Annotated in this window: 53 protein-coding genes (2 of these 53 only partly in view); 32 read left to right on the plus strand and 21 right to left on the minus strand. The window is 65.2% G+C overall.

The features are described 5' to 3' along the window. Positions 1-12, plus strand: partial view of an intradiol ring-cleavage dioxygenase gene (locus A3CW_RS0103570; protein WP_028202338.1) — the 3' portion only. Its footprint begins 840 nt before the window's first position; the window shows 12 of its 852 coding nt (coding positions 841-852); its start codon lies off the left edge, out of view; its stop codon occupies positions 10-12. A 333-nt stretch (positions 13-345) separates the two neighbouring features. Continuing rightward, positions 346-615, plus strand: a complete 270-nt coding sequence (locus A3CW_RS0103580; protein ID WP_028202339.1) for a hypothetical protein — start codon at positions 346-348, stop codon at positions 613-615. A gap of 30 nt (positions 616-645) precedes the next feature. Here the strand turns inward: A3CW_RS0103580 and A3CW_RS0103585 are convergent, their stop codons facing one another. Further along, complete coding sequence (locus A3CW_RS0103585) at positions 646-1,608, minus strand: 2-hydroxyacid dehydrogenase (protein WP_028202340.1); 963 nt, start codon at positions 1,606-1,608, stop codon at positions 646-648. 285 nt (positions 1,609-1,893) lie between these two features. On the opposite strand from A3CW_RS0103585, the gene A3CW_RS0103590 reads away from it, so the two are divergent. From A3CW_RS0103590 to A3CW_RS0103605, 4 genes are all read left to right on the plus strand, one after another. Then, a complete protein-coding gene (locus A3CW_RS0103590; protein ID WP_028202341.1) occupies positions 1,894-2,652 on the plus strand; it encodes an SDR family oxidoreductase in 759 nt (252 codons plus the stop codon). 71 nt (positions 2,653-2,723) lie between these two features. After that, the gene (locus A3CW_RS0103595) at positions 2,724-4,052 is read left to right on the plus strand and encodes an MFS transporter (RefSeq protein WP_035512252.1); all 1,329 of its coding nucleotides are present in this window, start codon (positions 2,724-2,726) and stop codon (positions 4,050-4,052) included. Positions 4,053-4,161: 109 nt separating this feature from the next. Further along, positions 4,162-5,418 carry a citrate synthase gene (locus tag A3CW_RS0103600; protein WP_028202343.1) on the plus strand — a complete coding sequence of 419 codons (1,257 nt, stop codon included), beginning with the start codon at positions 4,162-4,164 and terminating at the stop codon, positions 5,416-5,418. A gap of 185 nt (positions 5,419-5,603) precedes the next feature. Beyond that, positions 5,604-7,151, plus strand: coding sequence for a methyl-accepting chemotaxis protein (locus tag A3CW_RS0103605; protein ID WP_028202344.1), 1,548 nt, complete (start codon positions 5,604-5,606; stop codon positions 7,149-7,151). Positions 7,152-7,209: 58 nt separating this feature from the next. Here A3CW_RS0103605 and A3CW_RS0103610 read toward each other — a convergent pair whose 3' ends face one another. The 3 genes from A3CW_RS0103610 to A3CW_RS0103620 all read right to left on the minus strand — a co-directional run bounded on the left by A3CW_RS0103610 (position 7,210) and on the right by A3CW_RS0103620 (position 10,382). Then, positions 7,210-8,763 (minus strand): hypothetical protein, encoded by a 1,554-nt coding sequence (locus A3CW_RS0103610; protein WP_028202345.1) that lies wholly within the window; start codon positions 8,761-8,763, stop codon positions 7,210-7,212. 181 nt (positions 8,764-8,944) lie between these two features. Continuing rightward, complete coding sequence (locus A3CW_RS45120; RefSeq protein ID WP_028202346.1) at positions 8,945-9,244, minus strand: hypothetical protein; 300 nt, start codon at positions 9,242-9,244, stop codon at positions 8,945-8,947. Between the two features lie 160 nt (positions 9,245-9,404). Continuing rightward, positions 9,405-10,382 (minus strand): helix-turn-helix domain-containing protein, encoded by a 978-nt coding sequence (locus A3CW_RS0103620; protein WP_245623528.1) that lies wholly within the window; start codon positions 10,380-10,382, stop codon positions 9,405-9,407. Positions 10,383-10,648: 266 nt separating this feature from the next. Here A3CW_RS0103620 and A3CW_RS0103625 point away from each other — a divergent pair, with 266 nt between their 5' ends. Beyond that, positions 10,649-11,785 carry a peptidyl-alpha-hydroxyglycine alpha-amidating lyase family protein gene (locus A3CW_RS0103625; protein ID WP_028202348.1) on the plus strand — a complete coding sequence of 379 codons (1,137 nt, stop codon included), beginning with the start codon at positions 10,649-10,651 and terminating at the stop codon, positions 11,783-11,785. Positions 11,786-11,806: 21 nt separating this feature from the next. On the opposite strand, the gene A3CW_RS0103630 is transcribed toward A3CW_RS0103625, so the two are convergent. Then, on the minus strand, positions 11,807-12,625 hold the full coding sequence (locus A3CW_RS0103630; protein ID WP_081771509.1) for a DeoR/GlpR family DNA-binding transcription regulator: 819 nt from the start codon (positions 12,623-12,625) through the stop codon (positions 11,807-11,809). A gap of 30 nt (positions 12,626-12,655) precedes the next feature. Here A3CW_RS0103630 and A3CW_RS0103635 point away from each other — a divergent pair, with 30 nt between their 5' ends. Together A3CW_RS0103635 and A3CW_RS0103640 are read left to right on the plus strand one after the other, a co-directional pair. Further along, on the plus strand, positions 12,656-13,243 hold the full coding sequence (locus tag A3CW_RS0103635) for an NUDIX domain-containing protein (protein WP_028202350.1): 588 nt from the start codon (positions 12,656-12,658) through the stop codon (positions 13,241-13,243). 34 nt (positions 13,244-13,277) lie between these two features. Next, the gene (locus tag A3CW_RS0103640; protein WP_028202351.1) at positions 13,278-13,574 is read left to right on the plus strand and encodes a YciI family protein; all 297 of its coding nucleotides are present in this window, start codon (positions 13,278-13,280) and stop codon (positions 13,572-13,574) included. A gap of 27 nt (positions 13,575-13,601) precedes the next feature. Here A3CW_RS0103640 and A3CW_RS0103645 read toward each other — a convergent pair whose 3' ends face one another. From A3CW_RS0103645 to A3CW_RS0103675, 7 genes are all read right to left on the minus strand, one after another. Further along, a complete protein-coding gene (locus tag A3CW_RS0103645) occupies positions 13,602-14,405 on the minus strand; it encodes an FRG domain-containing protein (protein WP_028202352.1) in 804 nt (267 codons plus the stop codon). Between the two features lie 122 nt (positions 14,406-14,527). Next, on the minus strand, positions 14,528-15,031 hold the full coding sequence (locus tag A3CW_RS0103650; protein ID WP_211254035.1) for a pyridoxamine 5'-phosphate oxidase family protein: 504 nt from the start codon (positions 15,029-15,031) through the stop codon (positions 14,528-14,530). 95 nt (positions 15,032-15,126) lie between these two features. After that, positions 15,127-15,978, minus strand: a complete 852-nt coding sequence (locus tag A3CW_RS0103655) for a carbohydrate ABC transporter permease (RefSeq protein ID WP_028202354.1) — start codon at positions 15,976-15,978, stop codon at positions 15,127-15,129. Between the two features lie 20 nt (positions 15,979-15,998). Continuing rightward, on the minus strand, positions 15,999-16,961 hold the full coding sequence (locus A3CW_RS0103660; RefSeq protein WP_028202355.1) for a carbohydrate ABC transporter permease: 963 nt from the start codon (positions 16,959-16,961) through the stop codon (positions 15,999-16,001). 93 nt (positions 16,962-17,054) lie between these two features. Further along, complete coding sequence (locus tag A3CW_RS0103665) at positions 17,055-18,317, minus strand: ABC transporter substrate-binding protein (RefSeq protein ID WP_028202356.1); 1,263 nt, start codon at positions 18,315-18,317, stop codon at positions 17,055-17,057. 61 nt (positions 18,318-18,378) lie between these two features. Next, positions 18,379-20,379 (minus strand): beta-galactosidase, encoded by a 2,001-nt coding sequence (locus A3CW_RS0103670; RefSeq protein WP_028202357.1) that lies wholly within the window; start codon positions 20,377-20,379, stop codon positions 18,379-18,381. A gap of 23 nt (positions 20,380-20,402) precedes the next feature. Beyond that, positions 20,403-21,575, minus strand: a complete 1,173-nt coding sequence (locus tag A3CW_RS0103675; RefSeq protein WP_028202358.1) for an ABC transporter ATP-binding protein — start codon at positions 21,573-21,575, stop codon at positions 20,403-20,405. 189 nt (positions 21,576-21,764) lie between these two features. Between A3CW_RS0103675 and A3CW_RS0103680 the strand changes: the two genes are divergently transcribed. After that, positions 21,765-22,796: a LacI family DNA-binding transcriptional regulator gene (locus tag A3CW_RS0103680; protein ID WP_028202359.1), complete on the plus strand. Its 1,032-nt coding sequence runs from the start codon at positions 21,765-21,767 to the stop codon at positions 22,794-22,796. A gap of 149 nt (positions 22,797-22,945) precedes the next feature. Then, a complete protein-coding gene (locus A3CW_RS0103685) occupies positions 22,946-24,727 on the plus strand; it encodes a methyl-accepting chemotaxis protein (RefSeq protein WP_028202360.1) in 1,782 nt (593 codons plus the stop codon). An 18-nt stretch (positions 24,728-24,745) separates the two neighbouring features. Here A3CW_RS0103685 and A3CW_RS0103690 read toward each other — a convergent pair whose 3' ends face one another. After that, positions 24,746-25,729 (minus strand): response regulator, encoded by a 984-nt coding sequence (locus tag A3CW_RS0103690; RefSeq protein ID WP_028202361.1) that lies wholly within the window; start codon positions 25,727-25,729, stop codon positions 24,746-24,748. Between the two features lie 296 nt (positions 25,730-26,025). Here A3CW_RS0103690 and A3CW_RS0103695 point away from each other — a divergent pair, with 296 nt between their 5' ends. Next, positions 26,026-26,523 (plus strand): acyl-CoA thioesterase, encoded by a 498-nt coding sequence (locus A3CW_RS0103695; protein WP_028202362.1) that lies wholly within the window; start codon positions 26,026-26,028, stop codon positions 26,521-26,523. A 24-nt stretch (positions 26,524-26,547) separates the two neighbouring features. Here the strand turns inward: A3CW_RS0103695 and A3CW_RS0103700 are convergent, their stop codons facing one another. Continuing rightward, positions 26,548-28,035 carry a sensor histidine kinase gene (locus A3CW_RS0103700; protein WP_028202363.1) on the minus strand — a complete coding sequence of 496 codons (1,488 nt, stop codon included), beginning with the start codon at positions 28,033-28,035 and terminating at the stop codon, positions 26,548-26,550. Positions 28,036-28,153: 118 nt separating this feature from the next. Between A3CW_RS0103700 and A3CW_RS52205 the strand changes: the two genes are divergently transcribed. From A3CW_RS52205 to A3CW_RS0103725, 4 genes are all read left to right on the plus strand, one after another. Beyond that, positions 28,154-28,312 (plus strand): hypothetical protein, encoded by a 159-nt coding sequence (locus tag A3CW_RS52205; protein WP_154677847.1) that lies wholly within the window; start codon positions 28,154-28,156, stop codon positions 28,310-28,312. Positions 28,313-28,370: 58 nt separating this feature from the next. Continuing rightward, entirely contained in the window at positions 28,371-29,012 is a 642-nt protein-coding gene (locus A3CW_RS0103710) for an HD domain-containing protein (RefSeq protein WP_028202364.1), read from the plus strand. A gap of 197 nt (positions 29,013-29,209) precedes the next feature. Next, positions 29,210-30,949 (plus strand): diguanylate cyclase, encoded by a 1,740-nt coding sequence (locus A3CW_RS45125; protein WP_161782930.1) that lies wholly within the window; start codon positions 29,210-29,212, stop codon positions 30,947-30,949. Positions 30,950-31,153: 204 nt separating this feature from the next. Beyond that, a complete protein-coding gene (locus A3CW_RS0103725; protein WP_028202365.1) occupies positions 31,154-32,728 on the plus strand; it encodes an EAL domain-containing protein in 1,575 nt (524 codons plus the stop codon). Between the two features lie 13 nt (positions 32,729-32,741). On the opposite strand, the gene A3CW_RS45130 is transcribed toward A3CW_RS0103725, so the two are convergent. Both A3CW_RS45130 and A3CW_RS0103735 read right to left on the minus strand, forming a co-directional pair. Further along, a complete protein-coding gene (locus A3CW_RS45130) occupies positions 32,742-33,380 on the minus strand; it encodes a GNAT family N-acetyltransferase (RefSeq protein ID WP_051481206.1) in 639 nt (212 codons plus the stop codon). A gap of 111 nt (positions 33,381-33,491) precedes the next feature. Then, the gene (locus tag A3CW_RS0103735; RefSeq protein ID WP_028202366.1) at positions 33,492-34,145 is read right to left on the minus strand and encodes a GntR family transcriptional regulator; all 654 of its coding nucleotides are present in this window, start codon (positions 34,143-34,145) and stop codon (positions 33,492-33,494) included. 118 nt (positions 34,146-34,263) lie between these two features. On the opposite strand from A3CW_RS0103735, the gene A3CW_RS0103740 reads away from it, so the two are divergent. The 6 genes from A3CW_RS0103740 to A3CW_RS0103765 all read left to right on the plus strand — a co-directional run bounded on the left by A3CW_RS0103740 (position 34,264) and on the right by A3CW_RS0103765 (position 39,435). After that, the gene (locus A3CW_RS0103740) at positions 34,264-34,737 is read left to right on the plus strand and encodes an OsmC family protein (protein ID WP_028202367.1); all 474 of its coding nucleotides are present in this window, start codon (positions 34,264-34,266) and stop codon (positions 34,735-34,737) included. Between the two features lie 266 nt (positions 34,738-35,003). Next, entirely contained in the window at positions 35,004-35,450 is a 447-nt protein-coding gene (locus A3CW_RS0103745; RefSeq protein ID WP_028202368.1) for an Ohr family peroxiredoxin, read from the plus strand. A gap of 62 nt (positions 35,451-35,512) precedes the next feature. Further along, the gene (locus A3CW_RS0103750) at positions 35,513-35,782 is read left to right on the plus strand and encodes a hypothetical protein (RefSeq protein WP_028202369.1); all 270 of its coding nucleotides are present in this window, start codon (positions 35,513-35,515) and stop codon (positions 35,780-35,782) included. A 139-nt stretch (positions 35,783-35,921) separates the two neighbouring features. Beyond that, positions 35,922-36,389 carry a MarR family winged helix-turn-helix transcriptional regulator gene (locus A3CW_RS0103755; RefSeq protein WP_028202370.1) on the plus strand — a complete coding sequence of 156 codons (468 nt, stop codon included), beginning with the start codon at positions 35,922-35,924 and terminating at the stop codon, positions 36,387-36,389. Between the two features lie 145 nt (positions 36,390-36,534). Further along, a complete protein-coding gene (locus A3CW_RS0103760) occupies positions 36,535-37,869 on the plus strand; it encodes an epoxide hydrolase family protein (protein WP_028202371.1) in 1,335 nt (444 codons plus the stop codon). Between the two features lie 324 nt (positions 37,870-38,193). Next, complete coding sequence (locus A3CW_RS0103765) at positions 38,194-39,435, plus strand: sensor histidine kinase (RefSeq protein WP_154677848.1); 1,242 nt, start codon at positions 38,194-38,196, stop codon at positions 39,433-39,435. A gap of 15 nt (positions 39,436-39,450) precedes the next feature. On the opposite strand, the gene A3CW_RS0103770 is transcribed toward A3CW_RS0103765, so the two are convergent. Continuing rightward, on the minus strand, positions 39,451-40,569 hold the full coding sequence (locus A3CW_RS0103770) for a succinylglutamate desuccinylase/aspartoacylase family protein (protein ID WP_028202373.1): 1,119 nt from the start codon (positions 40,567-40,569) through the stop codon (positions 39,451-39,453). 35 nt (positions 40,570-40,604) lie between these two features. Next, entirely contained in the window at positions 40,605-41,375 is a 771-nt protein-coding gene (locus A3CW_RS0103775; RefSeq protein WP_028202374.1) for a transporter substrate-binding domain-containing protein, read from the minus strand. Between the two features lie 122 nt (positions 41,376-41,497). Between A3CW_RS0103775 and A3CW_RS0103780 the strand changes: the two genes are divergently transcribed. Then, entirely contained in the window at positions 41,498-42,421 is a 924-nt protein-coding gene (locus A3CW_RS0103780; protein WP_028202375.1) for a LysR family transcriptional regulator, read from the plus strand. Between the two features lie 8 nt (positions 42,422-42,429). On the opposite strand, the gene A3CW_RS0103785 is transcribed toward A3CW_RS0103780, so the two are convergent. Continuing rightward, positions 42,430-43,332 (minus strand): LysR family transcriptional regulator, encoded by a 903-nt coding sequence (locus A3CW_RS0103785; RefSeq protein WP_028202376.1) that lies wholly within the window; start codon positions 43,330-43,332, stop codon positions 42,430-42,432. 129 nt (positions 43,333-43,461) lie between these two features. Here A3CW_RS0103785 and A3CW_RS0103790 point away from each other — a divergent pair, with 129 nt between their 5' ends. Then, positions 43,462-44,469: an NAD-dependent epimerase/dehydratase family protein gene (locus A3CW_RS0103790; protein ID WP_028202377.1), complete on the plus strand. Its 1,008-nt coding sequence runs from the start codon at positions 43,462-43,464 to the stop codon at positions 44,467-44,469. 46 nt (positions 44,470-44,515) lie between these two features. Here the strand turns inward: A3CW_RS0103790 and A3CW_RS0103795 are convergent, their stop codons facing one another. Further along, positions 44,516-46,258, minus strand: a complete 1,743-nt coding sequence (locus A3CW_RS0103795) for an IlvD/Edd family dehydratase (protein ID WP_028202378.1) — start codon at positions 46,256-46,258, stop codon at positions 44,516-44,518. A 286-nt stretch (positions 46,259-46,544) separates the two neighbouring features. Here A3CW_RS0103795 and A3CW_RS0103800 point away from each other — a divergent pair, with 286 nt between their 5' ends. The 8 genes from A3CW_RS0103800 to A3CW_RS0103840 all read left to right on the plus strand — a co-directional run bounded on the left by A3CW_RS0103800 (position 46,545) and on the right by A3CW_RS0103840 (position 55,275). Further along, a complete protein-coding gene (locus tag A3CW_RS0103800) occupies positions 46,545-47,495 on the plus strand; it encodes an ABC transporter substrate-binding protein (protein WP_245623537.1) in 951 nt (316 codons plus the stop codon). Between the two features lie 97 nt (positions 47,496-47,592). Then, a complete protein-coding gene (locus A3CW_RS0103805; protein ID WP_028202380.1) occupies positions 47,593-49,116 on the plus strand; it encodes a sugar ABC transporter ATP-binding protein in 1,524 nt (507 codons plus the stop codon). Beyond that, positions 49,113-50,150: an ABC transporter permease gene (locus A3CW_RS0103810; RefSeq protein ID WP_028202381.1), complete on the plus strand. Its 1,038-nt coding sequence runs from the start codon at positions 49,113-49,115 to the stop codon at positions 50,148-50,150. The genes A3CW_RS0103805 and A3CW_RS0103810 overlap by 4 nt, the downstream gene beginning before the upstream one ends. 32 nt (positions 50,151-50,182) lie before the next feature. After that, the gene (gene yjfF / locus A3CW_RS45135) at positions 50,183-51,322 is read left to right on the plus strand and encodes a galactofuranose ABC transporter, permease protein YjfF (RefSeq protein ID WP_081771511.1); all 1,140 of its coding nucleotides are present in this window, start codon (positions 50,183-50,185) and stop codon (positions 51,320-51,322) included. Positions 51,323-51,555: 233 nt separating this feature from the next. Continuing rightward, positions 51,556-52,659, plus strand: coding sequence for a sugar ABC transporter substrate-binding protein (locus tag A3CW_RS0103825; protein WP_028202382.1), 1,104 nt, complete (start codon positions 51,556-51,558; stop codon positions 52,657-52,659). 13 nt (positions 52,660-52,672) lie between these two features. Beyond that, complete coding sequence (locus A3CW_RS0103830; RefSeq protein WP_028202383.1) at positions 52,673-53,686, plus strand: ABC transporter permease; 1,014 nt, start codon at positions 52,673-52,675, stop codon at positions 53,684-53,686. Next, on the plus strand, positions 53,686-54,495 hold the full coding sequence (locus A3CW_RS0103835; protein ID WP_028202384.1) for an ATP-binding cassette domain-containing protein: 810 nt from the start codon (positions 53,686-53,688) through the stop codon (positions 54,493-54,495). Before A3CW_RS0103830 ends, A3CW_RS0103835 begins: the two co-directional genes overlap by 1 nt. Positions 54,496-54,549: 54 nt before the next feature. Then, positions 54,550-55,275, plus strand: coding sequence for a FadR/GntR family transcriptional regulator (locus A3CW_RS0103840; RefSeq protein WP_028202385.1), 726 nt, complete (start codon positions 54,550-54,552; stop codon positions 55,273-55,275). A gap of 66 nt (positions 55,276-55,341) precedes the next feature. On the opposite strand, the gene araH is transcribed toward A3CW_RS0103840, so the two are convergent. Beyond that, on the minus strand, positions 55,342-56,099 hold the 3' portion of the coding sequence (gene araH, locus A3CW_RS0103845) for an L-arabinose ABC transporter permease AraH (protein WP_028202386.1). Its footprint extends 253 nt past the window's final position; only the last 758 of its 1,011 coding nucleotides appear in the window; its start codon lies off the right edge, out of view; it ends in the stop codon at positions 55,342-55,344.

The raw sequence follows: 56,099 nt of genomic DNA on the forward strand, positions 1-56,099 counted from the left end.
CCGCCCGCCTGATCCGGCAATGCGGCGAACTGGACGCGATATCGCGCCTTGCTCGCCGCATTGTCCGCCGCTCCCGGGTCATAGACTGGTCTCGCAGTCGAACGAACAACCGGGAACACCTTTGGGGGCGGCGATGCGGGTCACGAACTGGATTCTGGTGCTGGAATGCGCGTATATGGAGTTTTCCAGCTGGCGCGGCAAGAACGTGTATCGCCGTACGGTGGCATACGACAGCGTGGTGTGGTGCTGACCCCTCCCGCAACCCTCTAGCCATCGACGCAACGGCAATCCTCCCTTAAAGTCGAAGACTCTACCGTCATCGCTGCTGGACTCGAGGATTCGAACATGCTGTTCCCCGCCGTTGCCACCGTCGCCTTGCTGATCGTGGTGTATGTCCACGTGAATATTCCGCGCTTCACCGAGCGAGGCCCGAAGCGCATCCTCGCCCACGCCACGCTGTTGCTGGCCGGCCTGTGCTTCGGCGTGGTCGGCGCGATGATGTCCGGCACGATCGCGCCGCCGTGGGCGGTGATCGCGTGCGGCATGGGCGTCGTGCATTTGCCGGCGCTCTGCGTGCTCGTGCTCAAGAGATTCGGGCATTCCGGGCGCAGCTAATGCGAACGGCGCCAGCCGCGCCCACCTGCATCAAGCCCGATTCAACGCGGGCCGGCCGTCCAGCACGGCGGCCACGTTATCCAGCGCGGTAAAGCCCATCTGGTCGCGCGTTTCCACTGTGGCGCTCGCCATGTGCGGCGAGAGGAAGACGTTGTCGAGGCGGGCGAAGCGCTGGTCGACATTGGGTTCGTTGCGGTACACGTCGAGGCCCGCGCCGAACAGATGCCCCGAGGTCAAGGCGTCGTAAAGGGCGTCTTCATCCACGAGGCCGCCGCGCGCCGCGTTGATGAACACCGCGCCCTTCGGCAACAGTCCGAATTCCTTTTTCGTCATCAGGGGCGCGCCGCCGCCCGGCACATGCAGCGTGAGCACTTCGCAGTGCGGCAGCATGTCCTCAAAGCTCGCGTAATACGTCGCGCCGTTCTCCGCGGCAGGCGCAGCGCGGTCGATGTCGGTGTAGATCACGCGCATGCCGAAGCCGAGCGCCCGCCTCGCCACCGCCCGGCCGATGCGGCCGAACCCCACGATACCCAGCGTCTTGCCATGCACGCGCGTGCCGAGCATGTCGGTCATGCCGAACGACTTGCCCCAGCCGTTGCGCATGATCCGTTCGTACTCCGATGCACGCCGGCAGGCCGCCAGCACGAGCAGCATGGAGAAGTCGGCGGTGCATTCGGTCAACGCATCGGGCGCGTTCGTGACGACGATGCCGCGTTCGCGCGCAGCGGCCACGTCCAGGTGATCGACGCCCGCGCTCGCATTGGCGATGATCTTCACCGACTCAGGCAGCGCAGCGATGTGCTCCGCCTGCAAGCCCGACTTCTTGCCGATGAGCACCGCCGGCACCTCGTGCCGCTTGCAGAAGTCGACCACGGACCACGCGTCCATATCGGCGTCGGTCACGAAGGCATGGAATTCGGCCACCGCGCGTTTCGCGACTGCGGAGGGCACTTTTCGCGCGATCAGGAGCCTCACACGTTGATTTTCCGGCATGGTGTTTTCCTTTGGGTATGGACAGACGTCGAGAGACTACGGAAGCGTCTGCCAGCCGGTCAATGTTGATTCGGCGAATCAAGTTCTGGTGAACGCTGTGGCCCTGTATTCGTTCCAACGCGCGTGTACACGCTGCTCCGCGCTTCCCTTCGCATCAGGAAAACCCTGATCCGGCGCCCAGTTATCAAGGCCCCGGATGTTGATTCAACGAATCAAGATTGCTGCGTGCCTGACGCGAATGCAATTCTTTTCCCGTGTTCAATGGAATCGGGAAGAGGACGCGCCATGACTGCATCGAAGAAGGTCGCCGCCGTAACGGGCGCTGGCTCCGGCATCGGCCGCGCCACCGCCGTGGCGCTCGCCCATGCCGGATTCGCGGTTGCGCTGATCGGCCGCCGCATCGAGCCGCTGCTGGAGACGAAGGAACTCATCGGCAATGCGGGTGGAGAAGCGCATGCGTATACCGGCGACGTGACCGATGCGGCATCGGTCGAACACGCATTCGCGCAAATCGCGCAGACCTTCGGCCGCCTCGACGTGCTGTTCAACAACGCCGGACGCAATGCGGGCGCCGTGCCGCTGGAAGACTACGAGGTCGACTTCTGGAACGATGTGGTCGCAACCAATCTCACCGGCGTGTTTCTGTGCGCGCGCGCCGCGTACCGGCTCATGAAGGCACAGTCGCCGCAAGGCGGACGCATCATCAACAACGGCTCGATCTCCGCGCATTCGCCGCGGCCCCACACCATCGCGTACTCGGCCACGAAGCACGCCGTGACGGGCATCACCAGATCGATCGCGCTCGATGGCCGCGCGTACAACATCGCGTGCAGCCAGATCGACATCGGCAATGCGGCGACGCCGCTCACCGAGCGCATGAACAAGGGCGTACTGCAGGCCGACGGACGCCTCGCACCCGAGGTCCGCATGGACGTGACACACGTCGCGAATGCGGTCGTGCACATGGCAAGCCTGCCGCTCGAAGCCAACGTGCTCAACATGACCATCATGGCGAGCGCCATGCCGTTTGTCGGCCGCGGATAGCACAACGCTGCGCCCAGATTGAACGCCCAACATAAGAAAAGCAGGCGTCAGAACCGATATTGGAGACACCGATGAAAGTCGTAGAGGAACAAGCGTTGCCCGCGCAAAGCCAGGCTTACGTGGAAAGTGCGGAACGTGCACAGCGCACCAGGGTCCGGTATTTCGTGCTCTCGATGCTGCTCGTGGCGACCGTGCTCAACTTCGTCGACCGCTCGGCGTTGGGGATCGTGGCGCCCGGGCTGTCGAAAGATCTCGCGCTCAACAAGATGCAGATGGGCGAGCTGTTCGCGGCGTTCGGCCTCGCCTACTCGATCGCGCTCCTGCCAGGCGGCATTCTCACCGACGTGCTCGGCTCGCGCGTGGCCTATGCGCTCTCGCTCGTCGGCTGGTCGATCGCCACGCTCACGCAGGGCCTCGCGAGCGGCTATCACATGCTGCTCGGCTCGCGGCTCACCATGGGCGCACTCGAAGCGCCGGCCTTCCCGTCCAACACACGCGCCGTCACGCTGTGGTTTCCCGTGCAGGAACGCGGCTTCGCAACGAGCGTGTACGTGATGGGGCAATACATCGGCACGCCCCTCTTCACCGGCTTGCTGCTGTGGATTTCCTCGGCTTGGGGCTGGCGCACCGTGTTCTTTGTGACGGGCGGCTTCGGCATTCTCTTCAGCATGGTCTGGTATCGCTTGTATCGCGATCCGCACGAGCATGGTTCGGTCAACGCCGCGGAGCTTCAATACATCAACGAGGGCGCAACACCTGCCGCGCGCAAGCCGCGCGAGAAGTTCGACTGGCGCATGGCGCTCAAGCTGCTCAGCTACCGCCAGATTCTCGCCATCTGCCTCGGCAAGTTCTGCAACAACACGCTGCTCGTGTTCTTCACGACGTGGTTCATGACCTACCTGATCGAAGCGCGTCACATGTCGATGATCAAGGTGGGCATTTTCCAGGCGATGCCCTTCATTGGCGCCACGATCGGCATTCTCTCGGCGGGCTTTCTCTCGGACTTCTTTATCCGGCGCGGCGTGTCGATCTCGGCGGCGCGCAAGGCGCCGCTCATCATCGGCACGATGCTCGGCGCCTCGATCGTGCTCGTGAACTTCGTCGAATCCAACGAAGTCGTGATCGCCATTCTCACCGTGGCCTTCTTCGCGCAGGGCATCGGCTCGATGTCGTGGGCCGCCGTTTCCGAAATCGCGCCGCGTCAGTATGTAGGCCTCACGAGCAGCATCACGAGCCTTGCCGCCAATATCGCGGGCGTCACCACGCCGCTCATGATCGGCTATATCACGCAGCACACCGGGCACTTCTACTGGGCGCTCAATCTCATGGGCGCGATCTGTCTGCTCGGCACGCTCTCGTATTCGCTGCTGCTCGGCAAGCTCTCGCGCATCGAACTCTGACACTCGCACGCGGGCGCGAGAGCTTCGTGCGCGCGCCCGCCGGGATGACATTTCGCTGAAAAGCCGTCAATATTGCCGCTGAATATCCGCACTGCCCGTCTGCCCTGCCATGCCAAACTGGATTACCCTGACTGAAGCCGCCCGACAACTCGGCGTGCAGGCGCAGACCGTCTATGCCTATGCAAGCCGCGGCAATATCGCGGTCATGCCCGATCCGCACGACCCGCGCAAGAGTCTCTACCGCGCCGAAGACGTCGCCAGCCTGTGCCGCAAGAAACAGGTGGGGCGCAAGCGCGAGGCGCTCGCCGCGGGCACGATCTTCGGCGCGGAGCCCTGTATCTACAGCAGCATCACCACCTTTTCGAAGGGCCGGCCGTACTACCGGGGACGCGACAGCATCGGCATGGCGCAGACGGCCACGCTCGAAGACGTGGCCACCCTGCTCTGGAACGCGCGCGCGGACGTGACGTTCGAAGCCGCCGACGTGCGCCTGCACGGCGACGAGCGCGGCCGCGAATGCGCATTCACATCGCTTGCGGCCATCGCGGCGCGCGGCCACTCGACGCTTGGGCGCACCGACACGGCCTTGCACGTCGAGGCGGGCCGGCTCGTGGCGGTCATCGCCCATGCGTTCGGCGCGCGTGGCGAGCCATCGGCAAACGCCACCCCGCTGCCGGTTCACGAGCGCCTCGCGCTAGGCTGGGGCCAGGGCCGCGCGGGCGCGGAACTGATCCGCCGCGCCATGGTGCTCGTGGCCGATCACGAGATCACCAGTTCGGCGTTCGCCGCACGCATCACGGCGTCCACCGGCGCCTCGTTGCCGGGCTGTCTGCTCACGGGCCTCGCCACGCTCTCCGGCCCGCTGCACGGCGACGCCTCGGGCCGCGTGCGCGCGGTGTTCGACGACGTGGGCCGGCTCGGCGCGGAGCACGTCGTCGCCCATCATTTGCAGTCGGCCATTCCCATTCCCGGATTCGGGCACCACCTCTATCCCGACGGCGATCCGCGCGCGGACGCCTTGCTGGAAGTGCTGGAACCGCCCGCAGAGCTCGTTTCCTTCATCGAGAAGGTCGTGGCGCTCACCGGCCTCAAACCGAATATCGACGTGGCGCTCGCCACCCTCGCCGCGCAACTGAAGCTGCCGCGGGACGCCTCGTTCGCGCTGTTCGCCACGGCGCGCTGCGTGGGGCTGCTCGCGCATTGCATGGAACAGCTCAGGGTGGGCAAGGTGATCCGCCCGCGCGGCCGCTACACCGGACCCGCGCTTGAAGACGCTGGCGCCCCCGCAAGCACGGAAGACAACACCAAAACGCCCGACGCGGCGACACTCGAAAAGAACCGCCTCTTCAAGTCCGTGGCGCGCTGAGGCGCGCACAATTCTCCCCGCTTGACTGGGGAAAACCACCATTGCGCAACGGTTCCAGCGGGTTCCACCGCCGACCTTCAGTTCCTTCGGCCAGCGCCGTAAACATGTTCAGTGCTTTGCCGTCTCACGCGCGAAGCACGATCGTTTTTCTGCTACCTAGCCCCTCGCGTTCTGGAGCCAACTTCGTGTTTGCACGACTCTCTATCTCTGTTCGTCTGCGCATCGCGGTCGGCGTACTGGCCTTGCTGATCGTGGCAGCCGGCGTTTCCGGCCTTGCGGGCATGTCGCGCACCAATACGGCGCTCGGCTATGCCTACTCGAACCAACTGGTCGCCGCCATCAACATCGGCAAGACGAACCTGAATCTGACCATCGCGCGCACGACGCTCGACCGCATCCTCCTGCACCCCGACGCGCCCGACGTTCAGCCGTTGCTCGACAAGGCGCAGAACTATCTCGACACCTCGAACAAGGCCTGGGAGGTCTACCGCTCGCTGCCGCACGCCCCCGAAGAGCAGGCGCTCGCCGACGGCGTTCAGGCCGCCCTCACCGGCATGCTGGAGCAAGGCATCCAGCCGCTCATGGCCGCGATCAAGCAAGGCGACCGCCAGGCTCAGGACGATATCGCGATGAAGCGCATTCCGCCGCTCTCGGTCGCGCTCACCAAGGCCTCGACCGCGCTCGAGGCATGGCAGAAGGCCCATGGGGAGCAGGCGTTCGACCGCGCGCAGGACCGCTATTCGTGGCTGCGGGCCGGCAGCATCGCGCTGATCGTGCTCGGTCTCGCGGTGGCGGGCGTGTGCGCCGCGGGACTGCACCGCGCGATCGCAGCGCCTCTCGAGAACGTGCAGGGCGCGCTCCAGCGCATTGCGGACGGCGACCTGACCGCCAACCTCGAAACGCGTTCCAGCGACGAAATGGGCCGCCTCGTGGCGAGCCTCAAGGCCATGCAGGACGCGCTCGCCCAGACAGTGCGCAAGGTCAGTCACAGCTCCGAGTCCATTTCCACGGCGACGCGCCAGATTGCCGCCGGCAACGACGACCTGTCGCAGCGCACCGAAGAGCAGGCGGCCTCGCTGCAGGAAACGGCCGCGAGCATGGAGCAGCTCACCGCCACGGTCAAGCAGAACGCCGAAAACGCGCGCACCGCGCAAACGCTCGCCAACAGCGCGCAGGAAGTCGCCGATCGCGGCTCGCAGGTCGTGAGCAACGCAGTGCAGACGATGGAGCGCATCGACGGCAGCTCGCAGAAGATCGCCGATATCACCGGCATCATCGAAGGCATTGCTTTCCAGACCAATATCCTCGCGCTCAATGCGGCGGTGGAAGCCGCGCGCGCGGGCGAACAGGGCCGCGGATTCGCCGTGGTTGCGAGCGAGGTGCGCTCGCTTGCGCAGCGTTCGGCGGCGGCCGCCAAAGAGATCAAGACGCTGATCGCTGAATCGGTCGAGCACGTTTCGACGGGCTCGGACTATGTGCGCTCGGCCGGCGAGACGATGAACGAGATTGGCGAGTCCATTGGCCGCGTGACGACCATCATGCACGAGATCGCGAACGCGTCCGAAGAGCAGCGCGACGGCATCGAGCAGGTGAATCTCGCGGTCTCGCAGATGGACCAGGTCTCGCAGCAGAACGCCGCGCTCGTGGAAGAAGCGGCCGCGGCCGCCATGGCGCTCAGCGAGCAGGCCGACTCCCTGCGCGATGCAGTTGGGGCGTTCAGGCTCACGCACTGAGCGCAGGACAGGCGTTAGAGCCGCTCGATCGAGGCGGGGCCGGTGAGAACCGGCCACCTCAATTCGACGCGCTTTTCAGCAAGATCATGCCGTGGATCCTGGCAAGCGCCTGCTGCCATGCGGCGGTGTCGCGCGTGGCGTCGCCTTTCTCGATCAGCGGTTCGAGCATCGAAAGCAGGTCCGTCGAGCGCGAGGTGTCTTTCGGCGTGTTCACGTCGGAGACGAGCACACCTCGTTCGTACTTCGAATCACGTGTATTCTGCTCCGACGACTGGCTCAGCGTGGCATTCAGCAGTACGCCGCGCGCCGTCGCCATCTGCACCGCGCTCTGAGCGCTATCGTCGATCCGCACGTAGTCGTAGTTCTGCGAATTTCTCGACGACGTGAGGACTGGCGCAGCCCCTCCCTGCAACGCCAGATGGTAGCTCGCGCTCAAATGCGATTGCTGGATCTGCGAGATCCTGCCCTCGCGCGCCGTGCCTTCGAGTTGCGTGCTCTGCGCAACCTGATACGAGAATGAATCGACTTCACCAGGGCGCATCGGATTGGGCGAAGCGCTCGTGTCCGTGATCGACGCACTGAAGTCGGCAAGACCCGTGAGCATGGCCTGATCCGACTGCTGCAGCGTCGGCGCGTACGCGGCTCCCGGCAAGGTCTCGCCCGAAGGCGTGCCATAGTCCTCGTTCATTTGCGTAAAGCCGTCTTCGAACATCGACATCAGCGCGGCGTTGCCGTGTCCGCGCGCATTCGCGTGATCGAACTGCTGCAAATAACTCGCTATCGATGCCGCGCGCTGCGCGCCCGTTCCCCACAGCGCGGAATGACTCGTGTCGACCTTGAGGTTCATCGTGCCGGCGGCGCTCGTGACGCTCAGGCTGCGCGCCGAGCTGTCCTGCGCGTAGCTCGCCGAAATATTCTCGTTGCCGTTGCCCGTCACGCTGTACTGAAAGTTCACCGAAGCGAGCGTCGACGTGTCGAACTGTGCGAGGCCGCTCAAGTCGAGCTTGGGCGGTACGGCGCTCAGGCCGTCGATGGCCTGCTGGAAGCCGTCCGACAGTTTCGCCAGCGCGCTGCGTTCGCTCTCGCTCAGCGTGCCGCTGCTCTTGATGCTCACCGAGAGGCCGCCGTCTTCGCTGCCCAGTTCGATCTCGACCGTCACGCCGCTCTTCGTTCGAATCGTCAGGCCGATCTGGCCCACTGCGCCATTCGATCCTTGCCCCACGGGCGCCAGGCCGCTTGCCGACGAAACGCTGACCGACTGCGCGTAGTCGCTGCCCGTGGTCTTGAAGCGATCGAGCAGCGCACTGCCCAGTCCGGCGAAATGGCCCGCCATCGTCTGCTGGGCGTAGTTGCCCGCCATCCTGAGCGACACGATATCGCTGTTGTCGCTCGCCCAGCTCAACACCGGTGCGGTGCCGGTGAGCGTGCCTTCGGGCGTATAGGTTTGAAGCACGGCAACGCCGCTTGCCGAAGGAATCGTGACGATGGTCGAGGGCGAGAGCGCCGCGAGACTGGACACGTCGGTGTCGGCCTCGGCGGTGGGAATCACGCTGCTCACGAGAGGCGTGAGCGCGAGGGTCGTGGCGGCATTCAGGGACGATAGCGTGGTCATGGCTCGATGCGTTCTTGTTGTTCGCCCTGCGGTTCGCCGGGCCGTTCGCAAAATGGCGCCGCGCGCCAGCATGCCGGCGCGGCCAACTGCTCTATCGCTCTATCGTCACGTATTACGAAATCTTTAGGTTGAGCTTTCACCTGCCCATACGGGCACGTGCGTAGGTCGAGCCGTTTGCGGCTCAGCTTGCGCAGGCCAACTCAGGCGTCCGGCGGGGCGCGTCGAAGTCCCGGGCTTGCATGGCAGCCGCAGCGCAGCCACGCTTTTCCAGCCGCTCGGCCAGCAGCCAGCAGAACACGTCCAGCTCGGCCCTGCCGCGCGTCGCGATGAATTCGTGCATGACTTCGTGCACGGCGCCTTCCTGTGTCGCCGTCGAAAGCATGCTGGAAATATGCGACGCGCCGCGCGCGAGTTCGAGCGAATACGCCGCTTCGTAGTAGTACAGGCCGCTTTGACGCGGCCTTTTGTGGGCCTTTTTCATATTTCCCCCGTTTGCCTGGATCTCGCAGGCGTCTGCATCTTTGCAGGCGGCGCATGACGCGGCAATGAATCGGCAGTACCTGGGGCCAAATCTGTCGCTATGTCTCAAATACTTGTTGTTTTGTCTCACACGCGGCTTGCACGATCCGCGCGTTTCATGCTCAACGCATCAAGGCCATCCAGTAGCGCCAGTCGTCCGCCCCGGACTCTTTCGCCAGTTCGGTATCGCCGCTGAGCGCCAGCATGCGTACCGCCCGCGGCGAGAGGCCAATCGAGCGGCGAAACGCGCGCGTGAAATTCGCGGCATCGGTGAAGCCGTGCGAGGCGGCAATGTCGGCAATCGATATGCCACGTCGCGCCGGGTCGGCGAGCATCTCACGGCAGCGCCGCAAGCGGCGCTCGCGCACATAAGTCGCGAAACCGCCCTCCTGCTCGAAAAGGCGGTACAGCGTGGCACGCGACATGCCGAATGCACGCGCCACGAATTCCGCGTTCAGTTGTGGGTCGCTCAGGCGCTTCTCCACATAGCGGCAGATCGATACGAACCCGCATTGCTGAACGGCCGGCATGTGCTCCGGGCTCACGCTCGCGTTGAGCGCGCTGGCCGCGAGCTGAAGCGTTGCGGGCATGACGGCCTGGGCGTGGGTGAGCGTCATCTGCGAGGCGTGCCGGTAAAGCGCGCCCAGATGCTCACGCAGCAGCGCGACCGTCGGATCGGCGCCGCGTATCACGCGCATGCTCTGCTGGTCGGGCGCCGTCAGCAGAGGGGCGAGCAAGCGCCGCGGCACCGCCAGATTGAGGAATTCGCTTTGCGTGGTTTCGGTCGCGAGCGGTTGGGCCGCGTCCACGATGAACATGTCGCCCGGTTGCGTACACGCTTCCGGGCCCCCGTCGCGCGCCCGGCAATGGCCGCCTAGATAGAACTGCAGAACATATTGGTCGTGGCCGTCACGCCCGATCTTCGCGTTCGAGCGGTCGTAACGCTGCGCGCCCGTGCGTATCGAGCCCAGCACCACGTCGCCGAACAGGTAGCCGCTCACGCTGGTGCCGAATCCCGCGTCGCGCGATTCGGCGGTCTGCGTGTCGAAGATGACGCTCACCGCCTCGCGCCACGCGGAAAACTGCTGGTCGCGAGACAAGACGCTGGTATCGAACGCGGAATGAGGCAGGGAATTGGGCGTTGGGCTCATGGGCCACCTTGGTTTGCGAAACGACTACGTGATGGGTATCCTCGACTACTGCGCTATCGGTTGCGCGCGCAAATTCTTTAGGGTGCGCGCATCAAGGAATATTGGCTACGGGGAATGCGCCTTGCTACGCGCAGGACGGGCAGCCGTTTCATGCGCCGAAAGGGTTGCAATGCACAACGCCCGCCGTCGTCTTCGACGAAGAGGAGGAAGGTTCGATGAGCCCGCTTCATTCCATCGGCTGCCCATGCTGTGGCGGCCTGTTACAGGGCGCGTTCACGCGTCGCCAGTTCCTCGCGGCAACCGCAGCGCTCGCCGCCGCGCCGGCTTTCGGCCAGACGCAAACAGTTCCGTCCATCGCTTACGATTCCATTGCCAATCCGGTGCGGCTGCCGGTGGATAGGTATTTCGGCGAATGCTCCGGCGTCGCGGTGAATTCGCACGGACATATTTTCGTGCTCTCGCGCGGCAATACCACGGGGCCGGCTTATGGCGCCGCCGCCGCGCAATTACTCGAATTTGCGGCCGATGGACGGTACGTCAGGGAGATCGGCCATAACCTGTACGCGTGGTCGTTTGCCCACACCGTGAAGATCGACCGCCAGGACAACATCTGGGTGACGGACAAGGGCTCGGACATGGTGATCAAGTTCACGCCGGAAGGCCGCGTGGCGATGGTGTTCGGCCGCAAGCAGGAAGCGTCCGACGAAGAGACGGCGCCGCTCAAGCATCCGAACCCGCCCTTGCCGGCCGAGCCCGGACGCTTTCGCCAGGTCACCGACGTCGCCTGGGACGCCGTCGGCAACACCTACATCAGCGACGGCTATATCAATTCGCGCGTGGCGAAGGTCGACAAGGACGGCAACTGGCTCAAGTCATGGGGCGATCGCGGCACGGGGCCCGGACAGTTCCATACGCCGCACAGCATTGCAGTCGACGCGCAGGACCGCATTTATGTCGCAGACCGAAGCAACCGGCGTATTCAGGTGTTCGATACGGATGGCAAGTTCCTGCGGCAATTCACGATCGACGTTCCCGTGCCGACCGGCGCGCGGCCCGCCATCGGCAACGTCCCGGACGAAGCGACGATCGCCGCGGGCACGCTCGCGCCGGGCTCGCCGTGGGCGATCTGCATCTCGCCCGGGCCCGATCAGGTGCTGTACAGCTCCGACGCTTACCCGGGGCACATCTACAAGTTGAGTCTCGACGGCGAGTTGCTCGGCGTATTGGGCGAATCGGGCAAGCAGTTGAAGCAGTTCGGCTGGATCCACGAAATGGCGTGTCCCGCGAAAAACGTGCTGTTCGTCGCCGAGCTGCTGAACTGGCGCGTGCAGAAGCTGGTGCTGCACGCCTAGCACGACGGCGCGCTCACGCACTCAAGCGCGCACCACCGTCACGCCGGCCGCCTCGATCGGCTCGATCAGCTTCGCATCCGTCGAACGCTCGACGACGATGGTCTGCGCCATGCCGATCGGACCGATGCAGTACGGCGAGGCGGCGTTGAGCTTCGCGGCCGACGCCAATACGACCGTTTCGGCCGCGCGCGCGGCCAGTGCGCGCTTTACATAGGATTCCTCGAAATCCCCGGTGCTGAGACCGGCTTGTACGTGCACGCCCGTCACGCCCATGAAGTACAGGTCCGCATGGATGTGCGCGATCGCCTCCACGGCCGCCGCACCCACGGTGACGACCGAATGCTTGTAGAGCTTCCCGCCGATCAGCACGACCTCGATGGCGGGATGCTCCGCGAGCGCCACCGCGACGCCGGGGCTATGCGTGACGATGGTCGCCTGCAGATCGCGCGGCAGGCACTCGACCAGGAGCGCCGAAGTCGTCCCGCCATCGACGATCGCCACCTGCCCCGGCGCGATCATGTCCGCGGCCTTTTGGGCAATGCGCCGCTTGGCCGCCACCTCCATGCCGCGCCGCTCGGCAATGGGCGCCACCGCCGGCGAAGCCGGCAGCGCGCCGCCGTGCACGCGCTGCAACAGGCCTTCGGCCGCCAGTTCGCGCAGGTCGCGCCGCACCGTGTCCTCGGAAACGCCGAATTGCGCGCTCAGTTCGCCGGCGAGCACCTGGCCGTCGCGCTTGAGCGCCGCGAGTATCGCTTTCTTTCGTTGTTCTGTGAGCATGAGAATGGCACGAACCGGTTTGCACGAATTTTCTTGATTTTGCACGAAACTGCACGATACCATGAATGGCGAACGCTGACCAAGGGGAACGAGATGACTGCAACGAAAGACCGCGTGCGAATGATCGAAACCACCGTGCTGTCCGACGACTGGTATGTGCTCCGCAAGGTGACCTTCGACTTCCTGCGCAGCAATGGCGCATGGCAGCGCCAGAGCCGCGAAACCTACGATCGCGGCAACGGCGCGACCATCCTGCTGCACGACCCGCGCAGCGGCAACGTCGTGCTCACGCGGCAATTTCGCATGCCGACGTTCGTCAACGGACACGACGGCATGATGATCGAGGCCCCTGGCGGCCTGCTCGACGACGCCGCGCCCGACGAGCGCATTCGCGCCGAAGTCGAGGAAGAAACGGGCTACCGCGTGCGCAACCTGCGCAAGGTGTTCGAGGCGTACATGAGCCCCGGCTCCGTGACCGAGAAGCTGTATTTCTACCTGGGCGAATACGACCCCGCCGAGCGGCCCGGCGCGGGCGGCGGAGTCGAGGAGGAAGGCGAGGATCTGGAAGTGGCCGAAGTGCCGCTTGGCGAGGCGCTAAGGATGATCGAGCGCGGCGAGATCGTGGACGGCAAGACGATCATGCTGTTACAGCACGCGGCGTTGCGCGGTCTCGCGCGCTAACATACACGCTTCGCCCGTTTTCTACCGACCACCCATGTACATCGTTTCGCTGTTCTATACCGCTTCGCTCGAACGCATCGACGACGCCCTGCCCGCGCATCGCGCGTACCTCGACGCACAGTTCGAAGCCGGCAATTTCATCGCCGCCGGCCCGAAAATGCCGCGCGACGGCGGCGTGATCATCGCCTCGCATATGCCGCGCGAGCGGCTCGATGCGCTGCTCGCCGCCGATCCCTTCGCTCAGCAGGGGGTCGCCACCTTCGAAGTGACGGAATTCAAGGCCACGCGCCTCGCGCCCGGCCTCAATCTGCCGCGGCCCGAAACGCCGTGAGTGTGGCCGCTGCGGGCCAGCGCCGGTTCAGTTCGGCGAGCCCGCAACCGGCACCACCATGCCCGACCACACGATCTCCAGCTCCACCGCAATGGATCGCGCGAGCCCGTCGAGCCCCGGAAACAGCGACGCATTCGTGATGTTCATGCGGTAGAGCCACTTCATCGCGTCCATGCGGATGCGCTCGGGCAGCACGATCTTGTGCAGCAGTTCCTCGTGGCTCTCGTAGCCTTCCAGAATGGCCTGCAACGGCTTGTCGATCACGCCCGGCACGACGAACGTGCCCGACTGGGCGACGAGCCGGTCGTCCATCTCCGTGGGTTCGCCCGACCAGAGAATTTCGTTCGTGTTGCTAAAGAAGTAGCGCTCGAAGTTGTCGTGCGCGCGCGGGTCGATCACGTCGCGCGTGAGCGTGGGATTGGCCTTGGGCAGCGCGCGGCTGTTCCAGAGCGCAGGCGTGTTCAGCGCGTAGACGGCCGCGTCGCCGGTTGCGCGTTCGAGCGCGAAAAAGGCCGCGACGAACGGGCTCTTGGTGAAATCGAGCAGCCGCGTGGGCGCGCCGTGGTGCTGCATGAGCGCGAGACAGCGCAGGTCGTCCTTGAGCAGGTCCGGATGCGCGAGAAAATTGTGCGCCTTGCGGCGAAACACGCGAATGGCGCGCTCCTCGCGCTGGCGCCATTGCAGCCGGTCGCCCACGTAGTCGCGCATGTAGCGCGTGAGCGAGCTTTCCAGGTGCCACTGCGCGTTCAGCTGGCCGCGAAACGCCCAGCCGTCGAGCTGCGTCGTCAGCGACATGAACTGCTGCCAGTCTGTGAGTACCGTGGTTTGCATCGTGGTTCCGGTAGCGTTTGTTTCTGCGTTGCGCAGGGTCGTGTGAAGCGCGCCCTGCTGGACACGCTAGCACATCGACAATGACAACATCACGAAGGTTTCGCCGCGCACTGCATGCGAACTCAGGCGAATGCGCGCAGCATGGCGACCTGCTCGCGCCAGCGCGAGAGCACCTGCGCGGGCTCGTAGAGCCGGAACGTCACGCCGCTCAGCACCTCGGCATACTTCGCCCGATGCTCGGTGACGGATTCGATTTCCACGCGAAATACGCTCAATGCGAGTGCCGTTTGGCGCTGCGCCACGGCGTGCGAGCGTGCGCGAATCTCCAGCAGCGCGCCGTCATGCACGAGCGAGAGCGTGAGGCGGCCGTCGCGTATGAGGTTGGCGGTGGTACTGGACTGCGGCCAGACCGCGATGAGCAGCGTGGTCGCGTTCACGGCCAGGATCTCGCCCGCGCTCAGTTGCGCGCCGTGCGGCCAGCCGTCCTCGCTGACGGTCGAAAGGCGAACCGCATCGGCGAGGCGCGCTTCGAGGTGCTCGCCGTCGAATTCGCGCACGAGCGCGGCAGGCAATTGCGTGGGCGATGCGGGCTGCATCGCCTGCGGGGCCGGTTCGTTGTGCTGCATGGGGCGTTCCTTGCGGGTGTTGCGTGCGTCGGGTCGTTCCAAATTGGACCGTAGCGCCGCGCCGAAGTCAAATCGCCCCGCCTTTCATCGACCGTTCAGCCCTTGGTCGCGCCGAACGTGAGCCCCGCCACGAAGTGCTTCTGCATCGCGAAGAACATCATCACCGAAGGCAGCGCAGCCAGGACCGAGCCTGCGGAAACGAGGTTCCATGCCGTGGTCCACTGCCCCTTGAGGGCCGCAACGCCCACGGTGATCGGCGCGGCGTCGTCGCCCTGGGTCAGGCACAACGCCCAGAAGTAGTCGTTCCAGACGAACGTGAATACGAGAATGGCGAGCGCGGCGAGTGCCGGGCGAATGAGCGGCAGCACGATGCGCACGAACACGGTCCATTCGTTCGCGCCCTCGATGCGCGCGGCCTCCACGAGTTCGAACGGCAGCTGCTTGATGAAATTGCGCAGGAAAAGCGCGCAAAAGCCGGTCTGAAACGAAAGGTGGAACAGGATCAGGCCGCCAACGGTGTTGTAGAGCCCGAGCTTGAGCGTGAGATCGCGCACCGGAATCATCAGCACCTGGATCGGCACGAAGTTGCCCGCAACGAAAGTCGCGAACAACGCCGAATTGCCCGGAAAGCGGTAGATGGCCAGCGCATAGCCCGCCAGCGCCGCGAGCGCGATCGCCCCGGCCACGGCGGGCAGCGTGATCTGCACGCTGTTCCAGAAGTAATGGAGCATCGGCGAGGTCGTGAGCGCGTCGCGATAGTTCTCGATCATCGCGAAGTGCTTTGGCCAGCCCCAGTAGTTGCCTTCGCTCAGTTCCTCGGTGGAGCGCACCGAAGTGACCAGCACGGCAATGAGCGGCAGCAGCCAGATAACGAGCGCCACGGGCAGCGAGAGCTTGTACAGGCGGCGCGACGCGGGCTTCCATTTGTCGACCGGAATCGGAAACATGTGGGCTCCTCGTAGCGGATTCAGTGCTCGCTGCGCAGCAGGCGGCGCAGGTGATAGACGATGTAGAGCAGCATGATCGCGAACAGCACGACGGCAATCGCGGCCGAATAACCGAGCCGGTAGTATTTGATCGCCTGGTCGTACATGTAATACGCGAGCACGGTCGAGCTTTCGAACGGGCCGCCGCCCGTCATCACGGAGATGAGGTCGAAGCTGCGCAGCGCGCCAATGACCGTGACCACCACGGCCATGAACGTGACGGGCCGCAGTTGCGGCAGGATCACGTGCCAGAGCATGGTCCAGCCCTTCGCGCCTTCCATGCGCGCGGCCTCGATCTGCTCGCTGTTGAGCGTGGTGAGGCCCGTGAGATAGAGGATCATGCAGTACGCCGTTTGCGGCCAGAGCGCCGCGAAGATGATGCCGGGCGTGGCGTAGTTCGGGTCGCCGAGCACGGGAATGCCGCGGCCCAGCATGAGCGCGAGCAGGCCGAACGTGGGGTCGTAGAACCACGAGTAGATGAGGCCCACCACCACGCCCGAAAGCACGAATGGCGCGAAGAACAGCGACTTGACGATGCGGATGCCGCCCACGGCCTGGTTGAGGTACAGCGCGATCGCGAGGCCCATGGGCGGCGCGAGCAGGAACAGCACCAGCCAGATCACGTTGTTCTTGAGCGCCGTGTAGAACGTGGGCGAGTGGAACAGTTCGATGTAGTTCGCGAGACCCACGAAGCTCGCTTCGGTCATGCCGTCCCAGTTGTAGAGCGAGAGACGCAGCGTGGAGAGAATCGGCCAGATCACGTAGACCGCGAACATGATCACCGCGGGCGCGAGAAAGAGACACGCGGCACGGCGCTGGCGCCGTGCGGTGGGCGACGCGCGTCGGCGCGGCTGAATGCCCCGCCCGCTTGCGTGCGGCATGCCGCCGTTCTCGCCACCCGTCGGCGCAGCGCCGTCCACGCGATGCGCAACGGTATGACTCACTGCCTGTCTCACGGCAAAAACCTCCCTTTTCAGGCTCCGTGGCGGGCGGCAGCGTAACAGCAGAACGCACCGCCCGCCCTCACTTCAAACGGCTTACTTCTTGTAGATCCGCTGACGCGTCTGCTCCAGCTGCGCGAGAATCGAGTCGAGCTTGGTCGGATCGGACACGAACTGCTGCATGCCCTTCATGCCTTCGTCGGCCATTTCCTTCGTCATGTCGCGGTCATAGAACTGCGCAATGCCGCCCTTCGTGTTCGAGAGGATCTGGAAGCCGATCTTCGAAATCGGGTCGTCAGGCTCCGGCGACTTGCTGTTGGCCGAAAGCGAACCCAGCCCCTTGGCAAGTTGCTCGCCAATTTCGGGCGTCTCCGCAAACGCGAGGAACGCGTGCGCATCGGCCTTGTTCTTCGCCTTCCCCGGAATATGCAGCGATTCGACCGGACCGTCTTCGGCGGTCGGCACGTTCGGGTCGATGATCGGGAACTGGAAGTAACCCATCTGCTGCTTGACCGTCGGGCTGAAGCCGCCGGTTATGAAGGTGCCCATCAGCATCATCGCGGCCTTGCCCTGGAACAGGAACGGCTGCGCCGCATCGAGATCGTACGAGAGCGAATTGGGAATGAAGTCGCCGTCGTCAAGCAGTTGCTTCCACGTCACGTAGACCTTCTTCACGCGCGGGTCGGTGTACGGCACTTCACCCGCCATCAGCTTCTGGTGGAACGCGTTGCCGTTCAGGCGCAGGTCCAGATAGTCGAACCAGCCCGCCAGCGTCCACGCGTCGCGCCCGGCCACGGCAATCGGCGCGATGCCCGCGGCCTTCAGCTTCTTGCAGGCATCGAGGAATTCATTCCACGTTTTCGGCTCGCTCTTGATGCCTACCTTGTCGAACAGGTCCTTGCGATAGAACATGCCCCACGAGTAATACACCGTGGGCGCGGCGTACTGCTTGCCCTGGTACGACGAAGCCTCCTTCGTCGAGGCGTACATGCTGTCCCAGTTGTTCTTCTTCCAGTCGTCCGAAAGGTCCGCGAACAGGCCGCGCTTCGCGTAGTAGGCCATGCGCTCGCCGTCGTGCCAGTTCACGATGTCGGGCGGCGCGGTCGTGAGCCAGTTCGGCAACTGGACCTTGTAGGCTTCCTCGTCGACGAACGACACCTTCACGTCGGTGCCGGGGTGCGTCTTCTTGAACTCGTCGATCACCTGTTCCCACACGGCGCGCTGGCTTGCGCCCTTGTAGGCAATGTTCATTTCGAGCGTGCCGGCCTGCTCCGCGCTCGCGAACGCGCCTGCAAGCGCGCCCGCCGCCAGCGTCGCAGCAACGAGCAGGGTGCGTGGTCTAAAGGTCTTGCCGATCATGCGTGTCTCCTTGGTTATACGTCGTTGTCGGTGCTGCATCGGAAGGAACTGCGCAATGCGTCTATTGCGTACGGTAGGCGCTCACGCCCTGCGGTTCTATCGTACGCGAGCCGATCACGATTGCCTCGTCGGGAATATCCGCAGAAAGCGTGTGCGTGCCCGGCCCATAGTTGAACACCCAGGTGAAGCCGCCGCGCCGGCTCACGCGGATGGCGTCGCCAAGCGGCTGCGGCGCGAGCCCCGCTTCGCGCGCCACGCGCGCGAAGAGCGCCTGCGTGCTCGCCTCGTCGAACAGGCTCGCGAGGTAGTGGACGGCGCCGCTCTTCACGTAAGCGGGATGGCCGTCGCTGAACGTCGCGCGCACTTCCGGCACGGCCCATTCGTTTTCGCCGGTGTTGGCACCGAGTTCGATCAGATCGCGCCAGTGGCGCGCGTGGCCTTCGTGCGCACCGTCCAGGTCGAAGCGCACCGGCTCGCTGATGTTGGGCCGCAGCGACTCCACGCGCCACACGCGCAGCGGCAGCAGCGCCGCGAGCGGCCCAGGCGGCAGGTTGGCGGGAATCTGCAGATCGACGGTTTTCGAACCCGTGCGCGGCCCGATCACCACTTGCGCGCCCGAACTGGCGAGGCGCTGCGCGAAGTCGTCGGGCACGACGGGCAGCGGCGGCACGACCACGAGCCGGTAACCGTCGAGCGGCGCGTGCACCGAAACGATATCCACGTCGAAGCCGAGCGCGCGCAGCGCCGAGTAGTACTCCACAGCGAAGCGCGGATAGTGGAAATCCGCGCCCTGCGGATGAATCTCGAAGAGCCACTTCGCCTCGTAATCGAGCACGAGCGCAACGGGCGTCTTCACGTCGAAGTCGCGGCCGCCCTTCGCCGCCGCGAGCACGGCCTCGATTTCCTCGGCCACGCGCGCCGCCTCCGCACTGCCGAGGTCGGGGCGGTTGTCGGGCGTATTCAGGCCCGCGTGCATCTGCTCCTGCGCGAACGGCGCCTGGCGCCAGCGGAAATACGACACGCAGCCTGCGCCGTGCGCGAACGCCTCCCAGCTCCACAGGCGCACCATGCCGGGCAGCGGCGCGGGGTTCCAGTGGGCCCAGTTCACGGGGCCGGGCTGCTGCTCCATGACCCAGAACGGCAGCTTCGACATGCCGCGATACACGTCGTGATTGAACGAGGCGAAGTCCGGGTGGCCGGTGCGCAGATAGCGCGCCTTCACGTCGGGCGCGTACCACTGCTGATCGAGCGCGCCGAGCGGATAGCTGTCCCACGTCGCGACGTCGAGATCGGCGGCGACCTTGTAGTGATCGAACTCCATGAAGAGTTGCATGAAGTTGTGCGCGATGGGCCGCCCCGGCGAATGCGCGCGCAGGATATCGACCTGCATGCGGTTGTAGCGCTGCACTTCGTCGGAGGCGAAGCGCTGGTAGTCGAGCCGGTGCGACGGATGCGCCTCGGTCACGGTGCCGACGGGCGCCTCGATCTCGTCGAAGCTGCGGTACTCCATGCTCCAGAACACGGTGCCCCAGGCGGTGTTGAGCGCGTCGATACTGCCGTAGCGCGCCTTGAGCCATTCGCGAAACCGCTGCACCGCCGCCGGCGAGTAGCTGACCACCGTTTGATGGCAGCCGTACTCGTTATCAGTCTGCCAGTACGCGACCGCGGGATGCTGGCCATAACGCGCGGCGACCGCCTCGCAAATGCGCCGCGAAGCTTCGAAATACGCCGGCGACGAAAAGTCGTAGTGCCGCCGCGAGCCGAACCCGCGCACGCGGCCATCGGCACCCACGGGCAGGATGTCCGGATGCTGGTCGATCAGCCACTTGGGCGGCGTGGCCGTGGGCGTGCACATCACCACTTGCAGGCCGGCGGCGCCGAGCGTGTCGATCGCGCGATCGAGCCAGCCCCAGTCGAATTCGCCGGGCGTGGGCTCGATGCGGCTCCACGCGAACTCGGCGATACGCACCTGCGCGATGCCCAGCGCCTTCATGCGCGCGGCGTCGTCTTTCCACATGGCCTCCGGCCAGTGCTCCGGGTAATAGCAGACTCCAAGACGCATCCCTGTGTCCTCGTTCGTTGTTGTCATGCGGGTTGCTCGGCGGTGGCGAGCGGCGCAACGGCGAAGCCGTCTTCCGCGAACAGATGGCAGGCGCTCGGGCTCGCACGGAACTGGGCGGTGTCGCCGCTATGGAGCCGGGCATCGCCTGGCGCCTTGGCGACGAGCACTGCCCCACCCGGCTGATCGAGATGCAGATAGCTGTGCTCGCCAAGTTCCTCGACCAGCGTAATGGCACGCGAAATCGTCAAGGCATCCTGAGCATCGCGCGAGGTGGGCGAGGCAACGCCCTCCACCACCAGTTCGAGATGCTCGGGACGCACGCCGAACGTGACCGGCGCACCCACGGCGAGCCGCGCGCCCTGCACCGGCAGCCGCACCGTTTCGCCGCTGTCGTCGAGCGTGACGCTCACGCCGATTGCCTCGATGGCCGCCACGCGCGCCGACAGAAAATTCATGCGGGGCGAGCCGATAAAGCCCGCCACGAAGCGGCTAGCGGGCCGGTGATAAAGCTCGAGCGGCGCACCCACCTGGGCGATGCTGCCATATCGTTCGGTATCCTGACCGCTATGCAAAAGGACGATCTTGTCGGCGAGCGTCATCGCCTCGATCTGGTCGTGCGTCACGTACACCACGCTCGCCTGCTCGAACTGTCGATGCAGACGCGCGATCTCGATACGCGTCTGGCCGCGCAAGGTCGCATCGAGATTGGAAAGCGGCTCGTCGAACAGGAACACGCCGGGCTCGCGCACGATCGCGCGGCCAATCGCTACGCGCTGCCGCTGGCCGCCCGAAAGCGCCTTGGGGTGACGCTCGAGCAACGCCTCGAGCTGAAGAATGCGTGCGGCTTCGCGCACCTTGCGATCGATCTCGGCCTTCGGCGTTTTCGCGAGCTTGAGGCCGAACGCCATGTTCTCGTACACGGTCATGTGCGGGAACAGCGCGTAGCTCTGGAACACCATGGCCACGCCGCGCTGCGCGGCGCTCACGTCGTTCACGAGCTTGCCGCCGATCGAAATATCGCCGTCGGTCACGTCTTCCAGGCCCGCGATCATGCGCAGCAGCGTGGACTTGCCGCAGCCCGAAGGGCCGAGGAATACACAGAACTCGTTCCTGCCGATCTCCAGATCGACGTTGCGAATCACCGGCGCATTCTCGCCGTATGCCTTCTGAACGCCGCGCAACGAAATGCTCGCCATCGTCCCGTCTCCATGTTCTAATCAGCGCGACACGGAGATTAAGCGCTTAATCGGCAGCCCATAAAAAAGCGATCGCTGATGCGATCTGGCTGCCTTGTCTCCGATATTCGCTTTGATTGTCGGGCCAATGTTGCAGTGGCCGTCACAATCATGCAAATGTTGAATCGCCTTCCCATATTTTGAGATCGCATGCCGACCCTGAACGAAGTCGCGCGCCGCGCCGGCGTCACGCCGGCCACCGTCTCGAACGTCTTGCGCGAGCGCGGGCGCGTGGGCGAAGCCACGCGCCAACGCGTGCTCGAAGCGGTCGAGGCGCTCGGCTATCGCCCGCATTTGTCGGCACGCGCGCTCGCCGAAGGACGGCCGCCCACCATCGCGCTCATGGTGTCGAGCATCGCGAACCCGTTCTACCCGGAGTTCGCGCTTGCCGTGGAGAATGCGCTGCGGCGCAGCGGGCGCTTCCTCATCATCTGCAATACCGATGGCGACCCGCAAACGGGCCGCGCCTACCTCGAACAGATTGCGGGCACGCTCTCGGCGGGCGTGCTCGTGATGAACGCCAATCTCGACTTTGCCGACCTGCGCGCCACCGTGCGGCGCGGCGCGCCGGTCGTGCTGTGCATGTGGGAGCGGCCGCTCGACCCGCCGGGCCTGCCGTGCGTGGCCGTGGACTTTCGGCGCGCGGGGGAGCTTGCCGCGCAGCATTTGCTGACGCTCGGGCATCGGCGCATTGGCGCGATCGTCGGCAGCAAGGTTTCCGGCATCCACGCGGCGCGCTATGACGGTTTCGTCGCGGCCATGCAGGCCGCCGGGCTCGATGGCACGGGCGCGCCCGTACGCTATGCGCCGGATACGACGCAGGGCGGCTACGCAGCCACGCGCGAGTTGCTCGCGCGGCATACCGACCTCACCGCGATCTTCGCGACCAACGACCTGCCCGCGCTCGGCGCGATGCAGGCCGCCGCCGATCTCGGGCTCGACGTGCCGCGCGAGCTTTCCGTGGTCGGCATCACCGATATTCAGCTGGCACGCGAGTCGCGGCCCGCACTCACGACCGTTGCGGTCGCAACGGTCGAGGCGGCGGAGCTGGCCGTCGAGTTGCTGACGGAGCTGGTCGAAGCGCCGGATCCGGCCGCTGGCGCGGCCGCGCGCATGTGCGTGGTCCCGGCGCCGCGGCTGGTCGTGCGGGCTTCGACGGCGGCGCCGCGAGCGAAAGGTTAGCGAAAGAATCGGCGCTCTACCCCCATCCGGCGCAAAGAACCCATAAGCAAACCTTAAGGTTCCGTTCGATCCATCCGTTAAACACGATGGCGCTGCACCTCGGCATCGTCACGAGAAAACAAATCGAAGATGGCTGGAGAAAAACAAACGTGAAGCGAACAACGTTGAATCAGAAAGCCTGGGGCATCGTCGGGCTGCTGTGGATCTCGCTCGTCGTGCTGGTGGTGGCCAACGCCTTCATGACGCGCTCGGGGATGGAGACGGACCGCAAGACCCTGGTCGAGCAGGAGACGCAAACCGCATTGGGCGTGGTCTCGTACTACCAGAAGGAAGCGGCCGCCGGCCACATGAGCGCCGACGACGCGAAGCGCCTCGCCATCGCCACGCTGCGCGGCACGCGCTATGGCGACGACCAGAGCGGCTACTTCGGCATTTACGACAGCAACGCCGTGGCGCTGCTCGTGCCGCCCAAGCCGGAGATGGAAGGCAAGAGCCAGGCGAACATGACCGACCCGCGCGGCACGCATGTGGCGCTCGAGATCGTCAAAAGCTCGTCCACGGGCGGCGACGGCTACAGCAGCTACTGGTGGCCGAAGCCCGGCAAGAGCGCGCCGGTCGAAAAGATCACCTATTCCGCCCTCGTGCCGGGCTGGGACTGGCACATCTTCACCGGCATCTATACCGACGACATCGACGACGCCTTCCGCAGCGCGCTGATCAGCAACCTCGTGCTCGTGACGGTGATCGGCGCGGCCGTAACGCTCGGCCTCATGTGGCTCATCGGCACGATCCGCCGCAGTCTTGGCGGCGAGCCGGAATACGCCTCGCAGATCTGCCAGCGCATCGCCGAAAACGATCTCACAGCCCATGTGAATCTCGCGCCCGGCGACCAGCACAGCCTGCTCCATTCGATGCAGCAGATGCAGCGTCAGCTGGTCGACACCGTGCAGCGCATCCAGACCTCGGCCGAATCGATCACGACGGGCGCCAAGGAAATCGCGGCGGGCAACCTGGACCTTTCCTCGCGTACGGAAGAGCAAGCCGCCTCGCTCGAGGAAACGGCCGCCAGCATCGAAGAGCTCACGACCACGGTCAAGCACAACACCGACAACGCACGCCAGGGCAACACGCTCGCGGTGAACGCTTCGGAAGTCGCCGCGCGCGGCGGCGAAGTCGTGCGCCGCGTGGTCGAAACGATGAACGAGATTTCGAGCAGCTCGCAGCGCGTGGAGCAGATCATCGGTGTGATCGACGGCATCGCCTTCCAGACCAACATCCTCGCGCTCAACGCGGCCGTGGAAGCGGCGCGCGCGGGCGACCAGGGCCGTGGCTTCGCCGTCGTGGCGGGCGAAGTGCGCAGCCTCGCACAACGCAGCGCGACCGCCGCCAAGGAGATCAAGGATCTGATCGGGCAGTCGGTGGCGCAGGTGTCGGAAGGCACGAAGCTCGTCGACGAAGCGGGTAAAACCATCGACGAGGTGGTGGTTTCGGCGCGCCGCGTGGCCGACCTGATGGGCGAAATCGCAGCGGCTTCCGAAGAGCAGCACACCGGCATCGAGCAGGTGAACCGCGCCGTCGCGCAGATGGACGAAGTGACTCAACAGAATGCGGCGCTGGTGGAGGAAGCATCGGCGGCGGCGCAGTCGATGGCGGCGCAGTCGAACGGGTTGCGCGATGTCGTGACGGTGTTCCGGATCGGGGCGCAGGCCGAATCGGCGGTTGCGTCTGCGGTGGCAGCGCCTGCTCAACGCGCACGTGCCGTGCGCCCGGCCGCACCGCCCAAGCGCCCTGCCCCCGCGCGCGAAAAGGCCACGCAAACCAAGCCGGTCCGCAAGGCCGCGAACGCAGCACCCGCGGCAACGGCAAAGGCGGCTTCCGCCAGCCCCGTGGCCACCGCGTCTAACGAAGCGGCAGACTGGGAAACCTTCTAAACGCGGGTCAGGAAGTCATCACGCAAGGCGCCCGCCCTCAGCGGGCGCGCCTTGCTCCGCCCGCCACGCGGCAAACGTGATCAACCCGGGCGCAAGTCCCGGATCGCCGATACGAGTCCAGCTCGTATAGGTATCGTCGAGTCCCGGCACCGGCTGCGGCGTGGCGAACTCCACGCGCGACATACCGGGCCGATACGCCTCGTTCGGCCAGTAAACCGGCATGACGCGGCGCGCCGCCATTTCCTCGCGCAACGCTTCGGGGCCGCCTTCATCGGTCACGACATCGCATTGCGCCGCCCAGTCGTGACTGTCCCACGCGAGAAACACGCCGGCGTTGCCTTCGGCGTCGAACGTCAGCACGGCATTCTGCTCGGGGCGCCAGTAGTATTCGACGATGCGCTCGCGCTGCGCGACTTCGTGCAGGACGTCGGCGATGCGCCGGTTCGCGTAGATCGCGCCCACGCCATGCACGCCGATATGGCCGCGCCGCGCGCAGAACTTGCGCTTGGCGTCGTCGATCGCGCCGCGCAGCTTGCGGGTCATGGCGGGATCGGACTTCTTCACGTAGAAGTCGATCAGCCCCGCGTTGAACGCCTCCACCGCGTGTGATTCGTCGGCCGTGGCCGTAAGCAGGATGCGCGTGCACGCCACGTCCTTCGCGGCGGCCAGGAAGTCGACGCCGGTCATCTCCGGCATTTCGTAGTCCACGACGAGCGCGGCGATATCACCAAAGCGCGCCGCATCGGTCATCACGTCCTCGCCCAGTGCGTTGCCGCCGCGCTTCTCGAACTCCGACCATGCCGCGCCCGCAGCGGGATTGCGCGCACTCTGCCGCGCCTCGTGCGAAGCGACGAAGGCCAGCGCCTCTCTCGCGCTCGTGAAGTAGCGGTCCGTGCCCGCCCCCGGAAACAGGCCGCGCAGCGCGTAGAGGAAGTCGGGGCTGTCGTCGAGAAAAACGACGGAGACGGGATGGTAAACCGGCTGTCTGACGATGGAACTCATGCTGGATCTCGGTAAGCGCGCTGCGCCTCATGCGGCGCGCCCGTCACCTGGAGCGGCACCGCGAGGAAAACATGTCGATTATGCGGCGTGTCGCCTGGACACAGCAACCCGAAGCCGCAGGTGCGCGGTCAATGAAACCCGCGCAAACGTTATCGCACCCAGCGTGGGTGAACCGGTTTGCGTATGTGGGGGGCACGGTATTGGGTGAAGAGGAACGCGAAGAGAATGGTGCATGCCTCCATTTCTACGGGGGCACGCGCGGCTGCCGCCTGCAGTCCCTATCTGGAGTCACTCTGATGTACGCACGCGAATCCATTCCCGCCGTCCTGTCCCGTGGCACCGCCGGATTCTCCGACGAAATCATGGAAGCTACGCCGACCAAAACGTTCCATCACGTCATCGACATTTACCTGAAGGACTCGAACGCATTCATGAACACGTATTTCGCCCGCTATTTCGAATGGCAGGGCGTTTGCCGCGAACGCTGGTTTCACGAGTGCATTCACAACAATCTGCTCGCCTCGGGCGGCGTGTTCGTCACCAAGCGCGCGCACCAGGAATATGTGCAGGAAACCTTTCCGTTCCAGCGCGTGGATTGCTACCTCAACACCTTCCAGGTGCGTCAGTGCTCCGCGTATCTCGTGTTCCGCTTTTGCGTGGACGGACGGCCCGTTTCGCTCGGCTATCAGCAGATTCTCTTCGCCGGCACCGACAAGCGCATTCGCCGCTTTCCGCCCGGCATCATCGAGCGCGTGAAGGAATACGAGCTGGTCCTGCCTTCGGGTTCGAACTAAGCGTCTTGAACCCGGCTACATGAACTAGCCCGCGAAATCCTGCCCCGCCGGAAAACGGCGGGGTTTCGCCGGCGCGTCGTGCAGCGCGCGGTCGGCACTCGTGCCGGGCTCGGGCAGGCGGATCGTGAAGGTGGTGTGCACGTGCGGCTCCGACTCGCAGGCGATCGTGCCGCCCAGCGCCTCGGCCACGCGGCGGCAAAACGTGAGGCCCATGCCGGCGCCCCGCCCATGCGCCTTGGTCGAATAAAACGGATCGAATACGCGCGGCAGGATATCGGCGGGAATGCCGCAGCCGTTGTCGGTAAAGCGCAGCACGCAAAAGCCCGCTTCGCTCGTTGCGCCGATCTCCACGCGGCCCACGTAATCGCTCACCTTGTCGCTCCTTTCGGCCATTTCCGCGTGAATCGCGAAGAGCGCGTTCTTGAGCAGATTGAAAAGCACGAACACGACGAGCGAATCCGAGCCCGAGAAACTCAGTTGCGCGTCCATGGGGGCCACCTCCACCATGTCGCGCTCGCCGGTGCGGAATGGAAAACGCTCGAGCGCGGCATTCACGCAGGAGCGCACCGGGTAGGTCTCGAAGCTGCGGCGGTCGAGCCGGTCGAGCGTGAACGAAGCCAGCGACATTTCGACCACGGTGCTCGTGCTGTCCACCTGACGGCGTATCGAGGTGGCGAGCGAGGAAAGGCGCTCCGACTGACCGGGGTAGAGTCCGTCCACGCACAACTGGTGCTGCACGGCCAGCTGGTAGCCGCGCATGAGTTCGGGCAGCACGTTGCCGATTTCCTCGGCATGCATGCCGATGGCCGCGAGCGGCGTAGCGACCTCGTGCGCCACCGTGGCCGCGATGAGGTACGGGCGCATGAGGCCGTAGCGCACGATCGTGACCGCCAGAATGCCAAGGCTTACCGCGATGAACACCGCGCCCACGGGATAGAACGCGAGCCCGTAATTCACGGCGTAATCGGTGGCGGCGAGCGCATACAGGCCGAGGCTCACGAAGCACAGGTCGAGCAGCTTGCGGCGGTCGTGCGCCTGCGTCTGGCCGCGCGCGACGTACAGCAGCCAGGCGCTGCGGCATGCGAGCAGCACGGTCTGCGCCACATGCACGGGATGCAGCATGCCCGCCTTCGGATACTTGCCGAAGAAGAACGTGCCGTAGCCGTCCACGACGGTATCGCTCAACAACAGCAGCGCCGCGAGCAGCACGCTGAGCAGATACGAGGCGATGAGGAGCGGGCGTTCGCCGCGCCGGGCGCTCACTTCGGTCACGAAGTGATAGAACGTGGTGGGCAGAAAGAGGATGAATAAGTAGCCGGCCTTGACGAGCACGGCGGACAGTTCGGGGTCGGACGTCTGGAACAGAAAGGCCCAGGTGCCCTGCCAGAAGAACGTGGTCGCGCACATCAGGGCGAACGGCACCGAGAGGCGCGTGAAGCCCTCAGTCAGGAGCACGTAGACGCCGAATCCGAGAAATAATGCGGACACGAACGCTGGCAGGATCGAATACATAGTCTGTCGCGTGGGTTCTTGTTCTACCGACCTGGTTGGCGCGGCGCGTTCCCAGCAGCGTCCCCGTGCGCCCAATGTGCGATTCGCGGGCCGGATCTCGCCGCCAGATGCAGGGCGCATGAAATGCGCGCCGATCGAATCGATTTTGCCGATTATCGCCGCTAATCCCTTGTCGCGGCGAAATTTTGCCGGTTTCGGCGACGCCGCCATGCGCCGCGAATCGCCGCTGGCCCAATTTCGGTCGAATTGGCAGAAAACCACGGCATCCGTCGATTGAGGACAACCCTGGCGCCGCCCAGAATAGAGCTCATCACCCACCCCGACGGAGCACCCTCATGACCCCGACCCTCGCCGATGTCGCCATCCCCGACAGCAAATTCGCCCGCGAAATCACCGAACTCGTGCGCGACACCGAATCGCCGCTGCTGTTCCATCATTCGAGCCGCGTCTATTATTTCGGCGCGCTGGCCGGCCGCCGGCTCGGCATGAAGTTCGATCGCGAACTGCTCTATGCAGGCGCAATGTTTCATGACATGGGCCTCACGCACGCGCACAGCAGCGAGCACGAGCGCTTCGAAGTGGATGGCGCGAATGTCGCGCGCGATTTCCTGCGCGGCCACGGCATCTCGCAGCAGGACATCGACCTCGTGTGGACCGCCATCGCGCTGCATACGACGCCGGGCATCCCGCAGCACATGCATCCGGTGATCGCGCTCTTGACGGCGGGCGTCGAAATGGACGTGCTCGGCATTGCGTACGACCGCTTCAGCGACACCGAGCGCGAGGCCGTGGTGCACGCACACCCGCGCAGCGAGCACTTCAAGGAGGACATCATCCAGACCTTCTATGACGGCATCAAGCACAAGCCCGCCACCACGTTCGGCAACGTCAAGGCCGACGTGCTCGCAGACAAGGACCCGCACTTCCATGCCGGCAACTTCTGCAGCGTGATCCGCCATTCGGCCTGGCGCGGTTGAGTGACACCGGGAGCGATCCGGGACGCCTGAGGCAGGGTTCGGCGCGGTTCTGACAGGCAATGCTATGCTCATCGCGCTGCCCGGAAACGCGCCGCCGGGCCACGCCGCAACGCGATGCGCGCGCCCATTCGCTGTCCGGGGGCTTCATGCAGCACACGCCAGGCCGCACGCGGCCGCACGGCTTCTCCAGCATGGTCATGAAACGCCCGCACCTCGTCGTGACGGTGTGCTTTCTTGCGGCCATGGCGCTGGTGAGCGGCGTGGGCCTGCGCCAGCTCTACCAGATGACGCGCAACGAACTCCATAGCCGCCAGCGCGACCTGGAGGTGCGCGCCGTGGGCGTGGACGCGCTGATTTCCGCGGAGCGCCGGCGCCTGCTGTTCCTGCGCGACTACGCGCAACACGTGCTCGCCTCGCCGAGCCAGCAGCGCACCGGCTTGCAGAATCCGAAGGCGCAGGCCGCGCTGCGCGACAGCGACAAGCTGCAATGGACGGCTCCCGGCGCGATGGATGGGCCGCTCGTTTTCGGCACCAATGCGCAAGGGCTCGCGGGAATCGAGGGCTTTCACCGCGACGCCGCCACGCTGGCCGCCGACATCGTGCTCGCGCGCGCGATCAGCCCGCTCCTCGCGATCAGCCAGCACGCCGACGCGGTGCAAAGCACGGTCGCGTACATCTCGGCCAACGGCCTGTACGTGCTCTCGCCGGAACGCCCGGACGCGCACGCGCCCGACCTGTTGCGGCGCTTCAGCACCATGCCCTACTACCGCCTGCATGTCACCGGCCAGAATCCGGCACGCGATATCGTCTGGACTCCGATCTATACGGAATCGAAAAGAAGCGAGGCCATCTCCACGCTCAGCGCACCCGTCTACGCCAACGGACAGTTCCGCGGCGCCGTGGTGATGGACGTCGCGCCCTCGCGCCTGCTCGCGCTCCAGCTTGCCTCCGCGAACTTGACCGACAACGACGAGCCTGCCGAGTTCGGCCTCCTGAACAGTAACGGCGACCTTGTCTATTTCGTCGATGGCAAGATCACCGCGCAGCGTCCCACGCGGTTCGATCCGTCTCTGCTCGACATGGCGCGCGCGTCTGCGGCGGCATGGATGAAGCGAGGCCAAGGGTACGCCGTACGCTCGGGCCGGTATCTGCTCTTTCAGCACGTGGGGGAGTCGCACTGGATCCTGCTCGCGAATACGGACGACTCGGAGCTCACGCTCGCGGCGGCGCGCCGAGTGTTCAGCAGCCCGCTGATCGTCGCGTGGCTGGCGATCGCCGTTCTGCTCGTCGGCACGCTGCGCGTCGTCAAGCACATATTCGGCCAGTACGTCGAAGCGAGTACGCGGCTCGAAACGCTCGCGCGCAGCGACCCGCTCACCGGCCTCGCGAACCGCCGGCGCTTCCAGGAAGTGTTCGACGAGACGCTGGGGCGCGCCGCCCGCGAAGGCGGTGATGCGGCGGCGACGCCCGCCATGGCGATGCTGATGCTCGATATCGACTACTTCAAGCGCGTGAACGACCGCTTCGGCCACGCGGCGGGCGACCGCGTGCTGGTGATCTTCGCGGGCATCCTGCGCAACAACCTGCGCAGCGCTGAAATGCCCGCGCGCGTGGGCGGCGAGGAGTTCGCGGCGCTGCTGCCCGGCGCCGATCTCGCGACGGCCGCGGGCGTGGCCGAGCGCATCCGCCAGGCGGTCGAAGCGCATGCGACGAACGCCGCGCATGCCGCCAGTGCGCCGGGCGACGCCGCCAACCAGGATGCGGATGCGATTGCGTTCACGGTCTCGATCGGCGTGGCGGCCAGTCCCGCCGATTGCCCCGCCCGCTACGAAGCGCTCATGCAGGTTGCCGACCGGCGGCTCTACGCCGCGAAGACAGGCGGCCGCAATCGCGTCGTTGCAGAGGATTCCCGATCGATCGATCCCGCGCGTGCCTGACGTGCACCTGACATTTGCTTGACGACTCCGCCGGCCGCTTTCATGCGTCACGCATGAGCGGGAGCGCCCGCAGCCACTGCGATTGGGCTCGCGCGCCGGACAGCAGCGCGTCGCCGCCAGCGGAAAGACGCTACCATCGGCAGCGGCGATCGACGAAGGCTGCACGCCGCCTTCGTTCGCGACGCCGGAGCCCGACCGTACACCATGAGCAGCCGACTCACCGCCCTGACGACGTTTTGTGTCGTGGCGTTCGCCGTCCTGGCAACGCTCACGGCAGCGGTGTACGCGTCGGACGCCGTGTTCGAACGCCAGCAGCGCCAGAACGTGGACGTCTTTTCGCATCGCGCGCTGCTGCGCGCCGAACTGGTGACCTCCGAAGCGGAGTCCGCCCTGCGCGAGCTCATGTCATACGCCGACACGCCGTGCACGAGCGACCACATGCAACGCTTGCGGCATGTCGAGGAACAGTATCGATACATTCGTGAAGTCGCCACGACCCATGACATGCGGCTGCGCTGCAGTTCGCTGCGCGGCGCTGTCGACATCGCATTGCCGCCGCCCGAATGGGCCTATGCAGGCGGCTTCACCGCCTGGCATACCGAAGTCGGCAAGCGCGGCAACGAGCAGCAGATGCTCAACGTGCGCCTGGGCAACCACGTCGTGGTGATCGACCCGCGCTTCTACCTCGACATCGTGCCGCTCGACGACACCATCGAGCTGACCGTGCTCGAAACGCAGGACGGCGCCGTGATTTCAAGCTGGACGAACGCCGACGATGCCCTCGTACGCGCAGCGCTGGGCCGCACCAACAGCAGCCCGTATTTCGAGGGACGCTATTACGTCGTCGAGCGCTCGCACCGTTATCCCATCGCGGTGGTCGCGTATGAGCCCGAGGAACGCATGCGCCGCAACCTGCCCGCGCAACTCAGGACCATGATCCCGCCCGCGCTCGTCCTGAGCGCGATCGGCACGTGGCTCGTCCTGCGCTGGCGCCGCAAGCTGCGCACGCCCCGCAACGCGATACTGCAGGGCATTCGGCGGCGCCAGTTCGTGGCGTGGCTCCAGCCGCTCGTCTCGCTGGAAAGCGGGCGCTGCGTCGGCGCGGAAGCGCTCGTGCGCTGGAAGCTCGAAGACGGCAGCGTCGTCGCGCCGGACACGTTCATTCCGATGGCGGAATCGCTCGGTCTCATCGAGCCCATCACCGATCAGGTCATACGATCCGTGTTCGAGGGCGTGGGCGCCGTGCTCGCGCGGCGCCGCGATCTGCATGTCTCGCTCAACCTTGCCGGCAAGGATCTCGCCGGCACACGCGTGCTCGAAACCCTCAAGGCCAGCCTCGCGAAATATGCCGTGCGCCCCGAACAAATCTGGTTCGAAGCGATCGAGCGCACGCTCATCGACACCGCCAGCTCCGCGCCCGTCCTCGAAGCGTTTCGCGCGGCCGGCCACCGCATCTTCATCGACGATTTCGGCACGGGATATTCGAGTCTCTCGTATCTGCAAGACTTGCCCGTGGACGGCATCAAGATCGACCGCGCGTTCATCCGCTCGCTGGCGAGCGGCGAGGCAATGAACAAGATCGTGCCGCACATCATCGAAATGGCGCGCAGCCTCGATCTGCTGATGGTCGCCGAGGGCGTGGAAACCGAGGCGCAGGCGCAGTATCTGCGCGAGCGCGGCGTGCAGTTCGGGCAGGGCTGGCTCTATGCGAAGGCCATGCCCGCCGACGAATTCCTGCGCTACCTGGAGCGTGAGGCGGCGAGCACTAGCCGCGCGTGAGCGCGGCGCGCGATCAGGCGAGCGGACTCGGCGACGCGGCGTGCGGCAGCCCGCCAGGCAAGTGCGGGAATGCCACGCCGCACCGCGCCCCGGCTGCCCGGCTGAGCACGGCGCTGTCGTAGCCACGACCGGCAAAGCGCACGACATCGACGAGACTAAAGCCTTGTGCGCGATAGAACGCGATGAGGTGGGCAGCGGGAAACGGCGTGTCGAGCGCTAGCTGCGTGTAGCCGCGCGCGGCCGCCCAACGTCCCGCGAAAGCGAGCAGCGCACGGCCGATACCGCGGCTTTGCCATTTGGGCTCGATGCCGAACTGGTGGACCGAAGCCACGCTGCGCTGGCGATAATGTTCGCACTGCGAATCGCTGTCGTGACCTTCCACCGTGAGCGTACCGATGATCCTGCCATTGCAGACGGCGACGAAGCAGTCTCTGGCCAGCGCGCGTTCACGCGTGAGGCCCGCTGCCTGATCGGCACATGAGCAGTGCAATCCGAGCGACGCGAGCCGCGAAAACGCGCGATGCAGCAAACGCGTGAGCGCTTCCCATGAGTCGTGGCGCGGATCGAAGCGCCTCAGCACGAGCCGGCCGAGGCCGGGCTGCACGGAGGTGATCTGCTCATCCGGGCGCTGGGTTGCACGCGAGATCGACATGGCGTCTCCAGTCGTTTCGATGCCTCCAGTCTAGGGTTGGCCCGTAGGGGTCACAAGAAAAAATGTCGTAAAAACCGCCGCGAATGTTGTGTATGCAGGGACGTATGCGCGCTAGCCTTGCGCTGCCATGCGCTCCACCACGGCGAGCACGATGCGCCGCGCCGAGTCGATATGCGCCACGGTCAAGGCGCGCGCGCTGCGGGCGTTGCGCGCGAGGCAGGCTTGCAGGATGGCCTCGTGTTCGTGCTGAAACGAGGGCGTATCGGCAAGCAGCGTATTCTGCAGCCGCTCGTAGCGCTCCACCTGCGCGCGCAGCTCGCGGATCGCCACCAGTTGCCGGGCGTTGCCGCACGCGCCGTAGAGCAGTTCGTGAAACTCGCGGTTGAGTTCGCCCTGCTTCTGCGTGGTGAGCACCTCGCCCAGCAGCCGGTGAACGAGTTCCGCGCGAGCGAGGGTTTCGTCGTCGATGCGCTTGACGCCGTGAAAGATCGCGTCGCCTTCGAGCAGCGCGCGCAGGCCGTAGATTTCCTCCACGTCTTGCACCGTGAGCATGCGCACGACCGCCCCGCGATTGCGGAAAATCTCGACCAGCCCCTCGCGCGCGAGCCGCTGGATCGCTTCGCGCAGCGGAATGCGGCTCACCTCGAAACGCTCCGCGAGATCGCGCTCGACGAGGCGCTCGCCGCTGCCCAGTTCGCCGCTGACGATCAGGTCGCGCAACCCGGACGCAACCGCGTCCGCCGTGGAGTCGAATTTTGTTTCCATGCGTGTCATACCCGGTTCGCGCCCGGTTCTCATTTTGGCCAATTCGGCATAATGGTATACCAAAATGCCGAATGCGCTCATAATGGCGTACCCCTTTTCGTTTGGACGGAGAGTCAGCATGGCGCATGGCGAACACACCTACCGCGTTTCGGTGCAATGGACGGGCAATCGCGGCAGCGGCACCTCGGGTTATCGCGACTACGACCGCGATCACGTGATCCGCGCGAACGGCAAGCCGGACATTCCGGGCTCCTCGGATCCGGCCTTTCGCGGCGACGCCTCACGCTGGAATCCCGAGGATCTGCTCGTGGCCTCGGCTGCGGCGTGCCACAAGCTCTGGTATCTGCACCTGTGCGCCGAGGCGGGCATCGCGGTGCTCGCCTATGAAGACGAGGCCGAAGGCACGATGGCCGATACGCCGCAGCGCGGCGCCTTCACGAAGATCGTGCTGCGCCCGCGCGTGACGATCCGCGCGAGCGACAACCGCAGCCTCGCCGAGCGGCTGCATCACGCGGCACACGAGCAGTGCTATATCGCCAATTCGGTGAACTTTCCCATCGTTTGCGAGCCGACCATCGAACTGGCTGCGTAACGCCCGCGAACGCCCGAGGCCGCTCCGCCGGCCGTGCCGGCACTCCCGGGAGTGCCGGCAAACAGGTCTCGATCACGAATTTCCACGCTTATCGATAGCTAACACATCGCGACCGATCGCCCTTCCGAAGCCACCCCATATAGCTCGCATACGATTTAATCTTATACGCTTGACATGCCGGAATTTCTCGTCCATTATGCATCGCATGCGATTCGATCTTATGCGACGCATATGACCCAAACCTGAAATCCATCAAGGAGCGCAACATGGCAACGATCGACAAAGTGCTGTTCTCGGGCAACACCCACACCACCATCAATCACGACCCCGCGGCCCAACGCGGCGAATTCGGCGTGTTCGACCTCGAACTGTCGTCTTCAAGCGGCGAAACCCTCGACATCGTCGCGACCGAACCGCACCCGCGCGCCGAGCAGCTGTTCGCCGGCGCATGGTCCGCCTGCTACATCTCCGCGCTCGCCATCGCGGCCTCGCTGAAGAAGGTCGCCCTGCCGGCGGACGCTTCGGTCGACATTCAGGTCGATATCGGCCAGACCGGCGCCGCCTGGTTCCTGGGCGCGCACTTCACGGTCGCGCTGCCGGGCGTCGAGCAAAAGGTAGCCGAAGCCATCGCGCGCAGCGCCCATCAGATCTGCCCGTACTCGAAGGCCGTGCACGGCAACATCGACGTGAGCCTCACCGTCGTCACCGCATAACCGGCAAACGCAATCGCCTCTTTCACCCAATTTCACTGCAATTCACCTAGCGAGATCCGATCATGAAGACCCAATTCATCGCCAAGCTCCTCATCGCCCTTTCTGTCAGCGCAGCCGCCCCCGCATTCGCCAGCGGCTACGGCCCGGCCCCGTCCTATCGGCCCGAAGTCGGCGCACCGGCATCGCAACGTGGCCAGAGCGTGCAAACGCTCGCGGCCGAGCGCACCGCCAGCGGCAACACGGCGACGGCTTACGGCGGCATGGCCGATGCCACCTCGGACGCGGGCAGCCGCGTCTCGATGGAGCGAAACAGCCTCTTCGCCCACCATTGATTGCGCCACCACGTCGTGGCTGTTTCGCCGGGCATCGCGATGGCGATGTACGGCGGAACCGGTGTCGGCCTACGATATAATCGCAAGCGATTTATTCAAGTTTGCGAGCCATTGAGGCCTTTGCCTGAAGAGGATGACCATGAAATCGACGGACCACCCGGCGCAGGGCGCCACGCCCGCGCCGCTCGCAGACTATCTTTGCTTCGCGGTCTACTCGACCAATCTGGCGTTCGGCAAGGCGTACAAGCCGATCCTGGACGAACTCGGGCTGACCTATCCGCAGTACATCGCGATCATCGCGCTCTGGGAGCAGGACAACCAGACGGTGAGCGGCCTGGGCGAGAAGCTGTTTCTCGAATCCAACACGCTGACGCCCATGCTGAAAAAGCTCGAAGCGATGGGGTATGTGCAACGGCGGCGCGATCCTGAGGATGAACGCCAGGTGCGTGTGAGCCTGACCGCCAGCGGCCGGAAACTGCGGGAAAAGAGCCTGAAAATCGCGGATCTCACCGACGCGACCGGGCTGGGCCACGACGAATTCATGAAACTGCAAAGGGCGATCGTGAACCTGCGCGCCAATCTGATTCGCTCACTCGACACCGAATAGCCGTCGCAGCCGCGCCCACGGTTTTTGCGGACCGGCTTCGATCATCAATAGTCAGGACTACGACAGATATCGTGGTTGAGGAAAGGCATACGCACGTCCAATGCGTCCTGCTCGCCACGGTCCGACGTCACCATCAGGAATTGATATGTCAAACGATCTTCATCCCACACCGCTTTCGCGCCGGCGCTTCATCGGCGCCGCTGCTGTCACGCTTGCAGGCGCCGCAATGAGCCGGCTCGCCTTCGCAGAATCGAAGCCGTCGGCAAGCGGAATCACCCAGATTGCCGACGGCGATCCGACTTCGATTCGTCCGCTTCGCGTGCATGTGCCGGAAGCGGCGCTGACCGATCTGCGACGCCGCATCGTCGCGACCCAATGGCCCGAGCGCGAAACGGTCGACGACGCCTCGCAAGGCGTGCAGCTCGCGACCATGCAACGGCTCGCCAACTACTGGGCCAACGACTACGACTGGCGCAAGGTGGAGGCGAGGCTGAATTCGCTGCCGCAATACGTCACGGAAATCGACGGGCTGGATATTCACTTCATCCATGTGCGCTCGAAGCACGAGAACGCGCTGCCGATCATCGTCACGCACGGCTGGCCCGGCTCGATCATCGAGCAGCTGAAGATCATCGAACCGCTGACCAACCCGACCGCGCATGGCGGGAGCGCATCCGACGCATTCCACGTCGTCATTCCCTCGCTTCCGGGCTACGGTTTCTCGGGCAAGCCGACGAAGACCGGTTGGGACCCCCAGCGCGTCGCACGCGCCTGGGCCGTGCTGATGGACCGGCTCGGCTACCGGCGCTACGCCGCGCAAGGGGGCGACTGGGGCAATGCCGTGACGGAACAGCTCGCGCTGCTCAAGCCGGCAGGACTCGTGGGCATTCACACCAACATGCCCGCGACCGTGCCCGACGCTGTCGCCAAGTCGCTCAAGGACGGCACGCCACCGCCTGCCGGACTGTCGCCGGAAGAGCAGCACGCGTACAACCAGCTCGATTACTTTTACAAGCACGGTTTGGGCTACGCGCTCGAAATGGCGAACCGTCCGCAGACGCTCTACGCAATCCAGGATTCGCCGGTCGGCCTCGCTGCATGGATGCTCGACCACGACGCGAGCGGTCAGGCGATGATCGCGCGCGTGTTCGCAGGCCAGCCCGAAGGCCTGACGAAAGATGACGTGCTCGACAACGTCACGCTCTATTGGCTGACGAAGACGGCGGTCTCCTCTGCGCGCCTGTATTGGGAAAACAAGCTCAACTTTTTCGAGCCCAAGCATGTGGAGCTGCCGGTCGGCGTGAGTGTCTTCCCGGACGAAATCTACGCGGCGCCGAAGAGCTGGACGGAACGTGCCTACCCCAGGCTGGTTCACTACAATCGCCTTCCGAAAGGCGGCCATTTCGCAGCATGGGAGCAGCCTGCCGCGTTCACGGATGAAGTTCGCGCGACCTTCAGGACGCTGCGTCAGCCGGCCTGACGAAATGCCGCACGCGTGAGCATTCGGGTGTCCGGCGATTTTATCAAGGACTCCGAAGGCTCACGCCACCGCCAGCGGCAAAAAGCCCCGAGCGCCGTGCGACGAGACTGACACAACCGACGCACCCCCTCCCAAATACTGCACTGCGAGTGCCGCCAGCATCCCTCAAAAGGGAAAAACGGCGCATATTCCAGCGCTTTTCCACGAATAGAAATGCGCGCACTTCGCGGACAATGCCGGTCATAGCCCGATTTGCGGCTATTTCAACCATGCGCCCGCAGGCGCAAGCCAAACTTCGATGTCAAAAAAAGAAAGGTGATTGTCTTGTTTGCCCGGATATTCCTGCTGTGGATGGCGTCGTTGATGCTGGTGCAAGTCGGTTTTCGATATCTCGATGCGGATTCGCCGCTCAACTTCGGCGACACGGCATTCGAACCGGCTTCCGCGACGCAGGCCGCCCAGCAGCAGGACGCCGAACTGGTGCTGGAACTGGCCGCGCAAGGTGCGAGCGTCCGTGGGATCGCCCCGCTGGTGTCGATCAAACCGGACATCGTCAATCTCCGCGCCGAGGTAACGCCTCATCTGCGCGATGCCATCTGGGCGCCGCATGTGGGGACGGCCTCGAACGCCTCCTATCTGCGCGAAGCCTGTTCGTCTGGCGTCACGCGCCTGAAGCGGGCCGTCCGCTGGTTCGATGCGCGGTTCGCGGCGCTCATGCTGGCGCTCGGCGGGCTGCTGTTCGCGCTGCGCGCCTGGTGGCTGCGAACGGTGCGCCATGACCTGCTCGCCATGATCGCCACGCTGCGCGTCGCGACGAGCGGCACCGGCCCGGCGCCCACGCTCGCGCTCGTGGACTGCCCGCGCAAGCTGCACGGCCTCGCCCGCGCGATCGGAGATCTGCTGTGCCGCCGCAGCGGCGCGGTCGAAGACCAGTCGGCCACCTTCGCCGCTTTCCTGCGGCAGACCGAATCTCGGGTTGCGCGCTTGCGCGCCTATGCGATGAACGTCACGCGCTGGAATTTGCGTGTGGCGCTCGTCGAGGACATCGATCTCTTTCAGGACCTCGCGCGCCAGTTCGTCGACACGGCCGGCCACGGCGGCGCGAATCATGCGCCCGTGAACGTGGACGCGTATCTGAGGGACCGCTTCGTCTACGGCGCGAACGCGGACGCGAGCATCGTGCTTCGGCTGGACGCCGGCGAGGCGTTCGCGCTGCCGCGCTCCGCGCTCGTGCGGCTCGTCGACAATCTCGTGGGCAACGCACAGGCGCACGGCAAGCCGCCCATCGAAATCTGCACGGCGCGCGGGCCGCGCTCGTGGACCTTGAGCGTGCGGGACCACGGCGAAGGCGTCGCCGCGAGTCTGCCCGAGGGTGGCGCGCCGGCGTCGCAGTTACTTGCTTCGCGCGCGGCGAGCCTTGGACTCGATACGCATTGGGGCATGGGCCTGTCGATCGTCCGGCGCCTCGCGCGCCTGTGCAACGCGAAGCTCAAGATCGGCAATCATCCCGAGGGCGGCCTCTGGGTGCGCGTAATCGTGCCGATGGACAAAGCGCGGCACGTCTGACGCGACACCCTCTCCTCAAGCCCCCAGCAGCACGCCGCTGCGTATCGGCCGGGTGCCCGTCACGCGGCCGAGCGGCGCGCCGGCCGTGACGAAGCGAATCGCCCTGCGCATATAGAAAACGCCTTCCGCGGTGCTCTTCACCGTCGTCGTTTCGCCCGTCATCGGATCGACGATATCGAACAGCGGGTCGTTCTCGCGAATCCAGTCGCCGATTTTCGCGCGGTGCACGAGGATGCCGCTGCGCTGCGCATAGAATTGCGCGCTGCCGGCGAGCGGCGTGGCCGGCATCAGCAGCTCCGGCAGCGGCTTCACGTCGCCGCCGGCGAGCGCGCCGCGCCAGCGCAGATAATCGACCAGCGCGTTGGCGTCCTGCTGCGCGGTTTCCCACGACACGTCGCGTTGGCCGCGGCACTCGATCGTCACCGCGGTGGGTCCGGCAGGCACGGGCTGCGTGGCCGGCATCTGTTGCCGCAGTTGCCACCACAGCAGGCTATGCGCCTCGTCGAACGCCTGCGCGCCCGAGTCGGTGGCGAGCAGTTGCGCGCGCGAGCCGAGGTAGCGCGCAAGCGGCTCGACATCGGGCCAGCCGGCCTCGCTCGTGTACACGTGCATGACCGCCTCGAGCGAGCAATGCAGGTCGATGATCAGATCGGCGTCGTGCGAGAGCCTCAACAGCGCCAGCTGGAGCGAATCGAATTCTGTGAGCGGCGCCTGTGCGTCGAGCGCTTCGCGCATCAGTTGCCGGATCAGCTCGCGATTGCGGTCGACGTCCGCGCCGAGCGTCTCCTTCGCGCGCGCGAGCAGCCTGGGAAACGCGTGGAAATGGCGGTTGAAGTTCCTGCCGCTCGCGAGATCGAACCGGCCGACGAACTGGCCTAGCACGTGCTGGTTAAGGCCCACGGGGTTGGCGAGCGGCACGAGCACCACCTGCGCGGCGAGCGCGCCTTGCGCCTCGAGCTCAGCCAGTTGCGCGCGCAACAACACGGCCGCCAGCATGGCGGGCGTCTCGTCGGCGTGCAGCGACGCCTGGATATAAACCTTCTGGGGCGCGTCGGCGGGGCCGAAATGGAAGCTGGTCAGTTCGCGGTGCGTGCCCGGCGTGGCGCTCAGGAGCGGAATCGATTGCTGGTTCATGAATTCAATGCGGTTTCAAAAATGTGTGCAGCGACTCAGTTTCCGTACGGATCGAAGTCGAAATAGCGATGCGCGATCTGCGCGTAGGTGCCGTCCTTCAGCATGGCGGCTATCGCGTCGTTCATCTGCGCCTGCAGCGCGGTCTCGTCCTTGCGCATGCCGATGCCGGTGCCGCGGTCGCCCATCGATAGCGGGCCACCGGCAAACGCGAAGTCGTTGCCCTGCGGCGTACGCAGGAAGCCGTAGTCGGCTTCGACGTAGCCCAGCAGCGCGGCGTCGAGCCGCCCGTTGACGAGATCGGCGAACACTTCATCCTGGCTCTTGTAGGTGACGACGTGCACGCCCGCCGGCGCCCAGTTCGCGAGCGCATACGTCTCGAACTGCGTGCCCGCCTGCACGCCGACCGACTTGCCGGCCAGCGACTGCGCGGTTCCGCCGAACGAGGTGCCCTTGCGCGCGACGAGTCGCGACTTGAACTGGAACAGCTTCGACGTGAAGAGAATTTGCTGCTCGCGCTTCGCGGTGATCGCCATCGACGACATGATCGCGTCGATCTTGCGCGCCTGGAGCGCCGGGATCATGCCCGAAAACTCCAGCTCGACCCACTGGCAACGCGCGTGAATACGGCGGCAGATCTCGTTGCCGAGATCGACGTCGAAGCCTTTGAGCGAGCCGTCGGGCGCTTTGGCGTCCATGGGCGGATAGGTCGGATCGATGCCGAGGCGCACGGTGTCGCCCTCGCGCGCGAAGGCACTGCTGCTCAGGGCCAGCGCGAGGGAAAGCAGGATCGACGGGATTATTTTCATGATGAGCGATCAGTGAACGGGGGAGTCTCCTGCCCGACCGATGGTAGGACGACGCTGCGTTCGGGAAAAGCTCGAATTCGTCTATCATGATCAGTAATACCGATCGCAGCCAGGCATCGTCCATGAGTCTCACGCTTTCCCAGTTGCGCGTTTTCGTCGCCGTCGCCCAGCGCGGCAGTGTGCGGGCGGCCTCGCGCGCGCTCGGCGTGGCGCAGAGCGGCGTGACACAGCAGTTGCAGAATCTCGAAGCCGAACTGGGCGGCGCGCTGCTCACGCGCACGAATCGCGGCGTGACGCTCACGGTGCTCGGGCAGCGCCTCTTGGTGCGCGCGGCATCGATTCTCGGCGAATGCGAGCGCGCGAGCGAAGAGGCGCAGCAACTGCGCGGCGACTACGCGGGCGAAGTGGCGTTCGGCCTGACGACCGACCCGCTGATGGACGCGCTCGTGCCCGTGCTCGGGCAGTACAGCAAGCGGTTTCCGCGCGTGGCGCTGCGTCTGCGCACGGGAACGTCGCGCATGATGATTTCGTGGATACGCGAAGGCACGCTCGATTTCGCGCTCGCACTCGTTTCGGACCAGACCGATACGACCGATCTCTCGGTGACGGAACTCTACCCGTCGGACCCGGTAGTCGTCTGCCGCCGCGACCATCCGAAGGCGGGGGCGCGCACGCTGCGCTCGCTCACGCACTGCGACTGGCTCGCGACGCGCTCGCCCAATATTGCGGATGCCTTCGCGTCGAGCCGGCTCACGACGTTCTTCACCGACCACGGCCTGCCGGCGCCGCGTATCGTTGCGACGGTGGAGGGGCTCTTCGAAACGCTGCATTGGGTCAGCGAGACGGATTGCCTCGCGCTGGAGTCGTCGGTGGTCGCCACGCGCGGCCCGTTTGCCGAGCGGCTCGCGCGCATCAGGATCGCCGAGCGGCCCGCGGCGCAGCAGGTCTGTTTGCTGCAGCGCGCGGCCGTGCCCCTCACGCCTGCCGCTCAGGAACTCGCGACGATGCTGGCTTCGTATGCGCGGGCAGGCCGTGCGCCGCGTTGATGCGGTATTTACGCGCCTTGTCCCTGGATATAAGCAGCCAGCCCCGACGCCAGCGCCGCAAAGGTCACGGCGCAGCGTGCGCTCGTGCGCAAATCCTCATGCATGGCCACCCACGTATCCAGACTCAGCGAGAACTCTTCCCGCAGGACGCGAACCAGCTTCGGGTCTCTTGCCGCCAACGGCGACTGGCATCCGCCGATGCCGAATCCAGCGCGTATCGCGCCCAGCTGGGCAAGGTCGCTGTCGGCGCGAAATGCAAAATTATTGCGGCTGTAGACGGCGAACCTGGGCTGAACCGAACGAATGAACGCGTTTTCGTGATCGAAGCCGATGATCGAATGGCGCGACAACTCTTTCATCGACTTCGGCACACCATGAAGCGCCAGATATCGTTCGTGGGCATGCAAGCCGACTTCGATCGCGCCAACACGTTTGGCGACCAGCGCCTCCTGCACTGGCCGGAACATGCGTATCGCTATGTCCGCTTCACGACGGAGCAGGTCGCCCGCCCTGTTTGACAGCACGAGTTCGATCGTCAGTTCCGGATAGTCGTGGCGCAGGCCAGCCAGTATCGGCGGCAGGACCTCGACGCCGATGACTTCGCTCGCCGTCAGCCGCACGGTCCCGCGCACGCCCGATCCGTGACTGCTCGCCGCGCGGCGCAAGGCTGCCGTGGTCATCGCAAGGCCGACGGCGTAGGGCCGCAACTCGTTCGCCGCCTCGGTTGGCGAGAACCCGTCGGACGAGCGCGTAAACAGCGTGAGTCCCAGCGCCGCTTCCAGACTTTCGATATGGCGGCCAACGGTCGGCTGCGTGATGCCCAGCGCGCGGGCGGCCGCCGAGAGCGAGCCGCTCTCCAGGACCTGCAGAAAGCTCCGGTACCACTCCCAGTTCGGTTCCTTTTCGGCCATTCGTGCTCCCCATACAGATCGCAGGCTATGCATAAATGTATAGCCTCAGGTCGATTTTCGCCAATTTTTTATTGGCTGCAAGCGGCGCAGAATGCTCCCAATCACAGCTCACCCGTAAGGAGAACCCGCATGAACGCCAGCCCCATCAATCGACAGAACCGCGCCCTCGTGCTTGGCGCAAGCGGCGGAATCGGCAGCGAAGTCGCGCGCCAGTTGCTCGACGCCGGCTGGCAAGTCCGCGCGTTGCGGCGCGGCGGTGCGCCAGGCACGGCGGCGGCCGGCGCCATCGAATGGCTCGACGGCGACGTGCTCTCGCGCGAAGCAGTGGTACGCGCCGCGCAGGGTTGCGCGGTGATCGTGCACGCCGTGAACCCGCCCGGCTACCGGCTCTGGGCGCAGGTCGTGCTGCCGATGATCGACAACACGCTCGCCGCCGCGGCCGTCGTGGGCGCGACCGTCGTGCTGCCGGGCACCGTCTACAATTTCGGGCCCGACACCTTCCCGGTGCTGCGTGAAGATTCGCCCCAGCAGCCGCTCACGCGCAAGGGCGCGATTCGCGTGGAACTGGAGCGGCGCATGCAGGCCGCGAGCGAGCATGGCGTGCGCTCGATCGTCGTGCGCGCGGGCGACTTTTTCGGGCCGCACGTGGGCAATAGCTGGTTTGCGCAAGGAATCGTGAAGCGTGACGAGCCGGTGCAGGTCGTGCGCCAGCCAGGTACGCGCGGCGTGGGCCACGCGTGGTCGTACGTGCCCGACGTCGCGCGCACGATGCTCGCGCTGATCGAGCGGCGCGACACGCTGCCCGCGTTCGCGGTGTTCCACATGGCCGGCCACTGGGATGCCGATGGCTCGCAGTTCGTCGAGGCGATCTGCCGCGTCGCCCGGCGCCACGGACTGAAGCCGCAAAGCAAGCCCTTCGCCTGGGCCTTCATGCGCGCCATCTCGCCCTTCGTGACGACGCTGCGCGAACTGATGGAGATGCGCTATTTGTGGAGCGAGCCGTTGCAGCTCGACAACGCCCGCCTCGTCCGCGAACTCGGGCGCGAGCCGCATACGCCGCTCGACGAAGCCGTCGAGGCGACGCTCATGGGCCTGAACTGCCTCGGCGCCGAAGAGCGGGCGCCGAAGGCGGCTTGAAGGTTACGCTTTTACGCGCCGCGCGATTTGATATGGATTCCGAATGTCAATGCGAGTGGCTCGGTACATCCGAGCCGCGGCAGCCCACCAGGAAATCGAAATCGCAGCCCTCGTCGGCCTGCAACACGTGCTCGACATAAAGCTTGCGATACCCGCTGCGGTCGGCGGGGATGGGTTGCTGGTTCGCGGCCCATTCGTCGAGCCGCGCGACGATCGCCTCGTCGCTGATATCCACGCGCAGCACGCCCTTCTCGCAGTCGAGTTCGATCCAGTCGCCGTCGCGCACGATCGCGAGCGGGCCGCCCGCGCGCGCCTCGGGCGCCACGTGCAGCACCACCGTGCCATACGCCGTGCCGCTCATGCGCGCGTCCGACACGCGCACCATGTCGGTCACGCCTTGCGCGAGCAGCTTGGGCGGCAGGCCCATGTTGCCCACCTCGGCCATGCCCGGATACCCCTTGGGCCCGCAGTTCTTCATGACGAGCACGGAATCGGCCGTGACATTGAGATCGGGGTCGCCAATGCGCGCCTTGTAGTCGTCGAAGTTCTCGAACACCACGGCGGGCCCGCGATGCTTCAACAGCTTCTGCGTGGCCGCCGACGGCTTCAGCACCGCACCGTTCGGCGCGAGATTGCCGCGCAGCACGCACAACGCGCCGTCTTTCACGAGCGGATTGTCGAGCGGACGAATGACTTCGTCGTTGTGAATGGGCGCTTCGCGCACGTTCTCCCACAGCGTTTTGCCGTTGGCCGTGAGCGCATCGGGATGCGGCAGCAGGTTCGCTTCACCGAGGCGCCGCAGCACCGCGGGCAAACCGCCCGCGTAATAGAACTCCTCCATCAGAAAACGGCCCGAAGGCTGCAGGTCGACGAGAGTCGGCGTACCTCGCCCGATACGCGTCCAGTCGTCGAGTTCGAGCGGCACGCCGATGCGTCCCGCGATCGCCTTCAGGTGGATCGCCGCATTGGTCGAGCCGCCGATCGCCGCGTTCGTGCGAATGGCGTTCTCGAACGCCGCGCGCGTGAGCAGCTTCGAGAGGCGCAGGTCTTCGAGCGCCATCTCCACGATGCGCATGCCCGACATATGCGCGAGCACGTAGCGGCGCGCGTCCACAGCCGGAATCGCCGCGTTGTGCGGCAGCGTGACGCCCAGCGCTTCGGCCATGCACGCCATGGTCGAAGCCGTGCCCATGGTGTTGCAGGTGCCCGCCGAGCGCGACATGCCCGACTCCGCCGACATGAACTCATGGATCGAAATCTTGCCCGCCTTCACCTGTTCGCTCAATTGCCACACCACCGTGCCCGAACCGATATCGCGCCCTTCGTGCTTGCCGTTGAGCATCGGCCCGCCGGTCACGGCAATCGCAGGCACATCGCAGCTCGCCGCGCCCATCAGCAGCGCGGGCGTGGTCTTGTCGCAGCCCACCAGCAGCACGACGGCATCGACCGGATTGCCTCGTATGGATTCCTCAACATCCATCGAAGCGAGGTTGCGCGTGAACATGGCCGTAGGCCGCAGGTTCGACTCGCCGTTCGAAAACACGGGAAACTCGACAGGAAATCCGCCGGCTTCGTAGATGCCTCGCTTGACGTGCTCGGCGAGCTTGCGAAAATGCGCATTACAGGGCGTGAGTTCCGACCACGTATTGCAGATGCCGATAATCGGCTTGCCGGCGAATTCGTGATCCGGTATTCCTTGATTCTTCATCCAGCTCCGGTACATGAAGCCGTTTTTGTCCGTGGTGCCGAACCACGCGGCCGAGCGAAGCTTGGGCTTACGGGTGTTCATGGCTTTGCCCACTTAGTGAGAAAGTCCTATAAATAGCATGACTATATGGACCGCGATTATCGGGAAAACGCTAATCGAAACCGTTCCGGCCGTTGCATATAGTTTGTCTATTGTGGTCAGCAGGGGCGGCCAACGGTATACCGAGAGGATATAACCGGAGGCCAGGGATGGCGCGATACTTCTCGTGATACTGTCCGGCCGTGATGGACGCGGGTGTAGCGCCATGAATTAAAGAAATACAACGCGCAGAGCTACATCGGAGACACGCATGAAACTGGCAACACGCATGGTAAGCGGGTTGGTCGCTACGGCGGCCGCTTTCTCGTTGGCGGCGGGCGTCGCGCACGCCGAAGACAAGCAGATTACGCTAGGTTTTGCGCAGGTCGGTGCGGAAAGCGCCTGGCGCACGGCGAACACGGTGTCGGTCAAACAGGCCGCCAAAGACGCCGGCATCAACCTCAAGTTCTCGGACGCCCAGCAGAAGCAGGAAAACCAGATCAAGGCGATCCGCTCGTATATCGCCCAGAAGGTGGACGTGATCGCGTTCTCCCCCGTGGTGGAATCGGGCTGGGAGCCGGTGCTGCAGGAAGCCAAGCGCGCCAAGATTCCCGTGATCCTCACGGACCGCAACATCGACGTGAAGGACCAGTCGCTCTACGTGACGATGATCGGTTCGGACTTCATGGAAGAAGGCCGCCGCGCGGGCAAGTGGCTTGAAGATCACTACAAGGACAACCCCGGCCCGATCAATATCGTCGAGCTGCAGGGCACCGTGGGTTCCGCGCCGGCCAACGACCGTCACTCGGGCCTCATGGAAGTGATCAAGAACGATCCGAAGTTCAAGATCATCGCGTCGCAAAGCGGCGACTTCACGCTGGCCGGCGGCAAGCAGGTCATGGAAGCGTTCGCGAAGACGTATGGAAACAAGATCAACGTGGTCTACGCGCATAACGACGACATGGCGCTCGGCGCGATCCAGGCCATGGAAGAAGCCGGCATGAAGCCGGGCAAGGACATCAGCGTCGTGTCGTTCGACGCCACCAAGGGCGGCTTCCAGGCGATGATCGCCGGCAAGATGAATGTCGACGTGGAGTGCAGCCCGCTGCTCGGGCCGCAGCTCATGAGCGCCGTGAAGGACGTGGTGGCGGGCAAGCAGTTGCCCAAGCGCATCGTGACGAACGAAACGGTGTTCCCGGAGGACGTGGCGGCGCAGGTGCTCCCGTCGCGCAAGTACTAAACTTCGCTGCAAGCGGCGCGGTGTGCTTCGTATCCCTTAGCAATCTTTAAGGACTTACGGAGCACGTCGCGCGCTCTGGCCTCTTTCACGGTTGCCCATGAGCGTTTCCCCGATACTCGAAACCGTCGGTCTTACCCGAACCTTCCCCGGCGTGCGTGCGCTCGACCGGGTCGATTTTCGTCTGTACCCCGGCGAAATCCATACGCTGATGGGGCAGAACGGCGCCGGCAAGTCCACGCTCATCAATGTGCTGACCGGCGTGCACCAGCCCGAGGCGGGCGAGATGCGCCTCGCGGGCGAGGCGGTGCACTTTCCGACGCCGCAGATGGCGGAGGCCGCCGGCATCCAGACGCTCTACCAGGAAGTCAATCTCTGCCCGAACCTCTCGGTTGCGGAGAACATTTTCGCGGGCCGCCAGCCGCGCAAGCGCGGCCTCGGCCTGATCGACTGGAAAACGATTCATCGCCGCGCGGAAGCAGCGCTCGCGGAACTGAATCTTTCGCTCGACGTCACGCAGTCGCTCGACACCTACCCCATCGCCATGCAGCAGATGGTGGCGATTGCGCGCGCGGTGTCCGTCGATGCGCGCATTCTCATTCTCGACGAACCGACTTCCAGCCTCGACGAAGGCGAAGTCGCGCGCCTTTTCGAGGTGCTGCGCAAGCTGAAAGCGTCGGGCATCGCGATCCTGTTCGTCACGCATTTTCTCGAGCAGACCTATGCGATCTCCGATCGCATCACGGTGATGCGCAACGGCGAGCGCGAAGGCGAATATCTCGCCGTCGATCTGCCGGTGCAAACGCTGGTCGCAAAGATGGTAGGCCTGCAGAACGCCGGCGAGCGGCTCACGCAGGCCGAAGCCGCGCACGGCGAAACGGCGGCAACGAACGCCGAACCGTATCTTGCGGCGCAAGGCGTGGCGCGCCGCGGCGTGCTCAATCCGCTCGATCTGGAAGTGCAGCCGGGCCAGATTCTGGGCCTGGCTGGCCTGCTCGGCTCGGGCCGCACGGAAACCGCGCGGCTGCTCTTCGGCGCGGACAAAGCCGATGCGGGCACAGTGCACATCAACGGCAAGGCCGTGAAGCTCTCCTCGCCGCGCGACGCCGTGCGCCACGGCATGGCCTATTGTCCCGAAGACCGCAAGAAAGAAGGCATCGTCGCCGATCTGTCGATACGCGAGAACATCGTGCTCGCGCTGCAGGCGCAACTGGGCTGGTGGCGCATGATCCGGCGCTCGCGCCAGCGCGAACTGGCCAACGAATATATCGACCAGCTCGGCATCAAGGCGCGCGACGCCGAGCAGCCTATTGCCCTGCTTTCGGGCGGCAACCAGCAGAAGGTGCTGCTCGCGCGCTGGCTCGCGACGAATCCGCGTTTGCTGATACTCGACGAACCCACGCGCGGCATCGACGTGGCCGCCAAGTTCGAAATCATGGACCGCGTGCGCGCGCTCTGCGCAAAGGGCCTCGGCATTCTGTTCATTTCGTCGGAGATCAGCGAGGTGGTGCGTGTGAGCGACCGCATCGCCGTGCTGCGCGACCGGCGCAAGGTGGCCGAGCTTTCGGGCGCGGCGCGCTCGGAGCACGAAGTCTACGACCTCATTGCCGGAGACCGTCGATGACGCGCCCCGCCCTCCCCGCCTGGCTTTCGCTCGTCATCCGGCATCCGCTGGTGTGGCCCGCGGTGACGCTCATCGCGCTGTTCGTCGTCGACGTCGTGCATCGCGGCAATTTCCTCTCGATCACGATGCTGGGCGGCCACCTGTTCGGCGCGCCCATCGACATCCTCATGCGCGCCGCGCCGCTCGTCGTGGTGTCGCTTGGCATGACGCTCGTGATCGCCACGCGCGGCATCGACATTTCCGTGGGCGCCGTCGTGGCGATCGCGGGCGCGGCGGCCGCCACGGTGCTCGCCGCCGATCCTTCGCGCGTGGGCCTGGCGTTCGGCGCGGCGCTCGCGGTGGGCCTGCTTGCCGGCATCTGGAACGGGCTGCTCGTCGCGTTCGTCGGCATGCAGCCGATCATCGCCACGCTCATCCTGATGGTGGCGGGCCGCGGCGTGGCGCAGTTGCTCACCGGCGGCCAGATCATCCCCATCGGCGCGCCCGGTTATCTCTTCGCGGGCGGCGGCTATTTCGCCCTCATCCCGTGCGCCGTATGGATCGCGATTGCCGTGACCGTGCTCACCGCGCTCATCGTCAACCGCACGGCGCTCGGGCTCTTCATTCGCTCGATCGGCGTGAATCCGGTGGCCGCGCGCCTTGCGGGCCTGTCGTCGCGGGCCGTGGTGTTCGGCGCGTACGCGTTCTGCGGCGTGACCGCCGCGATCGCCGGCATTCTCATCAGCTCGAACGTGCGTAGCGCGGACGGCAACAACGCGGGCCTGCTGCTCGAACTCGACGCCATTCTCGCCGTGACGCTCGGCGGCACGTCGCTGCTGGGCGGGCGCTTCAGTCTCGCGGGCACGGTGCTCGGCGCGCTCATCATCCAGACGCTCACCTACACCACCTATTCGATCGGCGTGCCGCCCGAGGCCACGCTCGTCGTGAAGGCGGTAGTCGTGCTGCTCGTGTGCCTGATCCAGTCGCCCGCGGCGCGCACCTTCGCTTTTCAACAACTCAAACGCATCGCTCTCGCGCGCCGCGCGCGCGCCTGAGTCGCCATGCACCCATTCGGGGGAAGCCGAGCATGAACCGCCCTGCCCTGTCTTTTTCGAACACGCTCGCAGCGTGCCGGCGCGGCGCCACCCGCTTCGTCGATCCGCGCGTGCTGCCCATCGTCGTGACCGTCGTGCTGTTTGCCGTGCTGTTCGGCTTCGGCTCGGTCATGTACACCGGGTTCTTCTCCCTTCAGGTGGCCTTCGGTCTGCTAGTCGACAACGCGTTCCTGCTGATCGTCGCCATCGGCATGACGTTCGTGATCATCTCGGGCGGCATCGATCTTTCGGTGGGCGCCGTGGTCGCGCTCACCACGATTCTCTGCGCCGTGGGCACCGAGAAGCTGCACTGGCCCGTGCTCGTGGTCGTGCCGCTCGTGTTGCTCTGCGGCACGCTCTATGGCGCGGCGATGGGCGCGCTGATCCACTTCTTCCGGCTGCAGCCCTTCATCATCACGCTCGCGGGCATGTTCCTCGCGCGCGGCACCTGCTTTCTCATCACCACCGAATCTATCCAGATCAACGACCCCGGTTTTCACGCGCTCTCCGAATTCAACATTCCGGTGGGCAGCGGCTCGCTCACCACGGGTTCGCTCACGGCCATCGCCATGCTCGCCGCGGGCATCGTCATCGCGCACTTCACGCGCTTTGGACGCAACGTCTACGCGATCGGCGGCAACGAGCGCTCCGCGCTGCTCATGGGCCTGCCGGTGGCGCGCACCAAGATCGGCGTGTACGCGCTCTCGGGCTTTTGCTCGGCGCTCGGCGGCGTGGTGTTTACGCTCTACGTGCTCTCCGGCTACGGGCTGCAGGCGCAAGGCATGGAACTCGACGCCATCGCCGCGACCGTGATCGGCGGCACGCTGCTCACGGGCGGCGTGGGCTATGTGATCGGCTCGGTGTTCGGCGTCGGCATTCTGGGCACGATCCAGACGCTCATTACCTTCGACGGCACGCTGAGTTCATGGTGGACGCGCATCGTGATCGGCGCGCTGCTCTGCGCGTTCTGCCTCATGCAGCGCGCGACCGAGCGCCACGCCGCGCGCCGCAAGTCCACCGGCACAGGACGCGGCGCCCCGCGCACCAGGCGGCCGCAAGCCGCGGTGCCGATGGATCAGGCCAAGCTCGCCAGCCCGCCGCCGCACATGCAGGAGGCGAAAGGCGGTGCGTAAGCCGCTTGTCATGGACGATCGTCGCCATGGCAGGGCCTATGGAGTAGTTACGGGTATACATGGATTAGGAGGCCTCATCACGCTGCACTAAGATTTTTGCGGTACCGTCGGCGCCTGGCGAACCCACGTTCGCCGCGGATGTCTCGCGCGTTCCCCCGGTACTGGCCAGTATCTGCACGCTTTTCGACGAAAAGTCGACTACATCGACCACGATGACAAGACCGGAGGAAAACATGGCGCAAGATCGGGATGACGCAAAAGACGGTAAGAGCTTGATCGACACGGGCCGGCGCGGCCTGATGCAGGGTGCGGGGCTGGGTGCGGCGCTTTCGCTGCTCGGTGCGGTAGGCGGCGGCGGATTCATTTCCACGGCACAGGCCGCCGAATCGGGATTCCCCTCGCACAAGAAGTGGAAGATCGTGTTCGTGAATCACGTCACCACGAATCCGTTCTTCGTGCCGACGCAATACGGCATTCAGGACGCGTGCGGGCTGCTCGGCATGGACTACCAGTGGACCGGCTCGGCCACGTCCGACGCCGGCGAAATGGTGCGCGCCGTGAACTCGGCCATCGCCGCCAAGGCCGACGCGATCGCGGTGCCGATCGTCGACCCCACCGCCTTCGACAAGCCCATTCAGGCGGCGCTCGACGCGGGCATTCCGGTATTCGCCTATAACGCCGACGCGCCGCGCGGCAAGAAGAATCCGCGCCTCGCCTATATCGGCCAGGACCTGTATCTCTCGGGTTACCAGATGGGCGAGCGTATCGTGAGCCTCATCGACAGCGGCATGGTCGCGCTCTTCATCGCCACGCCGGGTCAGCTCAACATCCAGCCGCGTCTGGACGGCGCGAGCGACGCCATCAAGAAGTCCGGCAAGAAAATCGACATCCAGACCGTGGCCACGGGCGCGACCGTCAACGAAGAGCTTTCGAAGATCAAGTCGTTCTATCTCGGCCACCAGGACGTGAAGGGCATGTTCGCCGTCGACGCGGGCAGCACCCAGGGCGTGGCGCAGGTGATGAAAGAGTCGAACCTGCCTTCGAAGGGTGTGCACGGCGGCGGCTTCGACCTGCTACCCACCACGGTCCAGCTCATTCACGAAGGCTTCCTCGACTTCACGATCGACCAGCAGCCGTACGTGCAGGGTTTCTATACGGTGATGCAGGCGTTCGTGACCCTCGCCTCGGGCGGACTGGTCGGCCCGGCCGATACCAACACGGGGCTGAAGTTCGTGACGAAGGACACCGTCGAGCCGTACCTGAACACCTCGACGCGTTACGAAGGCAAGACCACCAAGCCGCAAATCGTTCCGATGAACGGCGCAATCAAGTCGTGATGAACTACGAGTGATGAACTCTGTGAACGAAACTGGCAAGGCTGAAGTCACCGCGCGGGCTGCTGCCCGCCCGCGCGGGCAATGGCTCTCCGCGTGGGCGCCCGAGCTGCGCATTCTGCTCGTTGCGATGATCCTCGCGGCGTACTTCGAATTTTCCAACCGGGATTTCCTGCTCACCAACGCGAGTCTCGTCAACCTCTCGCAGTTCATCGCGCCGGTGGCGATCATTGCGTTCGGCGAAATCATGCTGATGATCGGCGGCGACATCGATCTCTCGGCAGGCATGGTGTTCGCATTCGCGCCGTTCATGATGGTGTTCGCCAACGACGCGGGCGCGCCCATGTGGCTCGCCGTGATCGCGGGGCTCCTGGCCGCGGGCATCGTCGGCTTCGTGAACGGGGCCGTGACCGTGTGGCTGCGCCTGCCCTCGTTCGTCACGACGCTCGGCACGCTCTTCCTCATCAACGGCATCACGCTCACGATCTCGCGCGGCACGCCCGTGCAGACGCCGGGTTCGCCCGAATTCGCGGCCTTCATGGGTGCGTGGGGCTATAGCGAGATCCTCTGGACTATCGTGATCGCGTTCGCGATGCACGTGCTGTTGCGGCATACGCGCTGGGGCCTGCATACGCAGGCGGCGGGTGCGAATCCGATAGGCGCGAGCGAAGCCGGTATTCATGTGAACCGGCTGCGCCTCGGCAACTTCATCATTGCCGCCGTGCTCGCGGGCTTCACCGGCATTCTGGAAGGCTTTCGCATCACCTCGATCGACCCGCAGGCGGGCGGCAACCAGATCATGTTCCTGGCCGTGGCTTCGGCCGTGATCGGCGGCACGCCGCTCACTGGCGGTTCGGGCACGATCGTGGGCGGCCTGATCGGCGCGGCGGTGCTCGGCATTCTCAACGACGGCTTCACGCTCATCGGTATCAACGCGTTCACCTTCAACATCATCCTCGGCGCCGCAATTCTCGCCGCCATGGTCTTCAACATCCACGTTGGGCGCCTGCGCCGCAAAGGGAGCCGATGATGGACGAATCGCAAGCTTCCCCCGGCGGCGCGAGCGCCACGGCCAACACCCCGCTCGCGGTGCGGGGCGACAACATCGTCAAGCGCTTCGGCGCGGTCACGGCGCTCGACGGCGTTTCGCTCACGCTCGGCCGCGGCGAAATCCTCGGCATTCTCGGCGACAACGGCGCGGGCAAGTCCACGCTCGTGAAAATCCTCACGGGTTTTCACCAGCAAACGAGCGGCACGCTGCAGATCGACGGCAGCGAAACGCTGCTGCGCTCGGTGGACCATGCACGCTCGCTTGGCATCGAATGCGTTTATCAGGACCTCGCGCTCGCCAATTCGCTGAGCATTTACCACAATATGTTCCTGAACCGCGAGATTGTGCGGCGCGGGCCCTTCAGACTGCTCGATCACAAGCAGATGCGCCAGCGCGCGGCGCAACTGCTCGACGACATCGGCGTGCACGTGCCCTCGGTGGACCTGCCTGTGGAGCGGCTTTCGGGCGGTCAGCGCCAGGCGATCGCGGTGGCGCGCGCCGTGCATTCGAACGCAAAGATCCTGCTGCTCGACGAGCCGCTCGCCGCGATGGGCGCGCGCGAAGCGGGTCTGATCATCGATCTCATCATGCGTTTGAAGGAAAAAGGCGGGCTATCGATTATCATGATCATGCACAACTATGCGCAGACGCTCGATATTGCGGATCGCATCATGTTGATGCAGCGAGGCCGCGTGACATACGAGCAGCACAGCGCCAATACATCGGTGGCTGAACTGATGGATATCGTGCGGCGGGAATACCGGGCCATGCGCGCCACCAGCGCGTAGTGACCCAATAACAAAGGGGGACGCTCCGATCGGGTAGCCCCCGGCCGGACAATCATGGATTACCGCAATCTAGAGAAACGCAAGAGCATGCACGCGCGCATCGTGCAGGAGCTCGGCATGCAGATCGTGGGCGGCACGCTCCCCCCCGGGCAGCGCCTGCCCGCCGAACCCACGCTGTGCGAGACCTACGGCGTGAGCCGCCCCGTGTTGCGCGAGGCCACGCGCGTGCTGGTCGCCAAGGGCCTGGTGGTTTCGAAGCCGCGCGTGGGCAGTGTCGTGCGACCGCGCGAAGAATGGCACATGCTCGACCCCGACGTGCTCTACTGGACCGTCAACAGCATTCCCGAAGGCGAGTTCTTCCGCTCGCTCATGACCGTGCGGCAGATCATCGAACCCGCCGCCGCGGCGCTCGCCGCGATTTCAGCGAACGACGAAGACCGCGCCCGCATTACCGCAGCCTACGCCCGCATGGAGCAGGCGCAAACCGCTGCCGACCTGCTCGAGCCCGACCTGGAATTCCACCGCGCGATCATGGCGGCCACGCATAACAACATGCTGGCGTACATCGGCAACATGCTCTCGCTCGCGCTTTCCGAGTCGATCAAGCTCACGAGCCGCCATCCCAACACGCATGCGCTTTCGCTGCCGCGCCACAAGGCGATTCTCACGGCGATCGAGCACGGCGACGCGCTCGCGGCGCGGCAAGCGAGCGTCGTGCAGCTCGACAATGCGCGCGCCGACGCCAAATCGATTCTGGGCGGGGCGGGGCTGGAAACTTGAGGCCCGCCGACTACTGAAGCGCCGCCGCGCCAGCGGCGCATTGCGGCGCATCGACGTGCCCTTCCCTCACACTGCGCGCTTGCTGCGGCGGTACTGGTCGAACAGCACCGCGAGCAGCAGAATGCCGCCGCGAATCAGGTACTGATAGAACGTCGGTACGTTCATGAGGCTCATGGCGTCTTGCACCGAGCCCATGATGAGCACGCCCACGAGCACGCCCGAGATCGTCGCCACGCCGCCCGTGAGCGACACGCCGCCCAGCACGCAAGCCGAGATCACGCCGAGTTCGAGACCCACCGAAGTCTTCGGATCGCCGAGACTCATGCGCGAGGCCAGCATCACGCCCGCAAAGCCCGTAATGAGCCCTTGCAGCACGAACACCGTGATCTTGATGCGCGTGACCGGGAGGCCTGCCAGGCGCGCCGCTTCGCTATTGCCGCCCACCGCGAGCACGTTCTTGCCGAACACGGTTTTCTTGAGCAGGAAGCCGAACACCACGAAGCCGATGATGTTGCTCCAGATCGGGAACGAAATGCCGAGGAACGAGCCGCCGCCCAGATCGAAGAAGCGCTCTTCGGAGATCATCACGGCGTCGCCGTTCGAGGTGAGGAACGCGAGGCCGCGCACCGCTTCCATCATCGCGAGCGTGGCGATCAGCGAGTTGATCTTGAAGCGCGCGATCAGCACGCCATTGACGAGCCCCACCGCGCCGCCCGCGAGCACGCCCGCCGCAATGCCCAGCAGCACGCTATGCGACTGCGTGATGACCGTGGAGGCCACGACGCCCGCGAACGCCACGATCGAGGCGACCGAAAGATCGACCT

The organism is Paraburkholderia nodosa DSM 21604 (genome assembly GCF_000519185.1).
In the GTDB taxonomy this organism is placed as follows: domain Bacteria; phylum Pseudomonadota; class Gammaproteobacteria; order Burkholderiales; family Burkholderiaceae; genus Paraburkholderia; species Paraburkholderia nodosa.

Coding starts and splice junctions, on each gene's coding strand:
- A3CW_RS0103725 (WP_028202365.1), top strand. CDS start 31,154: ATGAGCAGCCGACTCACCGCCCTGACGACGTTTTGTGTCGTGGCGTTC.
- A3CW_RS52205 (WP_154677847.1), top strand. CDS start 28,154: ATGAAATGCGCGCCGATCGAATCGATTTTGCCGATTATCGCCGCTAAT.
- A3CW_RS0103745 (WP_028202368.1), top strand. CDS start 35,004: ATGGCAACGATCGACAAAGTGCTGTTCTCGGGCAACACCCACACCACC.
- A3CW_RS0103645 (WP_028202352.1), bottom strand. CDS start 14,405: ATGCAAACCACGGTACTCACAGACTGGCAGCAGTTCATGTCGCTGACG.
- A3CW_RS0103585 (WP_028202340.1), bottom strand. CDS start 1,608: ATGCCGGAAAATCAACGTGTGAGGCTCCTGATCGCGCGAAAAGTGCCC.
- A3CW_RS0103710 (WP_028202364.1), top strand. CDS start 28,371: ATGACCCCGACCCTCGCCGATGTCGCCATCCCCGACAGCAAATTCGCC.
- A3CW_RS0103780 (WP_028202375.1), top strand. CDS start 41,498: ATGAGTCTCACGCTTTCCCAGTTGCGCGTTTTCGTCGCCGTCGCCCAG.
- A3CW_RS0103760 (WP_028202371.1), top strand. CDS start 36,535: ATGTCAAACGATCTTCATCCCACACCGCTTTCGCGCCGGCGCTTCATC.
- A3CW_RS0103650 (WP_211254035.1), bottom strand. CDS start 15,031: ATGCAGCACAACGAACCGGCCCCGCAGGCGATGCAGCCCGCATCGCCC.
- A3CW_RS0103640 (WP_028202351.1), top strand. CDS start 13,278: ATGTACATCGTTTCGCTGTTCTATACCGCTTCGCTCGAACGCATCGAC.
- A3CW_RS0103740 (WP_028202367.1), top strand. CDS start 34,264: ATGGCGCATGGCGAACACACCTACCGCGTTTCGGTGCAATGGACGGGC.
- A3CW_RS0103700 (WP_028202363.1), bottom strand. CDS start 28,035: ATGTATTCGATCCTGCCAGCGTTCGTGTCCGCATTATTTCTCGGATTC.
- A3CW_RS0103785 (WP_028202376.1), bottom strand. CDS start 43,332: ATGGCCGAAAAGGAACCGAACTGGGAGTGGTACCGGAGCTTTCTGCAG.
- A3CW_RS0103825 (WP_028202382.1), top strand. CDS start 51,556: ATGGCGCAAGATCGGGATGACGCAAAAGACGGTAAGAGCTTGATCGAC.
- A3CW_RS0103795 (WP_028202378.1), bottom strand. CDS start 46,258: ATGAACACCCGTAAGCCCAAGCTTCGCTCGGCCGCGTGGTTCGGCACC.
- A3CW_RS0103635 (WP_028202350.1), top strand. CDS start 12,656: ATGACTGCAACGAAAGACCGCGTGCGAATGATCGAAACCACCGTGCTG.
- A3CW_RS45125 (WP_161782930.1), top strand. CDS start 29,210: ATGAAACGCCCGCACCTCGTCGTGACGGTGTGCTTTCTTGCGGCCATG.
- A3CW_RS0103750 (WP_028202369.1), top strand. CDS start 35,513: ATGAAGACCCAATTCATCGCCAAGCTCCTCATCGCCCTTTCTGTCAGC.
- A3CW_RS0103625 (WP_028202348.1), top strand. CDS start 10,649: ATGAGCCCGCTTCATTCCATCGGCTGCCCATGCTGTGGCGGCCTGTTA.
- A3CW_RS45120 (WP_028202346.1), bottom strand. CDS start 9,244: ATGAAAAAGGCCCACAAAAGGCCGCGTCAAAGCGGCCTGTACTACTAC.
- A3CW_RS0103580 (WP_028202339.1), top strand. CDS start 346: ATGCTGTTCCCCGCCGTTGCCACCGTCGCCTTGCTGATCGTGGTGTAT.
- A3CW_RS0103755 (WP_028202370.1), top strand. CDS start 35,922: ATGAAATCGACGGACCACCCGGCGCAGGGCGCCACGCCCGCGCCGCTC.
- A3CW_RS0103695 (WP_028202362.1), top strand. CDS start 26,026: ATGTACGCACGCGAATCCATTCCCGCCGTCCTGTCCCGTGGCACCGCC.
- A3CW_RS0103835 (WP_028202384.1), top strand. CDS start 53,686: ATGGACGAATCGCAAGCTTCCCCCGGCGGCGCGAGCGCCACGGCCAAC.
- A3CW_RS0103630 (WP_081771509.1), bottom strand. CDS start 12,625: ATGGTATCGTGCAGTTTCGTGCAAAATCAAGAAAATTCGTGCAAACCG.
- A3CW_RS0103775 (WP_028202374.1), bottom strand. CDS start 41,375: ATGAAAATAATCCCGTCGATCCTGCTTTCCCTCGCGCTGGCCCTGAGC.
- A3CW_RS0103690 (WP_028202361.1), bottom strand. CDS start 25,729: ATGAGTTCCATCGTCAGACAGCCGGTTTACCATCCCGTCTCCGTCGTT.
- A3CW_RS0103665 (WP_028202356.1), bottom strand. CDS start 18,317: ATGATCGGCAAGACCTTTAGACCACGCACCCTGCTCGTTGCTGCGACG.
- A3CW_RS0103595 (WP_035512252.1), top strand. CDS start 2,724: ATGAAAGTCGTAGAGGAACAAGCGTTGCCCGCGCAAAGCCAGGCTTAC.
- A3CW_RS0103670 (WP_028202357.1), bottom strand. CDS start 20,379: ATGCGTCTTGGAGTCTGCTATTACCCGGAGCACTGGCCGGAGGCCATG.
- A3CW_RS0103655 (WP_028202354.1), bottom strand. CDS start 15,978: ATGTTTCCGATTCCGGTCGACAAATGGAAGCCCGCGTCGCGCCGCCTG.
- A3CW_RS45130 (WP_051481206.1), bottom strand. CDS start 33,380: ATGTCGATCTCGCGTGCAACCCAGCGCCCGGATGAGCAGATCACCTCC.
- A3CW_RS0103600 (WP_028202343.1), top strand. CDS start 4,162: ATGCCAAACTGGATTACCCTGACTGAAGCCGCCCGACAACTCGGCGTG.
- A3CW_RS0103680 (WP_028202359.1), top strand. CDS start 21,765: ATGCCGACCCTGAACGAAGTCGCGCGCCGCGCCGGCGTCACGCCGGCC.
- A3CW_RS0103840 (WP_028202385.1), top strand. CDS start 54,550: ATGGATTACCGCAATCTAGAGAAACGCAAGAGCATGCACGCGCGCATC.
- A3CW_RS0103790 (WP_028202377.1), top strand. CDS start 43,462: ATGAACGCCAGCCCCATCAATCGACAGAACCGCGCCCTCGTGCTTGGC.
- A3CW_RS0103770 (WP_028202373.1), bottom strand. CDS start 40,569: ATGAACCAGCAATCGATTCCGCTCCTGAGCGCCACGCCGGGCACGCAC.
- A3CW_RS0103610 (WP_028202345.1), bottom strand. CDS start 8,763: ATGACCACGCTATCGTCCCTGAATGCCGCCACGACCCTCGCGCTCACG.
- A3CW_RS0103810 (WP_028202381.1), top strand. CDS start 49,113: ATGACGCGCCCCGCCCTCCCCGCCTGGCTTTCGCTCGTCATCCGGCAT.
- A3CW_RS0103675 (WP_028202358.1), bottom strand. CDS start 21,575: ATGGCGAGCATTTCGTTGCGCGGCGTTCAGAAGGCATACGGCGAGAAT.
- A3CW_RS0103735 (WP_028202366.1), bottom strand. CDS start 34,145: ATGGAAACAAAATTCGACTCCACGGCGGACGCGGTTGCGTCCGGGTTG.
- A3CW_RS0103805 (WP_028202380.1), top strand. CDS start 47,593: ATGAGCGTTTCCCCGATACTCGAAACCGTCGGTCTTACCCGAACCTTC.
- A3CW_RS0103590 (WP_028202341.1), top strand. CDS start 1,894: ATGACTGCATCGAAGAAGGTCGCCGCCGTAACGGGCGCTGGCTCCGGC.
- A3CW_RS0103800 (WP_245623537.1), top strand. CDS start 46,545: ATGGTAAGCGGGTTGGTCGCTACGGCGGCCGCTTTCTCGTTGGCGGCG.
- A3CW_RS0103830 (WP_028202383.1), top strand. CDS start 52,673: ATGAACTCTGTGAACGAAACTGGCAAGGCTGAAGTCACCGCGCGGGCT.
- yjfF (WP_081771511.1), top strand. CDS start 50,183: ATGAACCGCCCTGCCCTGTCTTTTTCGAACACGCTCGCAGCGTGCCGG.